The sequence below is a fragment of the Pseudoalteromonas sp. NZS127_1 genome (genome assembly GCF_015864295.1).
Lineage (GTDB): Bacteria > Pseudomonadota > Gammaproteobacteria > Enterobacterales > Alteromonadaceae > Pseudoalteromonas > Pseudoalteromonas arctica.
This window is the reverse complement of record NZ_JADYXO010000006.1, coordinates 115343-173013: the sequence shown is the minus strand read 5'-3', so window position 1 is coordinate 173013 and position 57671 is coordinate 115343. Positions and strand designations below refer to the sequence as shown.

The window sequence follows — 57671 nt, the reverse complement described above, 5'->3', positions numbered from 1 at the left end:
TTAATGGTTTTATGTGTTGTATTCATACATACCGGAATTATGGGTACATCTGCGCTCATTGCGGTGTGAAATGCACCCGTTTTGAATGGTAGTAACCCTCTTCCATAGCTTCGTGTGCCTTCTGGAAACATCCATACAGATAAGCCATTATTTTTAATTTTTTCGGCTGCTTTTGAGATAGTTCCTGCCGCTTTGGAGCGATTCGATCTGTCTATTAATATATTACCCGACAACCAATAAAGCTGACCAAAAAATGGGATCCACTTTAAGCTCTTTTTACCCAAACTTACGCAGTTTTTTGGCACCATTGCTGGCACTGTAAATAAGTCGTAGCTATTTTGATGATTAGCAACATAAACTGCAGGACCTGGATCAACGGCATCTTTATGACGTGTTAGAACTAGCTTAACGCCAACCATTTTAGCCATTGAGCCAAACCAACCCGCTATAATATGTACATTATTAGGGTGAAATGGTCTTACAATCGAAAGTAATAAACCAAAAATACAACTGAATAATATAAACAGCAGCATAATAAAAACGCGTATAACAGCTAGCAAATGGGCTTCTCCAAAAATGAATTATAATTATTATAGCGTTATTTTGTGACACAAACGAGTCAATAGCGCACAAGTGTACGCTGAAATATTTAAGCTCTTTATTTTAAAACAAAAACGGCCTGCAAATGCAGACCGTTTTTATTTATACAAAAAAGTAATTGGCTACTCTTCGCTAATAACGTCTATTGGTTCATCATCTTGAGGTGTTAGCTCAACAACAGCTTCGTCAACACGCTGTAAGCCACGCGGTAGTTTATTACCCCTACGTCCTCGCTCACCATGATAATGCTCTAAATCACTTGGTTTAAGTGTTAGTTTACGCTTACCAGCATGAAGCGTAACACTGCTACCTAGTGGTACAACAGCAAGCACTTTTACAAACTCTTCACGGGCTTGTACTTTAGCACCTGGTATAGAGATGATTTTATTACCTTTACCCTTACCTAATTTTGGTAAGTCTCGCAGCGGGAATAAAAGCATTCGACCTTCGTTAGAAATAGCCATACAGTAATCGCTAGCAACATCGTTCACTCTAATAGGAGAAAGTAATATTCCACCTTTAGGGACACTTACGAGCGCTTTACCGTTTTTATTTTTACTAACCAAGTCTTTGAAGTCGGTAATAAAGCCGTAACCTGCATCTGACGCCATAAGCAATACTTGCTCGTCTTCACTCATTACCACGTGCTCAAAATTAGCGCCTGGTGTTAAGTTAAAACGACCTGTCATTGGCTCCCCTTGGCTACGCGCCGAAGGTAGACTGTGCGCATCAGTTGCAAACGCCCGCCCTGCTGAATCTAAAAATACCGCAGGTTGATTACTCTTACCACGAGCAGAGGCTCTAAAGCCGTCACCTGAGCGATAATTTAAGCCTTGTACATCTAAGTCATGACCTTTACCAACGCGTGCCCAGCCTTTGTCTGATAGCACAACAGTAACTGACTCTGACGGAATTAAATCTTTTTCGTTAAGTGCTTTCGCTTCTGAGCGCTCAATCACTGGTGAGCGACGATCGTCACCGTACATTTCAGCGGCTTCTTGAATTTCTTTTTTAAGCAGTGTCGACATACGACGTTCTGAGCCCAAAATTTGCGCTAATTTATCACGTTCTTTAGCCAGTTCGTCTTGCTCACCACGAATTTTAAACTCTTCAAGTTTTGCTAAATGACGAAGTTTTAATTCTAGAATTGCTTCTGCCTGCGTATCAGTTAAATCAAAGCGCTCCATTAATACAGGCTTTGGTTTATCTTCGCTGCGAATGATTTCAATCACTTCATCAATATTTAAAAAGGCGGCTAGCAAACCCTCTAAAATATGTAGACGTGCTAATACTTTATCTAAACGATACTGCAAACGACGACGCACTGTTTCGCGTCTAAATATTAGCCACTCACTTAAAATACAGCGTAAGTCTTTAACTTGCGGGCGGCCATCTAGGCCTAGCATGTTTAAGTTTACGCGGTAATTTTTTTCAAGATCGGTGGTTGCAAATAAATGCGCCATTAATGGCTCAGCTTTAATGCGGTTTGAGCGCGGAATAATTACAATGCGTGTTGGATTTTCGTGATCTGACTCGTCACGTAAATCGGCAATCATTGGTAATTTTTTAGCGTTCATTTGCGCTGCAATTTGCTCAAGTACTTTACCACCAGAACATTGATGCGGCAGCGCTGTAATAACAATATCGCCATGCTCTTCGGTATAAACCGCACGCATTTTGATAGACCCACGACCGGTTTTATATATTTTATGAATATCGGCTTTTGGAGTAATTATTTCAGCATCTGTTGGGTAATCTGGTGCATGTACAAGCTCAAGTAATTCTTCAAGCTCTGTTTTTGGTTTATCAAGTAATAAACAACATGCACTAGCCACTTCACGTACGTTATGTGGCGGAATATCGGTTGCCATACCTACGGCAATACCCGTTATACCGTTTAGTAAAATATGCGGTAAACGAGAAGGCAGTACAACAGGCTCATCCATTGTACCATCAAAGTTTGGTGTCCAATCTACGGTGCCTTGGCCAAGCTCTTTTAATAGTACTTCTGAAAACTTAGATAAACGCGCTTCGGTATAACGCATTGCTGCAAACGATTTAGGGTCATCTGCCGCACCCCAGTTTCCTTGTCCATCTACCAAAGGGTAGCGGTAAGAAAACGGCTGCGCCATTAATACCATCGCTTCGTAACATGCACTGTCGCCGTGTGGATGGTACTTACCAAGCACGTCACCCACTGTACGGGCTGATTTTTTGTACTTAGCGTTAGCCGACAAACCCAGCTCGCTCATCGCATAAATAATACGACGCTGTACTGGTTTTAAACCATCACCTACATGCGGTAAGGCGCGGTCCATGATCACGTACATGGAATAATTTAAATAGGCGTCTTCGGTAAAACGCCCCATTGTTTGTTGCTCAATTCCTTGCATTAGCAAGGTATCTGTATCACTCATTAAAGCTTACCTAGTTTTTCTTATAGCTTACACGGTAGATTACATTGGCGTAATCATCGCTTACTAACAGACTGCCGTCACCTAATTCTGCAAATGCAACAGGGCGTCCAAATGTTGTTTCGTCTTTCATAAAGCCAGTAATAAATGGCGTATATTTAGTTACGCGACCTACTTCAATTGTTGCTAGCCCTATTTTATAACCTGACTTTTTAGAACGGTTCCATGAGCCATGTTCAGCAACAAATAATTGTTGCTTATAGCTTGCTGGAAATTGCTTACCGTTATAAAAATGAATACCCAGTGGCGCTACATGCGCAGCAAGTGCAAGAGCTGGCGACGTGTAATCGGCAATATTTTTACCTTCACCAAACTCAGGGTCAATAATTGCACCGGCATGAACATACGGAAAACCAAAATGCTCACCTTCTTGCGTTGCACGGTTTAACTCATCAGGCGGAATATCATCGCCCATCATGTCGCGACCGTTATCACTAAACCATAAAGCTTGAGTAGCTGGATGAAAATCAAAACCGACGGTGTTTCTAACGCCCTTGGCTATTGTTTTTATTTGTTTTGTTTCTACATTAAGCGCAAAAATACGACCAAAACGTTCATCCTCAGCACAAATATTACACGGTACACCCACCGGAATGATTAGCTCGCCCGTTGGTGCAAAACGTAAAAATTTCCAACCATGATGACGCTCGCTCGGTAATGCGTCATAAACCACATCAAATTTTGGATCTTTTAATTGGGTATCAATATTTTTAAAGCGAATAATACGATGCACTTCACCTACGTATAAATCGCCATCTTTAATTGCTATGCCAGAGGGCATGTTTAGGCCTTTAGCCACAACAATTTTTTTATCTGCTACGCCATCGCTATTATGATCAATAAGCGCATATACGTTGCCCGCTTTGCGAGAGCCAACATACACAATACCTTTTTTTGAAACGGCTATTTGACGTGCATTTTCTACATCATTTGCAAATAAGCTTATTTCAAATCCCGGTGCGACTGTGAGCTTATCGAGTATATTTTTCGCCATTACAGGAGCGGTAGTCAGCCCAAGTAACAGCAAACTTCCTAGTAGTTTTTTCATTCGCCTCTCCTAGTGTTAAGCACAGGTAATTAAACGAGTGCCTTGTTACCATGATCTTCTAACCATTGACGACGATCAGGCGATCGTTTCTTAGCAAGCAGCATATCCATCATTTCCATGGTTTCTACTTCTTCATCAAGCGTAAGCTGCACTAAACGTCGTGTATTTGGATCCATCGTGGTTTCGCGCAGTTGTAACGGGTTCATTTCACCCAGACCTTTGAATCGTTGTACGTTTACTTTTCCGCGTTTTTTCTCGGCTTCTATGCGCGCCAAAATAGCGGTTTTTTCTTGCTCATCAAGTGCGTAATAAACTTCTTTACCAATATCGATTCTAAATAATGGCGGCATTGCTACATACACATGCCCTGTTTTTACTAACTCTGGGAAATGGCGAACAAACAGTGCACATAATAGTGTTGCGATGTGTAGTCCATCCGAGTCAGCATCGGCCAATATACAAATTTTATTGTAGCGTAATGCCGACATATCGGTTGATTCTGGATCAATACCCAGCGCCACTGAAATATCGTGTACTTCTTGTGATGCTAGTATTTGGCCTGACTCAACTTCCCAGGTATTCAAAATTTTACCACGTAGCGGCATGATAGCCTGAAATTCACGGTCTCTTGCTTGTTTAGCAGAGCCACCAGCAGAATCACCTTCCACTAAAAACAATTCGGTACGGTCGTTATCAGCAGCGCTACAATCGGTAAGTTTACCCGGTAAAGCAGGACCGGCAGTAACACGTTTACGCACTACTTTTTTAGCTGCACGCAAGCGAGTTTGTGCATTTGAAATACATAACTCAGCTAATAATTCTGCGGTATCAGTATGTTCATTCAACCATAAACTAAACGAGTCTTTTACAACCCCCGATACAAACGCAGAACACGAGCGTGATGATAGTTTTTCTTTTGTTTGACCGGCAAATTGAGGGTCTTGCATTTTAACCGATAACACGTAACTACAACGATCCCAAATGTCATCAGGCGTTAATTTCACACCACGAGGGAGTAAGTTTCTAAACTCACAAAATTCACGCATTGCTTCAAGCAAACCTTGGCGTAAACCATTTACATGCGTACCACCTTGCGCGGTAGGAATAAGGTTTACGTAGCTTTCAGCTATTGATTCACCACCTTCTGGTAGCCATACAACAGCCCAGTCAGCGCCTTCAATTGAACTTTTAAATTCGCCAACAAACGGGTCTTGCGGTAATGTTTCAAAACCTTTAATTGCTTCAACTAAATAGTCTTTTAAGCCTGTTTCATAAAACCATTCTTGGGTTTCTTTTGTTTGCTTATTAACAAACTTAATTCGCAGTCCTGGGCACAAAACGGCTTTGGCTTTTAATAAATGATTAAGCTTGGTAATTGAGTAGTTTGGTGAATCAAAGTAGCTAACATCAGCCCAAAAACGAACCGTAGTACCGGTGTTACGCTTACCGACTGTACCAATTACGTTTAAGTCTTCTACTTTATCGCCGCTTTCAAATGCCATTCTGTATTGTTGAGCATCACGTCGTACTGTTACTTCTACACGCGTAGATAACGCATTTACTACCGAAATACCTACTCCGTGCAAACCACCCGAAAATTGGTAGTTTTTATTAGAAAACTTACCACCGGCGTGTAATTTAGTGAAGATCAATTCAACCCCAGGGATACCTTCTTCTGGGTGAATATCAATAGGCATACCACGCCCGTCATCACTTACTTCAAGCGAATTGTCTTCGTGGAGTATTACGTCGATACGAGTAGCATGACCCGCCATAGCTTCATCGACACTGTTATCGATAACCTCTTGGCCTAAATGATTGGGACGTGTTGTATCTGTGTACATCCCTGGGCGTCGTTTTACCGGATCTAATCCATTAAGTACTTCAATGGCTTCGGCGTTATAATTTTGATCACTCATAGTTTTTGTCTTTATATCCGCTAAGGCTCTAATACGTTTTACTAGTTTTATTGTTATATGCGCTAAAGCGTTAATATAGTAACTAACCTCAGTTCAGGCTAACTAGTTTTACGTGATTTTAAGAAAATCTACAATACTTGCAAAGGTGCGTTCAAATTCAACGTAGCTATGATCGCCACCAAATTCTATCAATTGCTTGCATTGCGAATAATATTTTACTGCGTGTTGAAAGTTCAACACTTCATCGCCTGTTTGCTGTAATAAGTACAGTAACTCAGGGTATGCTAATTTATCTACAGCGAGTAATTTAAGTGCCTCAATATGACTGTTATTTAAATCGTAATGATAATCTTGATACGGATTATAATTAGGTCCAAGTAACGACTGTAATAAATTATAGGGTGCGACCGCGGGATTAATAACCACTGCAGGAATTTGATAACGCTGCGATAAATACGTGGCAAAAAAACCACCTAACGAGCTACCTAATAAAACGGTATTTGGCGTTAGTAATTGTTCAAGCTCAATTATAGCTTGTAGGGGCTCGTGGTTTAAGTTCGGTACACAATAATCAACGTCATAGTTTGCCATAAGCTCACCAAAGCGCACAGCTTTATATGATTTTTGTGAACTATTAAAGCCATGAATATAAATTACGCGTTTAGCCATACTACTTCCGTTTTTACTTCTACTTTATCTTTTTTACTCTTTATATTTAGCGTTCTGTAAGCTGGTCCCGCATTTTTTTGCTCCCACTCTAAAGTGTGCTTTACAAACTGTATTGAGCTGGCCGGGGTCGCATATATGGGCAGCCCTCTAAAGCTTTGTTCGTAATCATTGTGCACATGCCCATGAAAAAGCGCAGATACATTATTACTATTAACTAAGATATTTAAAAGCTGTGGGCCATTTTCTAATAAGTGTTTATCAAGGTAGCCGTTTATTGGCAGCGGATTATGATGACAAAATATAACTTTACTATTATTCGAGTTGACTAAAGCGTCCGTTACTTCATCTAAATGCGTGCCAGTAACCCATCCTGCGGGCGTGGGCCCTTTAGAATTAATAAGAAGTAGCTCAATCCCATTAGCAATAATATGTTTAGCCGAATTTATTTGCCCACCACTTATGCGATTAAGCATTGCTAGTTCATCATGATTACCTGGCACCCAAAATACAGGACAAGTAATGTCACTGGCATTTATAAGTTCACTAAATAATAAGTACGATTCAAAACTATGATCTTGTGTTAAATCGCCACCAAAAATAATACAGTCTATTGATTGCTTAGCTATGTGTGCCAAGGCTTGTTCAAAATGATCTGCGGTATTTACATTAAAGTACTCACCGCATTTGTCTGCAAATAAATGACTGTCAGTAATATGAGCAATGCACAAAGATGATTTATCAAATGTATATGTATCATCAAACCAAGCCATTATTTACATCCCAATTCAACGTCGCTTGTCCGTGCTCTACACAGGCCACTAACCAGTCGTATAAAAAAGCATTAAGTTGATACTTTTCATCTTTTTGATGCATTTTAGGGTTAGGGTATCCATAAGATGGTTTTATGCGTTGATGGTAATCGTGATGAACAATTTCAGCCACTTTGGCATCGTGATACATGCGTACCGTTAAATACAGTGGCGTAATCCCTTTAACCATTCCTGTTAGCTGCTTAATTGAAATATCCATGGTGTATTTTGCGCTGCCATCAATTTTTGTAGCAAACTCACTGTTGCCAAGTTTAACTTCACGAATGCTTCCTATATTGCGCTCGCTCGGTAACAACTTTAATAGTCGCACATAGTTATGCTCACAAAGTGTTAAATACTTTGGGAGGCTCTGAATATATCGCTTTGTTGCTAATTGTGCTGTCAAAGTACCACCATAATATTAGTAAGAGTTTATGCCCATTTACTTGCCATTTTTTCACGATTAAGCGCAAGCCACTGCATACAAATAACCGTTGCCGCATTATCCATTTCACCGTTATTGAGGCGCATTAGCGCATCATCAACTGATAGAATGTGAGTTTTTATATCCTCCCCTTCAGTTTCAAGACCATATACACCTGATTTCACTTGGCTTAAGTCAGTACGCGCTAAATACAAATGCAAGCGCTCAGTTGTACCACCAGGGCTTGATAGGTATGAAAGCATAAATTCAAGTTCAGTTAATTCAAGCCCAGCTTCTTCATACGCTTCTTTTTTTACAACTGATTCGTAATCAGTGCTGCCGTCAGTCATTCCGGCTATGCACTCTAGTAGCCACGGCGAATGCTTGCTTTTAATAGCGCCAATACGTATTTGCTCAATTAAAAGAACAGTATCTGATATTGGATCGTAAGGGAGTACTGCAATTGCATCGCCACGTTCTAATATTTCTCGGCTAATTACTTTAGATTTTCCACCCTCAAAAAGAGCATGTTCAAATTGGTATAAATCAACCTGAAAAAAACCTTTATAAAGGTTTTTTATTGGCTTTAAATTCACATCTTTATGTGTAAATTGAACGAGTTTTTTATCAACCACGTAGCTACCTCCTACTTATCTAAAGCTTTAAAATGCGTTAATATATTCTGTTACACTTGAACATACTGTTTTACTAATTATTTTTTTTGTTATGCAGTAAAACAGGTTAACATGCTTTTAGTACAAAAATTGTCTAAGGACCGAACCCCACATGAAAAAGAACATTCTTGCGGCGCTAGTTAGTTTATCATGCGCATTAGGTGCAACAGCAGTGAAAGCTGAAGATTTACTACAAGTTTTTGAAATAGCGACAGCTAACGATCCTACTGTTTTAAAAGCAAAAGCCCAAGCCGATGCGCAGTCTTACCAAAGCGATTTGGCGATGAGTGCACTATTACCTCAAATTGGTTTAACTATGGGTTATACAAAAAGCGATGCAACGTCGTACCAAAGCGTTGGCGACTTATCTAACCAAGTAAAAGTTGAAAGTGATACAGACCAATTCACTCGCGGTGTAAGCTTAAGCCAAACATTATTTGATTTAGGTGCATGGAATACGTTAGATATTGCCGACAAGCAAGCGCTTCAAGCGAGCGGCCTATACGATGCAGCTAAACAAAACTTAATTGTACGCGTTGCTGAAGGTTATTTTAACGTATTAAGTGCAAGCGATAACCTTGAATTTGTTGAAGCTGAAAAACGTGCAATTGAACGTCAACTTGAGCAAACAAAACAACGTTATGCGGTAGGCTTAACAGCAATTACTGACGTACACGAAGCGCAAGCTCAGTTTGATAACTCTGTAGCTCAAGAAATTATTGCAGGTAATGCTGTAGAAACAGCACGTGAGCAACTTCGTGAGATTACAGGTAAATATCACGAAAAATTAGACTTTTTAAATACAGATACTTTCTCAACAACTAAACCAACTAAGCGCTCAAGCGACTTTGTTAAAGTAGCTGAAGATAAAAATATAAACCTACAAGTGTCTAAAGTAACGGTTGATATTGCAAAAGATCAAATTGAATTAGCAAAAGCGGGTCATTACCCAAAGCTAACCCTAAGTGCTAGTTACGGCGATTCTCTTACAGACAATCAAATAAATGGCGCTAACTTTGATGATCAGCCACGTTCAGACTCAAGCTCTGTAGGGCTTAACTTTAGCGTACCTTTATATTCAGGTGGTGCAACAGTTGCTGCAACAAATCAGGCCCGTGCGTTTTACGTAGGTGCGAGCCAAGACTATGAAACAAATTACCGCGCAGTAACTCGCACAGTGATTACATCTTATAATCAAGTTGTTTCAGACATTGCTACTTACAAAGCGCTAGAGCAAGCGGTTGTTTCAGCTCAAAGTGCCCTTAAAGCAACTGAAGCTGGTTTTGAAGTAGGTACTCGTACCATTGTTGACGTACTAGTAAGTACGCAAAATTTGTACGATGCAAAGCGTAACCTTGCTGATGTACGTTACCGTTATGTGTTATCTACCCTTCGCCTAAAACAAGCTGCGGGTACATTAACAAGTGCAGATTTAGTTGCTATAAACCAAGGTTTAAAAGCCGCTTAATTTTCATTACTCGTGCAGTATGAACACATTGGAAGCCAGCTAAATGCTGGCTTTTTGTATTTTACAGCGCTTAGCGTTAAACTATCGTTTTTATTCTCAGAGATATTTTTGTGGTCACCTCATCTCCTTTTAAAGCAACTTTTTTGGGCCCTCGATACTGGTTAACGTGGATTGGCGTTCTATTTTTATATTTAATTTCTTGGTTACCGCAAAAACTACAATTGGCAATGGGTAAACAGCTTGGTCGCTTAGTTCATAAATTTATGAAGCGCCGTCGCCATATTGCAGAAGTAAATATTAAGCTGTGTTTTCCTGATATGAGCGAAGCAGATCAAAAAGACCTTGTGCTCAAAAATATGGAAAACACCGGTATTGCAATGGTTGAGACTGGCATGGCCTGGTGGTGGCCGCAGTGGCGAGCACAAAAAGCATTAGGGTCTTTTAAAGGGCTTGAGCACTTTGAACGCGTACAAGCGTCTGGTAAAGGTGTTTTATTGCTTGTACCTCATATTCTGCATCTTGAAATGGCTAGCCGTATTATGGGCTTAGAGTGTCAGGGTGTTGGCTTTTATCGCCCTCATAACAACCCACTAATGGAATACTTTACGACTAATGGGCGCCTTCGCTCTAACGAATATTTAATCGGTCGAAAAGATGTAAAAGGTTTACTAAAAGCATTAAAAAATAAAAAGGTATGTTATTACTTACCCGATCAAGATTACGGTCGTAACCGCTGTGAATTTGTCCCATTTTACGCAGTACCTGACGCTGCAACTACAACGGGTACTCTTATGTTTGCAGGCAGTAAAAACTGCGAAACAATGAGTTTAATAACTCGCCGTGATGAAAATGGTAAATATCACTTAGAAATACTGCCAGAGCTTGAAAACTTCCCCAGTGGTGATAATAAGGCTGATGTAACACGTGTAAATCAACGCATGGAACAATCTGTTAATGCCGCACCCGAACAATATATGTGGCTACACCGTCGTTTTAAAACTCGACCTGATAAAAATGCCCCTTCTTTTTATAAAAAGTAATGGTATAACAATAATAGGAACAAATAAGGTGGGTAATAATCATGTGGTTTTGGATTAGGCATTTATCATTTGCAGCTGTACTAATAGCACTCGCCGTATACTTTTTGTTGAGTGATGGTTCTTTATTTGATATTAAAAAATCTAAAAATGCAGCTGCCGAAGGATTATCACGTTTTTACTCCTCTATTCGTAACCAAGTAAAAAGTAATAAAGAACGAGATCAATTTGTTTTAAAACTTAAAACACCAGAACAAACCTTGGATAGAGTATTAGCGGAACGTGCGCGAACAGTTGATCCAATGCCGACCACTTGGACTGGAGAAGTTGAACCTAGGCGCTTTGAAAATGGCACAACACTTAAAGACGTACTCTATCAATATGCTAAAAATGAAGGTATTGAGCTTTACTGGTATTTAAGTAAAGACTACGTAGTTAAAGATCATTTTAGAGTAGACAGCAACTTTACTTCAGCACTTTATCAAATTGGTCGTGCTATAAATGACGACTTTGAGCATGAGGTTTACACTTACTTTTGCCACAAACAAAGAGCAGCGGTTATTACAGAGTTACCATCAGAATTTGTGCGAACAAACTGTTTAAAGCTAAAGGTTTAAGGGTTTACACGTACAAAAAACCCAAGCAAGCGCTTGGGTTTTACAATTCAATTCAATTCAATTCAATTCAAAAATACTATTCCAAATATTCGTTACGTTAGTAATATCTTGTAAAAAAGCTTCTCGCGAGATCAATTTGCCTTTTTGATCCAAGCTCAGCACGTGATAACACGAGCGATAATCAATATACGCTTTGATCAACTGCTGTTTTTGCTCTTTAGTAATACAGCCTATATTTGCTGCATCCGTTAATATTCTTACGTTATCTGAATAAACGGTAAGCTGCTCAAACTCATTCGCGTGTTTAAGTACTAAATATTGCGTAATAAACTCAATATCAGCCATACCGCCAATATCTTGTTTTAAATCAAATTGTTCAGTATTTCCTTTCGCTAGATGGTCGCGCATTTTTTCGCGCATTTTTATTACATCGGCTTTTAACACGGTATCATCGCGCTGTTGGCAAAGAATACTTTTACGAATTTGTGAAAAACGCTCTATAAGATCGTCTTGGCCCAAAATTAACCGAGCCCGCACAAGTGCTTGATGTTCCCACGTCCATGCTTGAGTTTGCTGATAGTGATTAAAGCTCTCTAAATTGATAGCAAGTAAACCTGATGCACCTTCAGGGCGTAATCGCGTATCAAGCTCATACAAAATACCCGATGCAGTACGAGTATTAAATAAATGCATTAAGCGCTGAGCGAGTTTTAAATAAAACTGGCGAGAATCTATCGGTTTTTCACCATTGGTTTGGCTTGAGCCATCATGATTATGCACAAACACCAAATCTAAATCTGAGTCGTACCCTACTTCTAAGCCGCCTGTTTTACCATATGCAATAACAGCAAAACCTTTGTTTTCATCATCAGTGCCAGGGGGCATACCAAAACGCTTAACGGTGTTATGCCATGCAATATTAACAGCTTGATCAACAATCGCTTCGGCCAGTACGGTTAAGTGATCGCTTACTTTCATCACATCAAGAACACCGGTTGCATCGGCAGCAGCAATTCGTAATTGATGCGTTTGCTTAAATTGCCTAAGCGACTCCATTTGCAGTTCTAAATCGTCATGCTCTATTCGTAAAAAATACTGTCTTATTTCATCTTTATAAGCGGTTAATGGTGTCGGTTTATAAAGAACAGCCGGGTCTATTAGCTCATCTAGCAATATGGGGTAGCGAGAAATATGCTCGCCTATCCATTTGCTATGACAACACAGTAAAACAAGTTGCTTTAATGCACCTTGGTTTTCGTACAGCAATTCTAAATAAGCAGTACGTGAAATTATCTTATTAAAAATTTGGCAAACCATCGTAAAAGCAGCTGCGCTGGCATTAAAGTCATTTAACTGGCTCAATAAAACAGGCATTAATTTATCAAGGGTTTCACGCCCTCGGTTACCTATGTTGACCTTAGACAGCCTTAATTTAAAATCGTTAAGGGGTGTTTGCCATTCATCTCTAGCCTCTTTTAGAAAGCTCACATCACCATGATCCCAAGCACTAATAAATGCACCTTCACAGGTATCTAGTGGCGCGGTTTCTTCACCAATAACGAGTGCAAACTCGCCGTTAACTTGCTTCATTACCTTTTCAATAGTGATTAAAGTGGCAGAAAAATCAGCTTGTTCTAATAATAAATTTAAGCGCTGCTGGTTCAATTCATCATCGGGGAGTGTTTGCGTTTGCTGATCGTCAAATATTTGTAAGTACTGTTCAACTTTTCGCAAATAAAGGTAATTGCGTTTAAGCTCGCTCGCTTCTTGCTCATCTATAACTTGGTTAAGTGCCAGCTCATTTAATGCTTTAAGTAATGATTGAGTTTGTAAATTAGCCTCTCGCCCACCTCGTACCATTTGCAGGGCTTGCACTATAAATTCAACTTCACGAATACCACCAGCGCCTAGTTTTATATTATTAGTTAAGCGTTTACGGCGAACCTCTTGTGCAATCATTAACTTCATTTTACGCAAAGATTCAATCACCGAAAAATCAATATACCGGCGATAAACAAACGGCTTTAAAAGCTTAATAAATTCATCCCAATATTTGTTAGGCGTGCCAATTAAGCGCCCTTTTAACATCGCGTAGCGTTCCCAGTCGCGACCTTGTTCTTGGTAGTAATCTTCAATGGCATTAAAGCTCATAACCAAAGGGCCACTTTCGCCAAACGGGCGTAGGCGCATATCAACCCTAAATACCTGCCCGTCACCGGTGGCTTGGTTAAGTGATGCAATGAGCTTTTGTGCAACTTTGGTATAAAATACTTGAGCCTCAAGGCTTCTGCGGCCACCTTGGGTTTTTGTACTGCGCGGATATGCAAAAATGAGATCAATATCAGAGGAGTAATTTAGCTCTTGTCCGCCAAGTTTTCCCATACCCAACACCATTAACGGCATTGCTTGGTTTTGCTCATCAAGCGGCTCACCATTTACTTTTGCCACCTGTGCATGCGCCCATTGGTTAGCACTATTTATTAGCATGTCAGCCAGTTGGCTTATGTAATTAATACTATCGGCAATGGGATTGTTACAGCATAAATCTAAAAAGGCGACTTTGAGCCAGTACTTTTCACGATATTGGCGAAGTACTTTATGGCACTGTACTTCATCAATGTCAGCTAAGTTAAGGTTTTTAAAAGGAGAATCTATTACTCTATTTTGTATTTCGTCTTTGCATAATAGCCAAGTATTTAAATCAGGTTGTGATTCTAAACTGCGCCAAGCAAAGTCGCTTAATGCTAATAACCTTACAACTTCACTTTGTTTACTTTGCTGCAGGTATAACTGTTCAAAGCGCATCAAGCCAAGTTTTTGTAATTGAATAGGAAGTTGCTTTACGTTACTCATCAATCCTCTCTTTTATATCATCAATAACCGTACTAGAATGATTAAAACCTAGAAAGGTTAACTTAATTAGGATCACCATGTCATATTTGTCTTTATCTAACACTAGTTTTATTGCGATTGCCATTAGTTTTGCGGTTATTTGCATAACTATTTTTTGTTTACGAGTTGTCACTCAAATCAAAGCAAAACAAGCGCTTAAAGATGAGCTAGCACAACACGACAACTTTGCCATGGGTATTAGTTTTGCATCTGAAATATCAGTTGTTATAGCCACTATGGCTTTCTTATTTGACGAAATAAGCATAAGTACCGCACAGTCAAACCCGTTAAAAGTGTTAATTATTATTATTCTTTTATTCACTTTTATAAAAGTGGGTCATTTAATTCACAGAAAATGGATACTTCACAGGTTTAACGAAGAAGCTGCCATACTAAAACAAAATGTATGTGCTGCATTGGTAGATTCAGGCATGTTAATCGCTAACTGTATTATCGCACTTGGCTTGTACACGTGGACGCACACCCAAGGATTCAGCAACTTACTTATTGCTTGTGTTAGCTTTTTTACGCTTCAGGGAATGTTTGCACTGGATAGTAAAATACGAGAACACCGTTTTGCAAAAGCAAATCAAGGAGCTTCGCTACAAAGTAACTTTAACCTAGAGAATACATCTATTGGTATAAGGTATGCTGGCAAATCAATCGGTTTAGCATTGGCTGTGTATGCTGGTTTATCTAGCGCAGCATTTCAAAACGGTAAAATGGTAGAAAACATATTTACACTCGTTATGCATTGCGGTGTAATGTGGATACTGCTTTACAGCTTAACGTATGTGATAAAAGTTATCTCTTTACCAAATATTGATACGGCTCTTGAAATAGACCATCAAGATAATATTGGGGTAGCATGTATAGAGTTTGCTGTTTTTTGTGCTATAGGCTATTTACTTATTAGCATGTTTTCTCTTTAGACCTTTTTACTAAAATACAGCCATTAAAAGTCTGCATTTAAGTAATAATGGTAATTACTTAAATGCAACAAGGTCCTAGCTCTATGCCACTTGAAATAACGAATTACTTGTTAATTGACATAGACAACGAATTTAGCCGAGCATTTGCCGAATACTATGTAAATAATAATGGTAAAACAAAAGCGAGTACGCTTATTGCCGCAGGCAGTAATACCCGCCAGTTAGTAAAAATGATGTTTGACGAACTTATTAAAGACTATAGTTATTGCGACCTTGAAAACGAAATAAGCGTTTCTGAATTAATTAACTATCTAAAAGAGCATCACGATTTACACGGAGTCCTTTTTAATAGTACCGATTACTTACTAGCAAGCGATAAACAACGCTTTATTTATAACTCGTTACATGAAAAGCGCTTTTTAATAAGCTTTGATGATACAGGCTATACACTAAGCCTAGTTACTGACGAGACGTTAACAGAACCTTCGCAAAATCACCACGATATAGCGCACACACCACAAGATTTAATAGACCTTGCAGAGCAACTTAATAAAAATAAATAATTGCGCACAGCTCCCAGCTTACTTACCATAGCAGTATATATTTTTACGCTAAGTAATAAGTGACGCCCTATGCGAGTTCCTCATATTTATCAAACATCGAGTATTGCCCTAAACACCCCTGTAACTTTAGATGACGATGCTGCAGGGCATATTGGCAGAGTGCTGCGCATGAAAGTAGGCGAGCATGTATCTATTTTTAATGGCGAAGGCGGCGAATACCTTAGTGAAATAATTGAGGTAACAAAAAAAACAGTCGTCGTAATGCCATTAGAGCTTAATCCTCATGATGTAGAATCCCCGCTTAAAATTCATTTAGGCCAGTGTGTATCCCGTGGTGATAAAATGGATTTTACAATTCAAAAGTCAGTTGAACTGGGCATTACCGAAATCACCCCTATTTTTAGTCAGCGCTGTGGCGTGAAACTAATGGGCGATCGTCTTGAGAAAAAACACCAACAATGGCAAAAAATTGCAATAGCAGCGGCAGAGCAATCTGGGCGTAATTTTGTGCCAATTATTCATCCTCCTGTAGATTTAAAACAATGGCTTGCACAACAAACCAATGCAATTAAGCTCACTCTTCATCCTCGTGCTGAGCACAGCATTAAAACCATTACGGTACCTAAAGATGGCGTACGCTTTTTAGTCGGCCCAGAAGGTGGCTTTACCGACGATGAAATGGCACTAACTAAACAACTAGAATTTGTGGATATTCGCTTAGGCCCGCGCGTTTTACGAACGGAAACAGCCGCTTTAACGGTCTTAAGTGCATTACAACTTCAATTTGGCGATTTAGCTAATTGAAATAACTAAAAGCACCCTCATATAAACAGTAACATTTATAGTAAGGCACAGCGCATGGCAATTAAGTTAGGTATTATTTCAGATCCTATTAGTGGATTTAACATCAAAAAAGACACCGGTTTTGCAATGATGATGCAAGCGCAAGAACGCGGCTACGAAATTTATTATATGGAGATGGATGATTTATCTCTTCGTAAAGGTAAGTCGTACGCTACAGCGTCTAAAGCGCAAGTGTTTAATAATGCAGAAAAATGGTACGAGCTTGAAGAAAAAGCCACTATAGCCCTTGCCGACCTTGATGTTATTTTAATGCGAAAAGATCCTCCTTTTGATACCGAATACATTTACGCGACGTATATTTTAGAGCGTGCAGAACAAGAAGGTACGTTAATAATTAACAAGCCACAAAGCCTTCGCGATGCTAACGAAAAGCTATTTACAGCATGGTTTAGCGAACATACGCCAGACACACTTGTTACACGTAGCCAAAAACAAATTCGTGAGTTTTTAGCGCAGCATAAAGACATTATTTTAAAACCCCTTGATGGCATGGGTGGCGCATCTATTTTCCGCCTTAGAGAAGACGATGCCAACATTGGTGTAATTTGTGAAACGCTAACAGAGCACGGCAGCCGCTTTGCTATGGTGCAAAATTACATCCCAGAGATCAAACAAGGCGACAAGCGCGTATTGGTTATTGATGGTGAGGTTATTCCGTATTGTTTAGCGCGAATTCCACAAAATGGTGAAACACGCGGTAATTTAGCTGTTGGCGGTCGAGGCGAAGCGCGTCCACTTAGCGAGTCAGATTTAAAAATAGCGCAAGCGGTTGCACCAACGCTTAAAGAAAAAGGCTTAATATTTGTAGGTTTAGATATTATTGGCGATAAATTAACTGAAATTAACGTAACTGCACCAACGTGCGTACGCGAAATTGAAGCTGCTTATGATATTTCTATTACAGGTATTTTGTTTGATGCCATTGAAAGAAAGCTAGATAAATAAGTATCTACCTATCGTTATTAAAAGCACTTTCGTGTCATAAATTTTAATATAGTTGTTAACTATTAATTTTTAAACTGTATGAAAGTGCTTTTTTAGTTTTAAAAACAAAGGTATGTGCCATACTCAAAGTTCATTAACTAAAAAGGGTGAAATCTATGCAGTCATTAGAAAATCATTTTTTAATCGCGATGCCGTCGATGCAAGACCCTTTTTTTAAACGTGCTGTTACCTATATTTGTGAGCACAATGAAGATGGGGCTATGGGCTTGGTAATAAACCAACCTATTGATGTTACTGTTGGCGAACTTTTAGATAAAATAGAAATTGATAACGACAAAACTCAAAACGCAGCAAAAGTAAGTGTGTTTGCAGGCGGACCCGTTAAAACTGACCGTGGTTTTGTTTTGCACTCTCCCCAATCAGGTTATTCAGCAAGCCAAAAACTCAGTAGCGATATTATGATCACTACCTCAAAAGACGTTTTAGCAAGCTTAACTACCGCACAAGCACCTGAACAATTTATTATTACATTGGGTTATTCAGGATGGGAGCAAGGACAACTCGAACAAGAGTTACTTGATAACAGTTGGTTGATCATAGAAGCCGATCCGAAGATCATTTTTGACACCCCCGTTGAAAAACGATGGGAAAAAGCAGTTTCAATGTTGGGCTTTGATATTAGCCAACTCAGCCCTGAAGCTGGTCACGCATAATAGTAATTTAACCCTTAGCAAACTTAAACAAGATACACATGACAAAAAAATCGCTTAAGCCGCAAGGCGAACGCACTGTAATGGGCTTTGACTTTGGCACCAAAAGTATTGGTATTGCTATTGGGCAAGAGCTAACAGGCAGCGCGTCTAGCCTTAAAGCTGTAAAAGCACAAGATGGCATTCCTAACTGGGACCATATTGCTGTACAAGTAACCGAATGGCAGCCTGACTTAATGGTTGTTGGCTTACCACTAAATATGGATGGAACGTCACAAGAGGTTACCTTTAAAGCAAAAAAGTTTGCCAACAGATTACATAATCATTATGGCATTCCAGTGCAAACACAAGACGAGCGTTTAACGACTGCGGATGCTAAAGCGCGACTTTTTGAAAGTGGTGGCTATAAAAACTTAGGCAAAGGTAACGTAGATAATATGTCTGCGGTTATTATTTTAGAAAGTTTTTTTGAGTCTAGTTACGGTGAATAAACAGATTATATAAATAACCTGTTATATAAATAAAAAGCGCCAATTGGCGCTTTTTTTATATTAAGTATTTATATTTATTACTTTTTAAATTATTGATCGCTATTTTTATCGTCAAGGCCATCAATAGTAACGCCTTGTAAAAAGCCCGCACCTTGCTGCTCGTTATTGCGCAGTTTAATCATTAAACGTAAATCATTTGGCGAATCAGCATGATGCAGTGCATCAGCGTAATTAATTCGCTGCTGTCTATACAGCTCAAATAATGCTTGGTCAAAGGTTTGCATGCCCATTTCTTTCGATTTAGCCATTGCCTCTTTAATACCACCAATATCACCGTTTTTAATCAGTTCAGCAACCATTGGTGAGTTAAGCAATATTTCAATAGCTGCAACACGGCTTTCACCATCAGCAGTCGGTACTAATTGCTGGGCCACAATTGCACGTAAGTTAAGTGCTAAATCGTACTTAAGCTTATCGTGTTTTTCTTTTGGAACTAAATGCATAATACGGTCAATCGCTTGGTTAGCATTATTAGCATGCAGTGTTGCAACACACAGGTGCCCAGTTTCGGCAAAGCTTAGTGCGTATTCCATAGTTTCTTGAGAGCGAATTTCACCAATCAAAATTACATCGGGAGCTTGGCGTAATGAGCTTTTAAGTGCTGACTCAAAGCTTTCGGTATCAAGCCCTACTTCGCGTTGAGTAATAATACTTTTGCGATGCTCATGAACAAATTCAATCGGATCTTCAATAGTCAGTATATGACCACGTTGATGTCGGTTACGGTAACCAATAAGTGCGGCTAGCGAGGTTGATTTACCCGTGCCAGTACCACCGACGAACAAAACAAGGCCACGCTTAGACATAATTACATCGGTAAGAATAGAAGGAAGACCTAGCTCACTCACATCAGGTATTTGCGTAACAATGCGGCGAATAACCATACCTGCTTTATCGCGTTGCCAAAAAGCAGAAATACGAAAACGCCCTTCGTCGGTGGCAATCGCAAAGTTACATTCTTTCGTTGTATGAAACTCTGCTTTTTGCTTTTCGCTCATTGCAGATTCTACTAACTCAAGCGATTGCTCATCAGTAAGCCTATCGTCACTTAGGGCTGTTAGCTCACCGTTTATTTTTGCGCTTACAGGTAGCTGACTCGATACAAATAAGTCAGAACCTTTTTTCTCAATCATGATGAGTAAAAAGTCGTTTAAAGATAAAGCCATAATAGTTTCTTACCCGCCAAATTGTGTTTTGTCTTGTGCTTTTTCTTTCGCTGCCGCATTTGTAACAATGCCGTGATTAACTAAATTAGTTAAACATTGATCCATTGTTTGCATGCCCACAGACGCACCGGTTTGAATAGACGAGTACATTTGTGCAATTTTGTCTTCACGAATTAAGTTACGAATAGCAGGTACTGCAATCATAATTTCGTGTGCTGCAACTCGCCCGCCACCAATCTTTTTAAGCAGTGTTTGCGAAATAACAGCACGCAAAGATTCAGATAACATTGAACGTACCATTGATTTTTCTTCACCTGGGAATACATCGATAATACGGTCAATGGTTTTTGGTGCAGATGTTGTATGCAACGTGCCAAACACTAAGTGACCCGTTTCAGCAGCGGTCATTGCAAGACGAATTGTTTCTAAATCACGTAACTCACCGACCAATATTACATCTGGATCTTCACGCAATGCACTACGTAGCGCGTTTGAAAAGCTATGAGTATCGCGATGTACCTCACGTTGATTAATAAGGCTTAATTTATTATCGTGAACAAACTCGATTGGATCTTCTATTGTTAGAATATGGTGATGTTTATTTTGATTTATATAATCGACCATAGCGGCAAGTGTTGTCGATTTACCAGAGCCCGTTGGGCCCGTCACTAACACGAGTCCACGTGGGGTATCGGAGATTGTTTTAAAAATATCTGGCGCACCTAAATCATCAAGCGTTAACACTTCACTTGGTATGGTACGAAATACCGCAGCAGGCCCGCGATTAGAGTTAAACGCATTCACACGAAAACGTGCTAAATTAGGCACTTCAAACGAAAAATCCACTTCGAGATTTTGTTCATAGTCCTTGCGTTGATTATCGTTCATAATATCGTAAACCAGACTGTTTACGTCTTTGTCTGCAAGGGCTGGTATATTAATGCGGCGAACATCACCGTCTACGCGTATCATAGGTGAAACACCCGACGATAAATGTAAATCGGATGCTTTGTGTTGCACACTAAACGCTAATAATTCGGTAATATCCATTTATGACTCCACAACTAACTGATAAATATATGGTTACAATAGCAGAACGACTCACATCCGCCTACGCTAGAATTGCAGACGCGGCAAAAATTGCACAACGAAACACTAACGAAGTCACTCTACTGGCAGTGTCTAAAACTAAACCAAGCGAAGATGTTATTGCAGCTTATGAGCATGGTCAGCGCGAATTTGGTGAATCTTATGTTCAAGAGGCTATAGATAAAATAGCTCAACTACAGTCATATAGCGACATCATTTGGCATTTCATTGGCCCTATTCAATCTAATAAAAGTGCTTTAGTGGCTGCCAACTTTGATTGGGTGCAAAGTGTTGATCGCATAAAAATAGCGAAACGATTAGATTCCCAGCGCCCAGACGATAAACAGCCTCTTAATATACTTATTCAAGTAAATATAAGTAATGAAGAAGCGAAGTCGGGTTGCCACCGCGATGAAATAGATGAACTTGCCGATTTTATTAACCAATGTGAGCACTTAACACTTCGAGGTTTAATGGCGATTCCCGCTAAAAGCAACGATCTGGATACGCAAATTCAATCTTTTGAGCAATTACAAACTTGCTTTGATAAACTAAAGACCCAATATCCTCAAGTAGATACTTTGTCGATGGGTATGAGTAACGATGTTGAAGCTGCCATTAGTGCAGGCTCAACCATGGTAAGGATCGGCACAGACATTTTTGGAACACGAACTTAAAAGGTGATAACAGATTTATGTCAGATAAAAAAATCGCATTTATAGGCACAGGTAATATGAGCTACGCCATTATTGGTGGCATGGTAAAAAACGGTTTTAACGCAAGTAACATTATTGCGACTAACCGCAACCAAGAAAAGCTTGAAAAGGTAGCCTTTGATTTCAAGGTGCAAACCACCAGTGACAATAACGAAGCCCTGCGCGATGCTGATGTAATTGTTTTGTCTGTTAAACCACAAATGATGGGCGATTTATGTAAATCGTTTCAAGAGTCGGGCGTAGATTTTAGCGATAAACTGTTTATTTCTGTTGCTGCTGGCTTAACTGTAAAACGTTTACGTGAAATGCTAGGTCAAGACGTTAAAATGGTACGTTGTATGCCAAATACACCGTCTTTATTAGGCCGTGGTGTATCAGGTTTATATGGCGCGGGCGAAACACAAAGCGAACACGAGTTTGTACAACAAGTTTTTGAATGCACGGGCATTGTTGTATGGGTCGAAAAAGAATCACAAATTAACGATATTATTGCTGTGACTGGCTCATCGCCGGCTTACTTTTTCTTATTTATGGAAGCCATAGAAGAAAAAGCTAAAGCGCTGGGCTTTAATGATGAAGACGCTCGTCGTTTAGTACAGCAAACAGCCCTTGGCGCCGCCGAAATGGCACTTAGCCAGCCTGATATTACTATTTCGCAACTACGTTCAAACGTAACATCTAAAGGCGGTACTACTCACGCAGCTGTTGAGCACTTAAAAGATGAAGGCTTAACTAAAACCGTTGGCGATGCAATGGATGCGTGTATTGCGCGTGCAGAGCAAATGGAAAAAGAACTTTAAAACCACTTTTTTATTGAAGGTTACACTATGAATGCCATGCAATTTTTAATCAGTACCCTGTTTGATTTGTTTTTAATGGTGGTATTACTGCGCTTTTGGCTGCAGTGGGCAAAAGCCGACTTTTATAATCCAATGAGCCAGTTTGTGGTTAAAGCCACTTCGTTTGCGGTAAAACCACTGCGTAAAATCATTCCGGGATTTGGCGGACTTGATTTAGCATCTCTGTTGCTGGCATTTATAGTGGCTGTAGCCAAAATTAGTACTTTAATGCTTGTTATATATAATGCGTGGGCAATACAGCCTGTAATTATACAAGCACTTATAACGGTACTAAAAGAAGGCCTTAACTTAGTTTTTTGGGTACTTATTATTCGCGCTATTTTAAGCTGGGTTAGCCAAGGTTATAACCCTATAGAAGCGGTTTTCCATCAGCTTACTGAACCAATGCTAAAACCAATTCGTAAAATATTGCCATCAATGGGTGGCTTAGATTTATCAGTTTTAGTACTTATTATTGGTATTCAGTTTTTGCAAATGCTGCTTATGGATTTTTTAGTCTAATATGGATTTTTTAATTAGAGGCCCAAAGGCCTCTTTTTTATATGTTTTGAGGAATACATAATGAACCGTTTAATTAAGTTTTGTTTTATTGCTTGTTTAGCATTTGTATTTAACGCGCAAAGCGAAGAAATGCAAGGCGCACAATATAAAGAGCTTGGCCCTTGGCAAGTGCATTACATCGCCTTTCCTTCTACTTTTATTCAGCCAAAAATAGCAAAAGCGTATGGCCTTGAGCGAAGCGGATACAAAGGCATTGTGAATATTTCTATTTTAAAAAATGATGCCGAAAACACAGCCCAAACAGCAAAGCTGACTGGCACAGCTAAAAACCTACTTGGCAACAAACAAACGCTTACTTTTAAAGAAGTAAAAGAAGGTGATTCAATTTATTACCTTGCCCAAGTTGATTATACCAACGAAGAGATTTTACGCTTTGAGATTGAAATACAACAAAGTAATCAATTTCAAAAATTACAGTTTCAGCAAAAATTTTACGTAGATTAATAACATGACCAAAACTTTAGTACTTGCTACAGGTAACCCTGGCAAAGTAAATGAGCTAGCTAACATGCTAAGCCCTCTGAATATTAATGTAGTTCCACAGAGCGATTTTAACGTAGGTGAAGTTGCCGAAACCGGCACTACCTTTGTTGAAAATGCCATTATTAAAGCGCGTCATGCCGCTAAAATTACTGGCATGCCTGCTATTGCCGATGACTCAGGTTTAGAAGTTGATGGCCTAAATGGCGCACCCGGTGTTTACTCTGCCCGTTTTGCAGGCCCAGGTGCCAGCGATCAAGATAACATTGATAAGTTACTCGTAGACTTGGGTAATAACCCTATCCGTAGTGCTCGTTTTTGGTGTGTACTGGTATTAATGCGCCACGCAGATGACCCTACCCCCCTTATTTGCAGTGCAAGCTGGGAAGGCGAAATTACGCTCACTCAAAATGGCAACGGTGGCTTTGGTTACGACCCTGTATTTTTTGTACCAGAGAAAAATTGTACCAGTGCTGAGCTTACAAAAGAGCAAAAAAATGCAGTGAGTCATCGCGGCCAAGCACTACAAAAACTATTGCTAGAGCTACAGCAAAAAGGCGGCCTGTGAACCTTCCACCACTGAGCTTATATGTGCACGTACCTTGGTGCGTGCAAAAATGCCCGTACTGCGATTTTAATAGCCACGGGCAAAAAGGTGAAATACCTGAAGCTGAATATGTTCAGCATTTAATTGATGATTTAAAAGCAGATTTGCACTTAGTGCAAGGACGTAAAATTCACAGTATCTTTATTGGTGGCGGTACTCCGAGCTTATTAACTGGTGCGGCTTATACTCGTTTATTAAATGAAGTCGACAACCTAATTGGTCTTGAAGAACACTGCGAAATTACCCTTGAAGCCAACCCAGGCACAGTAGAAACAGGTCGCTTTAAAGATTACGTAAAAGCAGGCATTAACCGTATTTCTATCGGTGTGCAAAGCATGCAAAACGACAAGCTAAAAGCACTGGGGCGGATTCATGGCAGTGACGAGGCTAATTATGCTGCGCAGCAAGCTAAAGAAGCCGGTTTAAATAGCTTTAACCTTGATTTAATGCACGGCTTACCAGGGCAAACACTTGACGATGCACTGAGCGATTTAAAGCAAATAATAGCGCTCGATCCTCCTCATATATCGTGGTATCAACTAACTATTGAACCCAATACTCAATTTGCTTCAAAACCACCTACCTTGCCACAAGATGAAACACTGTGGGACATACAAGAACAAGGGGTCGAGTTACTCGCGCAAGCAGGTTACATACAATACGAAATATCAGGCTATGCAAAACCGGGCTATCAGTGCCAACATAACTTGAATTATTGGCGTTTTGGCGATTATCTCGGTATTGGCTGCGGCGCGCATGGTAAGGTTACTGATGCAAATACAGGGCTTATTACGCGTACTGAAAAGGTTAAACACCCACGCGGCTATATGGATTTAATCAAACCGTATATGTACAAAAGCTGGCATGTAGAGCAAGACGATTTAGCGTTTGAATTTTTTATGAATCGCTTTCGCCTTGTTGAGCCTTGCCCAATTAATGATTTTAATAAACTAACAACACTGCCACTGCAAAGTCAGCAAAGCGCATTAAACCAAGCAATTAATAAAGGTTTATTGACTCAAACAGACAGCCATTGGCAGGTAAGCTTAAAAGGTCATCGCTTTTTAAATGACCTGCTAGAATTATTTGTGTAGCGCCCAGCGCTACACAAAAAATAAATATAAAACACCCTAATGGGTTTCTAACAACAAAAGGGAAAACAATGCGTAAACTTACTTTTATTGCGGCCGCAGTAAGCGTTGCACTACTTGCTGGTTGCCAGCAAACAACACAACAAGCGACTTCAGCTCCTATTGCACAAGCAGTTCAATCACAACAAAGTGAAATAGACAAAGCCAATGCATTTTTTGAAGATACATTTAACCGCGACGTAATGAGCAGTCCTGTATATCAAACATACATGGGTATTAAGCAAGATTACGATAAGTGGGATGATGGCAGCGAAGAAAGACAGCTTAAAGATTTAGCGCAAACAAAAGCTGACCTAGTTGCACTAAAAGCAATCAGCCGTGATTTATTAGATGATGCAACAAAAGTTAGCTACGACTTAAAAAAACAAGATCTTGAAAGCTCAATTGCTGACTTTAAATGGCGTTACCATAACTACCCTGTGAACCAAATGTTTGGTACGCATTCTATGATCCCTGCGTTTTTAATTAATCAGCACTCAATTAGCAATGTAAAAGAAGCTAAAGACTACATTTCACGTTTAAATGGTGTAACTGGTGTTATTGATCAGCTTATCGTTGATTTAACTGTACGTGCAGAAAAAGGCATCATAGCCCCTAAATTTGTATTCCCGCATGTTATTGATTCAAGCAAAAACATTATTCACGGTGCACCGTTTGAAAAAGGCGATGATTCTACATTGCTTGCTGACTTTAAACGTAAAGTAACAGCGCTTGAAATTAGCCAAGACGAAAAAGACTCGTTAATCAGCGATGCATCAGATGCATTAAAATCAGCTGTTAAACCATCTTACTCTAAGTTAATTAATTACCTTGCACAGCTTGAAAAACGCGCAGATGATCGCGATGGCGCATGGAAATTACCTGATGGCGAAGCATTTTATAACAACGCACTTAAGCGCACAACTACAACAGATTTAACTGCTAAAGAAATCCATGCAATTGGCCTATCTGAAGTGGCACGTATTCATGATGAAATGCGTGAAATTAAAGACAAAGTTGGCTTTAAAGGCGACTTAAAAGCGTTTATGCAGTTTATGAAAACTGACAAGCAATTTTACTACCCTAATGATGCACAAGGTAAACAACGCTACCTTGATGAAGCCACTGGGCTTATTGATACAATGAAAACGCGTTTAGATGAGTTATTCATTGTTAAACCAAAAGCAGGTTTAAAAGTAAAAGCGGTTGAAGCATTCCGTGAAAAAGCAGCAGGTAAAGCATTTTACCAACAGCCAGCTCCAGATGGGTCACGCCCAGGTGTTTACTACGCTAACCTTTACGATATGGAAGCAATGCCAACGTATCAAATGGAAGCGCTGGCATACCACGAAGGTATTCCGGGACACCACATGCAAATAGCTATTTCGCAAGAACTAGAAGGTATTCCTAAGTTCCGTAAGTTTGGTGGCTACACAGCGTATATTGAAGGCTGGGGTTTATACTCAGAGTTCATTCCTAAAGAAATGGGCATGTACTCAGACCCTTACTCAGATTTTGGTCGTCTTTCAATGGAATTATGGCGCGCATGTCGCTTAGTTGTTGATACGGGGATTCACGCAATGAAGTGGACTCGCCAAGAAGGTATTGATTACTACGTAAATAACACGCCTAATGCAACATCTGACGGTGTTAAAATGGTTGAGCGTCACATTGTAATGCCTTCACAAGCAACAGCTTATAAAGTGGGTATGCTTAAGATTTTAGAGCTTCGTGAAGAAGCTAAAAAGCAACTTGGTGATAAATTTGATATTCGCCAGTTCCACGACGTAGTGCTTAAAAATGGTCCTGTACCACTTAATGTACTAGAAAACTTTGTTAATGAATGGGTAGCAAGCAAAAAGGCTTAAAACCAATTTAAACAATTGCTTTAAATATGAAAAGGTCGCATTTGCGACCTTTTTTGTTTTATAGTAGTAAAAAAGATTTTGGAAATAATAATGGATTTAAGCATACAACTACTTAATGCGCGTATTTCAAAGCAGCAGTTAAATGAGCTCGATAACGACTTTAGGCAGTTAAGCCCTGCCCAGCAAACTTTGCAGCTTAACCATTTATATGACAGCGCCCAACGGTTGAGTGTTAAGTATGACTTTATGCAAAACATAGCAATCCGTATATTAAGTACTAATACAGCACCTTCTCTATTTATTAACCAACTCACTAATATTGACGCATTGAGCTTTTTCACCCCAGCGCTGAGAGTAAATAAAGGCTTTTTAGTACAAGATACTCAAGGAAATAATGTACTGCACAATGTGTTTAAGCATGCCGATGCTACAAAGCTGCCATTTAACTATGTACGCTCTTTAATGTTGTTTGAATCAAATGATGACTTAGTTAAAGCGTTGGCGCAGCCCAACTCTCACGGATTAACACCAGTTGCCTGCTACATTGCCTATGCAAATAAATCGAGCACACCGGTAAAGCATGAATTCTCAGCTTTGTTAGCATTAATGGAAATAGAGCAAAAACAAAATCCTAACGCAAAACAGCAGCTTGCCAACGTACTAAAAGGGCAAAAAGTTAACGAGACCACAATTTTACTGAGCGCCGCTTACTTGCAACGCTCAACGGCGCAAGTTGCTCACTTAATCAAGGCGCTTTAATTCACTCACAACTTCTGTACGCACAATGTCTATGGCATGTGTAATAGATTGCGCAGCACTTTCGTGATCAACCATATTTGGCCAATTTGTTTGCCAGACCTTTTGTAAGTCTTTTGTTTTTAAATGTACTTTATCAACGGCTAAGTAGCTTAAGTCATGAATTAAGTTAACTTTAACCCAGCCTTTTCTAGGGCTGCCATCTATTTTGTTATTATCGTAATGTGCGGCAAATACAATAAGCTCAAGCTCGGCTAGTTCTTGTAATATTTGAAAGCTAGCAATGCGTGTATTGTTGTTCTCTTCACTTGCCTCCATTCGCCATGCATTATAACTAAAGCCAATAAACGCAAACACCACGCTCGCTATAGCAGTAAAAAAATACGAACGGGGCGCCAGTACAAACTGACCATATTTAGACTCTGACATATTATTTCCTAGGGCCTGTTTATCTTTCGAGGTTAAATTTACAGCAGTATGTTTGGTATTTAGTCAAGGCAGAGCCTATGCAGTGTGGTTATTCCCCATTAATAGGCGATAACGTGGAATAAATGCCAAACATGCGCTGCCCGAAGGGTTCTGCCTAGGGGCAATTTACTCTTTGTTGCCTACATGGATGTAGGTAAGGGGCGTGAGCAGGACGCGGAAGCTTTGCTCGGTTTTTACTTAGCCCGCTAGGTTACAAACCTCACGCCGCGATTAAATCGGCCCCTAGATTGAACAAATTTTAATCCTGAAAGGTCAACAGGCCCTAGTCATTTAAATAATATTCAACACTGGTTACCACTCTTATATTTTTTATTTGCGGTGTGTTTGAATCTCGATTACTGATACTAAATTGCCCTTGGCGAGCTGTTTTTATTTTGCCTAATTTTGAATTAGAGTCTTTAGCAAATTTATTAGCGACTTCACGCGCTTTTTCAGTTGCTTCTTGCACCATCGCAGGCTTTACATCATTGAGGCCAGTAAAAATGTATTCAACTTTTGTTTCGTAGCTGTCCTGCACTATTGCGATATCTTGTTTAGCAAGCTGGCTTACTTTACTCAGCGCGTTTTTTACTTTATCTGGCGCATCAGAATAAACAATAATATTTGAGCGCACTATATATCTAAATTGCTGATTTTCATTACTGTATTCACGTGCTTGCTTATCAATAACTGACTGGCTGCCTATTGTTATTTCATCGTCGTCAAAACCATGCAGTTTTAAAAAAGCAGTTACCGCATCATTTTTTTTCTCAACTCGGCTTACTAATTTTTCAAGATTATTGTCGGCATCACTAAATTGCAGAGGCCAAATTACCGTATCGGCTATAACTTCTCGCTCGGCCAATCCCTTAACCTGCACAGTACGTTCCATCTCTTTTACACTGAGAGCTGTGCTCTTTAAAATAAATCCTAAGCTAATTAAGCCTATACTTAAACAAATAGCCGCTATAACAATGTAAAAACCGGGGGTTTTATTCACAATAATCTCCTTGATTGATATCAATAATAAGCATCTAGACGCTCGAAATAACACAGTAAACAGGGTACATTGAGACTATAAATAACGCAAAATTTAATCAGCCTAGGAAAAACCATGAGCCTTAAGCGCATTACCCAGTTTTTTAACCCAAGCTCAGTGGCCGTTATTGGTGCCTCTAATATATCAACTCGTGCTGGTTTTGTGGTTATGCGCAACTTACTTCAAGGCGGTTTTAAAGGGCCGATAATGCCCGTTACTCCAAGCCATAGCGCAGTACATGGCGTACTTGCTTACCCCTCTATTGCTGACTTACCAAAAGTACCCGACCTAGCTGTTATTTGTACTAACAAAAATACCTTAATTGATATTATTGAGCAGCTTGGAGAGCTTGGCTGTAAAACCGCTATTGTTATTGCCGATGGGCTGTCTGGGGAGCAAAAAAGTGCGCTTAAAGCCTGCGCTCAAGCCAAGCAGGTTACTTTGCTTGGGCCGAATTGTTTAGGCTTACTAATTCCTCATATTGGTTTAAATGCGAGCTTTTCACATACCGTAGCAAGCCCAGGTAAAATTGCATTTGTATCGCAATCAGCAGCAGTATGTTCAACCATTTTAGATTGGGCTAAAAACAAAGAAATTGGCTTTTCATATTTTATATCAGTAGGTGATTGCCTTGATATAAACTTTAATGAACTACTCGACTTTTTAGGTCGCGATGCTAAAACCAAAGCTATTTTACTCTACATTGATAACATTGAAGATATTCGTGGCTTTATATCAGCAGCAAGAGCTGCGGCCTTTAGTAAACCTGTAATTGCAATTAAAACAGGTAAAACAAGTGCAGGCGCACTTGCAGCCGAAATTCACACCGGCGGAAAGCAAAGCTCTGATGCTGTTTACGATGCGTTATTTCAACGAGCGGGTATGCTGCGCGTAAATGATTTACGAGAGCTATTTGCAGCAACACAAACACTCGCCATGCATCCAAAATTATTAAAAGTAGAGCAACTGACAATTTTAACTAATGGTGGCGGCCCCGGTGTTATGGCCGTTGATGAGCTAATTCAAAGCTCCGGTAAATTAGCCGAGTTGAGCGCTGAAACCCGAAATGCGCTAAATAAAGTAATTCCGCAATCAGAAACCACCTCAAACCCTGTGGATATTTTTGGCGACTCAGCACCTGCGCGTTATAAGCAAGCATTAGAAATTTTACTGCACGCAAAAGAAGTTAAAAACTTACTGATTATCCATACTCCCTCAGCGCTTGCGCCCAGCGAAGACTACGCCAACATTATTGTAGAAACTTTGCAAAAATTACCCAAAATGGCACGCCCTTACGTTATAACTAACTTTATGGGTGAAGATGCATCTTACGCCGCCAGAAAAGTGTGTTCTAACAACGCAATACCTACTTATAGAACACCCGAGGGAGCCGTTGGCGCATTTATGCACTTGGTGACGTATCGCCGTAACCAAAAGCATTTAACGCAAACGCCTGAATCGAATACTGATGACGCAAAAATAAATAAAGTGGCTGCTAAAACACTTATTAATGAATTTATAGATGACGGGCAAAGCTACTTACCTACCCATCAGGCAAGCCAAGTATTAAATCATTATGGTATTAAATGCATTCAAACTGAGGTCGCTTACACCCCAACAGAAGCCAAAGAGCAAGCCATAGAGCTTGGTTTCCCCGTAGCGTTAAAGCTCATTAGCCCAAGTATTGCCTCAAAATCTGAAGTAGGTGGTGTAGTGCTTAACTTAAATGATGCTAACGAGGTTGAGCAAACCGCTTTTGCAATGCTCATTCGTATTAAAAACACTTATCCAGATGCTATTATTGAAGGGTTTTCATTGCAAAAAATGGCGCCACGAGCAGGCGCAAATGAGCTGCGAATTGCGATTAAAACAGAGCCCAACTTTGGCCCGGTTATATTATTAGGTGAAGCAGGCACCGGCCTTGAATATGCGCAAGCCGCCGTTGCTCTACCTCCACTGAATATGAACTTAGCAAAGTATTTAATTGCAGCAGCGCACGATAAAGGCGTATTAAAAGAGCGCATATTACCCGAAAAGGTTGATAAGTATCGCTTGTGTGCACTGCTAACGCGTATTTCTCAGCTAGTGATTGATCAGCCTGATATAAGCTCTATGGAACTAAACCCTATCCTTGCCAGCAACGGACAGTTTTTAGTACTCGATGCCACCATGACACTTAACCGCTATCAAACTCAGAGCAATCGTAAGCGTTTATCTATTCGTCCCTACCCTATTGAACTTGTTGAAGTAGTAACACTTAAAAATAATACGCAAGCAACGCTCAGACCGATAAAGCCAGAAGATGAGCAAGCTCATAAAGCATTTGATGAATCGCTTAATAAAGAAGACAGGTACAAACGCTTTTTTGGCGAGCTGCCACAATTTAACCACGATCAACTCGCGAAAATGACGCAAATTGATTACGACCGTGAAATGGCGTTTATTGTTTGCCAACGCTTTGAAGGTACAACTCGCACATTAGGTGTGTCTCGCGTCATTATGGACCCCGATAACTTACATGCTGAGTTTGCCATTGTAGTGCGATCAGACTGCCAAGGCTTGGGACTTGGTCGCATACTAATGAGCGCAGCAATTAGCCACTGCAAACGCCAAGGTGTGGAGTCGGTTGAAGGTATAACACTGCCAGAGAACACCGGCATGATTGAACTTGCCAGAAAGTTGGGTTTTAAAATTAGTCGCGACTTTGAAGAAGGCAGTATTAATATGGTGCTTAAACTTAATAATGAATAATCCGCAAACTTTAAGAAAAAAAATGGCTTGCCTATTTGAAGGCACAGGAGAGTATCACCGTGCTGGGCATATTTTGGATATTATGCTTATTAGCTTAATTATGGCTAACGTTATAGCCATTGTTATTGAGTCTATTCCCAGTGTAGCGCTTAAATATTATGACGAATTTTTAGTTTTAGAAATTGTCTCTGTCGCTATTTTTGCTGTTGAATACTTAGCAAGACTTTGGGCCTGCGTGGATAAAATACAGTATGCTGCTATTGAAGGCTCTAACGCTAAACGTAGATTACATTACTTCTTATCTCCAATGGCGTTAATCGACTTAATCGCGATTCTACCTAGCTTAATGATGTTTTTGTTCCCGCTCGATTTACGTTTTTTACGCGTACTGCGATTATTAAGAGTATTTAAGCTCTCTCGCTATTCACGCGCTATGCAACTACTTTTAAAAGCCTTTAACGATGAAGGTAGTTCATTAATGGCTGCTTTTTTTATTATGGCCGTCGTGCTTATTTTAGCTTCATGCGGAATTTACTTAATTGAGCACGACATACAACCCGATAAATTTGGCTCTATTCCTGCGGCTATGTGGTGGGCAATGGCAACATTAACAACCGTTGGTTATGGCGATGTAGTACCTATAACGCCATTGGGTAAGTTTTTCGGCGGTGTTATAACACTACTTAGCATGGGAATGGTTGCGATACCTACCGGTTTACTGGCGTCTAGTTTTTCAGAACAAATACGTAAACGCCGTCAGTTTTTTGAAGATGCTGTGCATGAACAAATTCAAGATGGCACACTTAACCAAGCCCAACACGAACACTTAGAAGATCTACGCTACAAATTAGGGCTAAGTAAACTTGAGGCCAACAAAGCGATTAAAACCCAACTCAATCAGCACAGTAGTCATATTTACTGTCGCAATTGTGGTAAACGCCCTTAATTTTCTATCGCTATTATTGATTGAAAATATCGCTCCAATCGCGATTAATAAGTGCTAGCACTTCGTTATTTGGTACCGGTTTACTAAATAAATATCCTTGGAAATGCTTGCATCCTCGAGCCTTTAAAAAGGTAAGTTGATGCGAGCTTTCTACACCCTCCGCAACGCACTCTTTTCCTAAACTGTGGGCCAATGCAAGGGTTGACTGAATAATGGCTTCGTCGTCAGAATCAATCCCAATATCTTCTACAAAGCTCCTATCAATTTTTAATACATCAATCGGAAAACGCTTTAAATAAGTAAGTGATGCGTACCCCGTACCAAAGTCATCCATGTAGAGCCTGCAACCTAGCTTTTTAAGTTGCTCCATGCTTTGCAGAGCTTGGTGAGAGTCGCGCATAAGTACAGACTCTGTTATTTCAAAAACAATGGCTTCTGATGATACCTGCGCATGATTTAGCGCATTTCTAATCTCAGGCACTAAATCTTCAAACTCAAAATCGAGGGCCGATAAATTAATAGAAAGATACAAATGAGGTGAGGCTTTACGCCACTCTTTTAGCTCTAGTAAAGCGCGCGCAAAAGTCTGCAGCATAATTTTCGTAATTAAGCCGATACCTTCTGCTGCCACGGAAAATTCTTGAGTTTGCACCAGCTTATTTTCAGGCCAACGTAGCAGAACTTCAAAGCCTTCTGTTTTTTGACTTTTAGCATTGATAATAGGCTGATAGTAATTGCAAAATTCGTCTTCTTGATATGCTCTCGTCAGCTGAGATTCAAGATGTAGTGCTCTTTGAACATGCTGATTCATCTCTTGCTTATAAAACTGGTAGCGCCCTTCTAAAGAGTCTTTTGCATGATATAACGCGATGCTAGCAGCTTTTAAAAGTGCAGGCCCTTGCTGCGCGTCATCTGGCGATATAGCCACGCCAATACTCAAGTTAACATTAACGACTTGGCCATTAATCGCAATATTTTGATTCACGCAATCCATTAACTTAGTGCATATAATAAGTACTTGCTCTATTTGATGAATATCTTCCACCAGTACAACAAACTCATCGCCACCAAATCTCGCTACACTATCCGATGGACGCAGTGAACATCTTAAACGCTCTGCCACTTCTTTAATTAACTCATCGGCCGCTTCATGCCCTAAAGAATCATTAAAGTATTTAAAACGCTTTATGTTTATATGTAATAAGGCCGCTTTGCATTCATGCAATTTTGCTTGCTCAAGGGCGTGCTCTACGCGATCGTTAAATAGCGTACGATTTGGCAGGCCAGTTAGGGCATCGTAGTTAGCTAATAAGTGCAGTTCGTTTTCAGCTGATTTTTGAGCGTTTATATCGGTTAAAATAATAACATAGCTATTAAGGCGCTGTTCGTTATCGGCAACGGCACTTATTTTCACAAGTACATGGCGTGACTCACCATTTGCTAAAACTACACTGTCTTCACACGAAAAGTGCTCCCCAACAGACAGTTTTTGCATTATGCGTAAGTAATCAAAACGATTACTGCGCGATATACCTAAATTTAGTGCTCGACTAGATAACGACTCAGCAGAAAAATTAAAAGCCGTTTGTAGTGATTTATTAGAAGCCCGAATATTTAAATTTTTATCGAGTATAAACACCCAATCACGGGTTTGCTCAAATGCCGCTGTAAATAGTAAAGCGTGTTCTTCAAACACCATCTCACGGGTCATATTTGTGTAGGTACCCGCTACTTTTTGCGGTGTTTTATCGTCCCACTCAACTACTTTTCCAAAGTCCTTATACCAGCGCCAATAACCTTTCGCATGGCGAAGACGGTAAGTACAGTTAAAGTAACCTTTTTCGGTAGATAAAAACTCAAGCCACTCTAAGCGAAATAGCTGTTTGTCTTGCGGGTGAATTTTAGATAAGTACTCGTCAAGGCTTACTGTTTCATTTTCGTAGCCTAGCTCACTTACTAAACGAGGTTGATAAATACTTGGGTTACTTGATTCCCAATCCCAAACACCCGATTCACTGCCTTCAAGCGCGAGTTTTAAACGCGCTTCGCTTTCTTTACTTTCTTTATTTGCCGCTAATAAAATACGTTGAATTTTATTGCGGCGCATAACCCACATGGCAATAAAACCAATAAATAGCATACCGTAAAGCACCATAAAATAAGGTGCGCGCCAAAGCGGATATTTTACTTTTATTTTTAAAATAGCAGGTGAGGTATATTCGCCAGTTAGCGGATCTTTAGCCCATACTTTTAATTGATAATTACCTGGATTCAATTTAGGGAACAATACACGGTTATTATTTCGGGTATAACTTTTTTGCCCGTTATCGAGTTGATACTCATAAATAATGCGTTCTTGATTGCTAAATGCCATGGCCGAAAATGCCACCTCAAGTCCTATATCATCATGGTTTAGCACCACTTCATTAAGCGGCTGTTTTAAATCAAGCGATAAATCTCGCGACATTAAATCAACCCGCGTAATATTTACGTGATCAATAAGCGATTGATAATTTTGGTTCTCCATTGGATGAAAATAGGTAAAGCCTTTTAAGCTACCGTACGCAATACGACCATCTTTAAGCTGTGCCATTGCGTTACTATTAAACTCAGCTGAAAGTAACCCTTCAGATGTAGAAAACTGCTGAAAATGAAGTGTTTCTGGGTTTAATCGCCAAATACCTTTATGGCTACTCATCCAAATCATGCCATCGTCATCTAGCACCATATCGTAAAGTAATGTACCTAGCTTATTTTTTTCTAAATCGATTGTATGAACTAATTGGTAGGTAGTCGCGTCAAGGCCTATCAAGCCAAAATTAGAAAGTGATATCCACAATATATTGTTGTTATCAATTAAATAAGAAAGCACGCTAATGGCTACGTTTTCATGCTGCTTTGGCACTTTGTAAATCATTTTTAGTGCTAAATCACTTGGGTTTACTTGATATAAAATACCCGCATTAAAAAACAGTGGCGAGTCTGGTTTATTACTCAGCGCGGGTAAAAAGCCGTGAGCTAAAAAGGGTTCAAATTGATCAAACTGGCCACCCAAACGCGTTATTACTTGAGAATCTATATTGTATATAAATACCCCATGATCTGAGTGCACAAAGTATAGATCGCCATTTGGCATTAATGTAACACCATGTACCCTACCCGTAATCAACTCTTGATTAGCAGGGTCATGCACTTTAGGTTCGCTAACTTGTTCAGTTACAGGGTCAAAAATAAACAAACCACGGTTTGTATAAAGCCATAAATTATCTTTATAAGGCGTTATTTCGTATACGGTAAACTCAGTGGTGAGTAAGTCGACTTTATAGTCTTTTAAATAAACTTTGCCAATATTTGTTTTTAAATCGACTTCAGTAATACCATTGTGCGTTGCAAGCCAAAGCTTGTCTTTATACTCGGTAATACCCCAAATAGAATGATGCGATAAACCATCGCCTCCGAGTAAAGTGCCATCGACATTATTGAAATGATAGCTGTCGTGAGATAAGTAAAATGCACCATCAGTTTTAGTCGCAACCCACGTACCACCCGATTTATCTTTAGCCATATCAATAATACTGGTATCAGCAAGTGTGTACTTACTTTGGGCTATTCGGGTATTTTTGATCATTTCTCCGGTGTTTAAATCAAATTTAAACAAGCCTTTGTCGGTAGCTAAATCTATTGTTCCGTGTTCGTTTACTATGCTCCAAACATTTAAATCGCTTAGTAATACTTTACTTTTAAAAGGTAAATCTGGGCGTTCAAACATTTTTGATAAGTTACTAATATCAACTTCGTATAAGCCTTGTACCGCCCCTACTAACAACTGTTTATTTTCACCTAATGCGAAAGACTTAACATTATTTTGGTAAATATGTTCAGCTTCACCTTTTAAATGCTGCAGGAGTCTAACTTGCTCTGTGGCAATATCAAATACGTATGCGCCATGGCTTGTACCTATAAATATATAACCATTGTAAGCAAACAGCTTTCTCACAAGGGTATTTTTATATTTAGCAGGCAGCTCAAAAATAGTTGTGATTTTTCCGGTTGCGATATCAAGCTTTGCAAAATCGCGGCCTCGCCCAATCCAAAGTGTTTTTTTATCAACTGCCACCATACTAAAAACAGACTGATTGATAATTTCTTCTTCACTGGTAGGTTTTTCTAGAAATTGCTGATATGAATCTGTTACGGGGTCGTATCTAAATAGGCCTGCAAGTAAAGAGGCTATCCAAATGTGCCCTTGAGGGTCTTGGTAAATACGATCAATGATCGCTTCTTCTAATTCACCATTAGGGCCGTTTATTGGAATAACTTGATAGCCATCATAACGATTAAGCCCAGCCTCAGTAGAAAGCCAAAGGTAACCATTAGTGTCGATAAGCATTGTATTAACGTAGCTTTGCGATAAGCCTTCGCTTGGAGATAAACGTTTTACTTGTGCGCCTACTTGGCAACTTAGGATAGTTATTAAAACTACAAAGCAACTAATGATCCCATTAATGCATTTACTCATGCTTATTCCATATTATTATTTATTATTATGGGTACTCTAGAGCGACTATATTTCGATGTTTGTAAGTATCAAAAAGTACTTGTAAAGCAAGAGTATATGTTAACACCTGGTTAAAACCAATAGCACAATATAAATCAACTACGTTTTTATATGCGAAGGTATTAATCATCTTATCTTGCGACTTTAAGAGTGTTGATAATAGCTGTTTAGCAACACCTTTACCGCGATGTTCCAGCGCAACAAACACGGTAGATAAAAATAAAAACTCTGTTTTATCTTGCAGCCTACATGCTGCAACTATTTCATTATTATAGTAAGTAACCCATACCTTATCTTGTTTATTAGCCCGTCCTCTTACATTATGTTTTTTATAAAATTTATTAACGAGTGGAACTTTTAGCCCATCCAGCAATTCAACTATATACATTTTTATATCAACACTTAGCTAAGCATTAGCGCTAAATATTGCTCAAATTTTTGCTTCAAAACCATTTGTTCAGCCATTGGACGGCTATGGATTGTATTATAAACTTGCTCTCTCGTTTTTTTATTTCGCTTAATTTGATACGCCCAAAAAGACGCTTCATAATCTAACTGAATTTGGTATTTTTCTTCACGTGGCAATAGGCATAAATTAAAACTCACAATACTTCCTCATTCGCTTTTAAAATTATTTGATTAACCCCGAAACTGGGCAAGAGGTAATCTCCTTGTTATTATACGCGTCTTATTTTATTTATTTCTGTAGTAATTGGAACTGATAATGAATAGACATTTTAGTATCTTGTTATTATTGGTAAATTTATTTTTTAGTGCCTCTTGTTTTAGTCATCAATACAACCTCACTTTTAATCGTCCGCAAAGTACACCACAAGCTGATTATGCCTTAGAGTTATTAAAGTTAGCATACGCAGATATCGGTTTTAAAATACATATAATCGATTTTAGTCACCAAAATGCTTTGCTAGCTGCAAATAATGGCGTACTTGATGGGCAGTTAGGAAGAGATGCAAGCGTTGAAGAAAATTACGAAAACTTGATTAGGGTCGATTATGAGCTCTTTAAGTTTGACTTAGTATTATATAAAAACTGTTTACCTAGCAGTTTAGAACAGCTCGATAGCGTCGCAATTGTTGATGGCTACCCTGTCCAAGAACATTATTTAGCAAGCACACAGTTTGCAGGGAATATTATTAAAGTTAAAAGCATGAATACCCAACTTAATTTGCTTGCTCAGAAAAAAGTACAGGGAGCTTTAATGATTAATTTTATAATGCAAAACAATGAGCTACCTTCACCTCAAGGTTGCTTTGTAAAAGAAGTGCTGAATACTTATCCGCTTTATCATTATTTAAATAAGCGTAATGAAAACTTGGTAGAAAAGCTTAAAATGTCATTAATTAACTTAACTAACAATGGCACTGTGTACGCACTAAGAGCCAAGTATGGATTAAGCTTTTAAAAGTCGAACCCTTGCTGCTGCGCCTGTGTGCTTGGCACTGCATTTTGCTGCTTTTTTTGAAGATAACGTTTGTAGCGCTGCTGGCACAAACTAAGCACCTTCTTTTTTTGGTCGTTCGTTAAGGTATTCCACGAAAAGCGTTCATCCCGACTACGATAACACCCTTTGCAATACCCTCTGTTATTAACTAAGCAAATACTCTTGCAAGGACTTGGAATATCAAATATTTCAATTTGTTGCATGCATAAGTACCGCCCAGTTGAAGAGGAGGTATTAGTATAGCGTTATTTTTGAGCAAAAAAAAAGCAGCAATTTAATTGCTGCTTAGTTTCATTGAGCTGTGAGTATTAATGTTCACAGCTATTAGTATTTATCTCTGTTTTACGGTGAAATGGCTTAGCGTACATAGCTAGCACTAATGGTTTTAACTCTTCAGGTACACAGGCTAAACGTTGTTCAAATGTCGCTGTATCAGGAGAGTCTATTACCGCATCTTTACAACCACCAGCGATGTAATTGCCTGGGTGTAAATAAAACGAATCAACAATTTGCCTATCAATTGTTTTAGCAAGCTCTTCAGCACTATCACATTTAGATTCAATTGGTTGCCCAAATGCTAAATGCACGTGCCCTTTAGCAGTACTAAAGCCTTCAACAATGCTCGCAATATCTTCACCAGCCGATTTAACGTACTCACCATGATGCTGCTTGTGGTAAAGCTCTTTGGCTTTAGCAATTGCACACGGCTCATATTGATAAGAAATAGAAACAGGCACTATTTTTAACTCTTTAATATAATCGCCAAACTCTTTCTTTTGTTTACGCCCATTTAATTGCAGCATCTTTAAAAGCGCTGGATCAGTTTGATCAAAACCGTCTTTTGCACGCCCTTCTTTTTGCGCAATCCAAATAGAATTTCCACCGACCACAGAATCGTAAATGTATGACGATAATTGAGTCAGTGCTTTTAACATCTCTTTTGGTGCTTTAGCAGAGCGCTTAACTATAAAGCTTTTATTTAGACGCATAAGCTCAGTAATGTAAGGTATTTGCAATAAATTATCGCCAATAGCAATACGCACTGTTTTCATTTTATGTTGGTATAAACCCCAGTTAACTAATGCAGGATCAAGCACTATGTCTCTGTGGTTTGAAATAAATAAATAGGCCTGGTTAGCATCTAACTGTTCTAACCCAGAAAAGGTAACTTTTGATGTGGTGCGTTTCACTAGTTTATCTAAGTATTGTGCCACTTCATTTTGCACATCTTCAACGGTGCTTACTTTGCCCCATTTTTTGCGTAACTGACTTCTTACCATTGGACGCGCAATAAAAGGCACTGCCGATAAAAAGCGCGGTAAATTATACTTTGCTATTACATCAATAAACGCATCATCGTTAATTAAACGTGTAAGCGACGCCGCAACTTCGTCGTCGTTGTATGGGCGTATATCTGCGTATTTATCTTCTAATTCACTCATTACTACATCTACAGTGTTAAAAAACGGTACGCCAAAGCGCACCGTTTATGTCTATATCCGATTATAACTCAGCCAATCTAAAATGCGAAATAACCAAAAAAAACGATTTTTATTTTTAGCAACTTGCTTTAAAGCCGAGTTTAATTACCTTCTATGACCATGAGCTTGCTTAAAAGTGCAAAAATCTGATCAGTCTAGCAAAATACCATGTTCTCAATCTGCTAGTGGGCAGACCACTAATACAAAGCCCTCTAATCATTTGGTAGTAATACCATTAACAAAGCCTTTCTTTCGTAGTACCTTAAGCTCGTATTTTAGATTTTTGATGGATCGTAGGCATCTTTTTACGATTTTAACTCTTTCAGATCCACTTATTTTAGGGCTCATAATGAACATTAATATTCTTGATAACGCAACGTTAGCTAAAACGTCTCTTACTGGTATTGAACAACTTGGTAAATTAACGACTTATGAACTTACTAGCCCAGAGCAAGTTATTGAACATTGCCAAGGTGCTGATGTATTAATCACTAATAAAGCCGTTTTAAACCGCGACACTATTAGCAAACTTACACAGCTTAAATTAATTTGTGTAAGTGCAACTGGTACTAATAATGTTGATCTAGAAGCCGCTAAAGAATTTGGTATTGCCGTAACTAATGTAGCTGGCTATTCAACACCTTCTGTTGTTCAACATACGTTTTCTTTAATTACTAACTTACTGGGTAACACACACCGCTATCAGGCGGATTGCCAGCAAGGCGCGTGGCAAAAAAGTGAAATGTTTTGCATACTCGATTACAGCTTTAACGACTTACAAGGTAAAACATTTGCCATTATAGGCGGTGGTACGCTAGGTAAAGGCGTTGCTAAAGTGGCTGAGGCATTTGGCGCAAATGTTATTGTTGCAGAGCGCAAAGGTGTTAAATGTCGCGACGGTCGTACGCCTTTTGAAGACGTCATTAAAACAGCCGATATAATCAGCGTACACTGTCCGCTAACAGATGAAACACGTGATTTAATTGCACTTAATGAGCTTAAAATGATGAAGCCAAGCGCTATAATTATTAATACAGCACGTGGTGGAATTATTAACGAATCCGACTTAGCGACAGCGCTTGAGCAAAACCTAATTGCTGGAGCCGGTGTTGATGTACTAACTAAAGAACCAGCTGAGCTTTCAAACCCACTTGCTAATTACAAAGGTAATAACCTTTTACTTACTCCACATATAGCATGGGCAAGCACCGAATCTATTGTGCGTTTAATTAATGAAGTAAGTTTAAATATTGCTGCATTTAATAAAGGCGAATCACGCAACCGCTTGGTGTAGTGATTTTATTGTAGTAATCAAATAAGCTAAAAAATGGCTGTTTTTACTAATACATTTAATATTTTATTAGATAAAAACAGCTTAACCCACTTAACAAACTGATTAATAACAACTTATAAATATGGTCTACTCTTTGCTTTAATACAGCTAATAACCAATTAAAAATCTTATTAAGGTAAATAAAAATGAAAAAATCACTTTTAGCAGCCGCTTTAATCGCTCCATTTTTAACAGGCTGTGTTATTGCCGTATCAGATGGTGAAGCTGAGACTCATTGGGCTGGTAAGAATTCATCTAGCTGGCAAGCACAACATAAAAATAATCGTGAAGTTATATCAGAGCTAAAAATGGATAGCAGTTACCAATCTGTTTTGACGCAATTAAAAACGCCTAATTTCACAGAGCTATTAAAAAAAGATGACGATGTATACCAAGTACTTTTTTATGTAACTCATAGCAAACATTCAGATTCTAAAACAACGAAAGATGAATGTACGCCACTTGTATTTAAAAATGATAAGTTAGTGGGCATTGGTGAAACCGCTTTAGGTATGATCACGCAGTAACCAATAAAAAATGTTTGATACAAAAACGCCAATATATGAATATTGGCGTTTTTGTATATTAAGTTTTTAGAGTGCAACTATTCTATCTCGCCCTGCATCTTTAGCGGCATATAGGCCTAAATCGGCCTCTTCTAATAACGCTTGCTCAGCATACACTTTACCACTTTGAGTGGTGGCGATACCTATACTAATAGTGATGTGGTCTGCATTTAATGAGCCTTTATGTTCTATATTCAAAGCATTTACAGCATTGCGTAATTTGTTAGCAAACTCCATAGCCTCATGCCTATTCATTCCAGGTAATACAGCTGCAAATTCTTCACCACCATAACGAGCTATAAAGTCACTACCACGTTCACATTGAGCTGCGAGTGCTTGTGCAACATCCTTTAAACATTCATCGCCAGCACGATGTCCGTAGCAATCGTTGTAACGCTTAAAGTGGTCTATATCCATAAGTAACACCGATAGCGGGGTTCCACTGCGTTTACTTCGGCGCCATTCACGAGCTAAGTTTTCGTCTAGGTAGCGTCTATTTGGGATTTCAGTTAAGCCGTCGATTGAGGCTAACATTTCTAGCAGATCATTTTTTTGCTTTATAAGTAACTGGTTACGAACCCTAACACGCACAATAGAAGGGCTAAATGGCTTGGTGATATAATCCATAGCACCGAGCTCTAGGCCCTTAGCTTCGTCGTCATGGCTACGATTAGCTGATATAAATATAACGGGGATCGATTGAGTTATCGGATTTTCTTTAAGTTGCACAAGCACTTCATAGCCGTCAATTCCTGGCATAATCACATCAAGGATAATTAAATCAACTTGCGCAGTTTTTACAAAGGTCAGTGCTTTTTCACCACTTTCAACTAAGAATACGTCGTGTTCTACTTTAAGTGTTTTTTCAAGTACTAATCTGTTGATTGGATCATCATCTACAATAAGTACTTTAGCTCTTTTCGACATCCCTAGCCCCTACCCCTTTTATAAAAACAATTACCTGTTCTAAATGCATAATAAGCTCTTTCAGTGTTATTTCAACAGGCTTGTTAGTTGTTTTAAGTGTTCTTTCACACAATAAAGCGCAGTGAGACAATCGTCTAAAGCCTAAATTACCTGCTACACCTTTTATACTATGCACTAAGCGTACCAAATCATCCTTATTGGTTGTTTCTTCTATTTGCAATAGCTGGGTTTCGCATAAATTAGCAAATTTACCAATCATTGTATTGAGGAGCTTTTCATCCATACTAAACTGCGTTAATGCGAATGATTTTTCAAAAAAGCTTGGTTTAACTAAGTTTAAATCGGCAATTGCATCAATAAGTACCTTAGCAACAACTGGTTTAGTTAAATGCTTATTCATACCGCACTTTAAAGAACGTTCAATATCAGCGGGTTCACAATGAGCCGTTAAAGCAAAAATAGGCAGTTGCTTTGCGTCAAACTGTTGACGAATTAAAGCCGTAGCTTGGCAGCCATCTATTTGCGGCATTTGCACATCCATCAATATTAAGTCAGGCTTTAAAACTTGCAATAATTCCATGCCGATAGATGCGCTTAAAGCAGTAACAACACTTACGTTTGCTTGGCGTAATACACTGCTAATTATTTCTAAATTAAGTTGATTATCATCAATGGCTAATACAAGTAGACCCGATATATCAACTTTAGTTTCAGCAATATTATATATTACGGCATTGGTACTAGCTTTAGGCTGTTGCTGAGAGTTCAAGCTAAATAGCCTTTGTCCCAATGCCGATGCTTTAACGTGATGCGCAGCTAAATGCTCACTTGTTGGTAAATTAAGTGTGTGCTGATGATTAATAATAATTACCGATGTTTCTTTAGCTGATAACGAATCATTAATTGCTTCAACATTTAAAAGTGCAGGTAAATCGGCCGCATCGATTATTATTTGCTGAGTATTGGAGAGCTTAATTGGGTATTTGAGTACTTCATCTAAATTAATATTAGCAAGCTTTGCATAAGCATTTGTTACTTGCTTAAGCTCTTTACTTTGATCCGATAAAATAGCCAATGTATTAGTCGGTAACATCGTATTTTTAGTGGTATCAACCAAAAAGCTAACGCTGAAGTAAAACTCACAGCCATGGCCTTTTTTACTCTTTAAAGCAATCTCCCCTCCCATTAATGACACCGCATGTTTAACAATCGCTAAACCTAACCCAACACCATGATGTATACGTGTTGAAGACTCATCACCTTGCGTAAAGGCGTCAAATAAACGCCTTTGATCGGCTTCATCTATACCCATCCCCGTATCAATTACTTTAAAGCAAATGTGTTGCTGCTCTAGGCTATCGCTTTCAATAAGTTCCATTTTTAAAGTGATAGAACCTGTTTTCGTAAACTTAACAGCATTTGTTAATAAGTTACCTAATATTTGCTGTAAACGTATACTGTCGCATATCAAATCAGTCGCTATTAACGGGTCAATATCAATAACAAATTCAATACCTTTTCCTTCGCACAATGGAGCCGTTAAACTTTCACAAATATCCACCAGCTCAACCATGCTAAAAGATGCTTGTTTTAAATCGGTTTGCGAACTTTCTATGCGTGCAAAATCAAGCATTCTATTGAGCATTAGCAACAAGCTTTGTGCTGCATGCTTAGCTTGATCCGTTTGTTGTAATTGCTTTTGCGTTAATCCTTGCTCAATAAGCATATCAAGCAGCCCTAAAACAGCATTAAGAGGAGTGCGTATTTCATGACTTAAATTGGCTATAAAGCGACTTTTAGCAAGGGTTGCTCGTTCGGCATCTAGTTTCGATTTAGTTAATGCGCTCACATCCTGAATGTGAATAACGTAATAAGCTGGGTCGCGGTTTTCATCCCATACAAGCGATACACTCAGTTGCAACCAACTTGTTAAGCGCCCTTGAGCAAGCGTTAAGTGGTATACGCGTTTTTTGTCATCTAGCAATTGCGCTAAAGTGCTTTTTATTTGCTGCCATTGAGTATCGTCAAACAATGCTTTTAACTGCTCACCAACCAGTACTGGCTGTTCAGAAAACTGCTTTCTTGCCGCTTTATTTACTTGTAATATTGTGTGCTCAAGCGAGAGTAAAACCACACAGTTAGCCGCAAATTCAATCGCACTTCTAAATTTAGATTCTGATGCTTTTAAGGCCAATAATGCTTGTTGCTGTTCGGTAATATCGCGACCAATACCCATAGTCCCCAACAGATGTTGGTGCTCGTTATAAAAAGGTGCAATAGTAAGTTGATACGTTTTTTTATCGGTTTCTATTCGCTGTTCAACACTGTTTCTATTTTGTAATACTTGTTTTTCAAGCGCATTTATTTGTTGATCGTTATCACCTAAATCATCTACATATTTACCGACTAATGCAGTTTGATCTTTACCGATGTACGCCTCAAATGCTTTATTGCATCCTAAGAATGATCCATCAATATTTTTAAAATAAATAAGATCTGGCACACTGTTTAGCATAGTGTTGAGCAAAGCCAAGTGGCGCTCTTTTGCTTCGTAACTGCGGCTTAGTTTTTCTGATTGCAACTGAACCTGGTCGTCCAGAGCTTTATTTGCACTTTGTAATGAATCAACTAACTGTTTGTTTTTAGTAAATACACGCTTCACTTTAGAAAACCAAGGCTGCCAGCTCAGCGGTACTTTATAATCGAGCTGCACTTCTTGCTGTGTACCGTTACTCTCTAGGTACGACATTAAGTGAGTCATTGGCTTAATAAAAATGCGCTGACTTAACCAAAAAAACACACCAAACATAATACTTAAAAATAGCGTTAAAAATGCAAACTCTAATAGTATTTCATACTTAATTGGGCTTATTAATTGAGGTTTGTGCTCGTAAAATGCTGCGTGAATAGGTAACTCATTCATAGGCTGCATAAAGTAATTACTATCACTAGTTAATACTGTTTTTTTACTATGGTGCTGGGCCAAATCAGGCCAATAATTTTTTAATGCTGTTGCTTGCTCTATTAACTGTTTAGAGCTGGCGATAACTTGATGTGATTGGTTCATAAAAACATATTCACCACTGTTCGGTGAAACCTTTTTTAACCACCCAGAAATTGCCTGAACATCATAAATCAAAATAATGTAATCGGCTGAGCCAGTGCTTCGTTGTCGGCCAATAGCAAAATACGATTTATCATTCACTTTAACAATGGGACTTGAAGTAAGTTTGTTTGGTGAAAATTTTGGCTTGAATTTTCCATTTAGAATTTCAGTAAGCATTAAACTTTGGCTTTTGTTGCGCCTGCTTACATAAGCAAAGCCATTATTATCAACATATGCTACAGCAGACAACGACTGCATTAATGCAAGCGTTGTATTAAACGAAGGCCCTAATGTAATAGCCTGCTGCCACTGCATTAATGCCTTAGCAGATAACGCAAACTCCCCCTTACCTACAATTTCAGTGCCTTGCTCACTAAAGTGACGGTAATAGTAACCATCATATTGATTTATGCCCTCGAGTAAGCTTTGGTTTATTTTTGGATAGGTCGTTTGTTCGTATAAGCTAAACATGGTGGTGAGTAGATTACTCACCGACTCCATCCCGTGAGTAACCTGTGCTGAAACATTCGTAAAATCGGCTTCGCGTTTTTCAACCGTCCGCTCAAGCTTTATATTATATAAGTGCAAGCACAGTAAAAAAGCGACAATCAATGGCACTAAAAGCGCAATAAATAATGAACGATAATAATGCTTCAGAGGTAAAAAATTCAATGTACTGCCTGCCATTTGGCTCGAAAATCAATCGATAGACTATCGAGCCAATTTGTTAAGCGCAAGTTATAAATTTTCTTCTGCAAATGACGCTAAGCGACTACGTACAACACCGTTGAGGTTTATAGTTGCGCTGCCTTCAAAGTTTTTAAAGCGCTCTACTATGTACGTTAAGCCCGATGTTACTGGCGTTAAATAGTTACTATCAATTTGCGCCAAGTTACCCGTACAAATTAATTTAGTACCTTCGCCGCAGCGGGTAATAATCGTTTTAAGTTGAGATGCCGTTAAATTTTGGCTCTCATCTAAAATTACCACCGCATTTTGAATGCTACGCCCACGCATAAAGTTAACCGATTTAAACTGAACATTAGCCTTCTCCATAATGTAGTTTCGGCTTGATATCGGATTTTCGTCGCCTTTGTGCAATACCTCCAGCGTATCGGTAATGGCTGCGAGCCATGGCGCCATTTTTTCCTCTTCGGTGCCTGGTAAAAAGCCAATGGACTCTGCTATTTCTGGCGTATTACGGGTAACTATTACTTTATCGTAAATACCTTTTTCGATGACCATTTCAAGGGCGCTGGCAAGCGCTAACAAGGTTTTACCACACCCCGCAGGGCCGGTTAAAATAACAAGTTCAATACTTGTATCCAGCAGCGCATCAAGCGCCATTCCCTGATAAATATTTTTGGGCTTAACGCCCCATGCTTGTTGATGCATTAAACGCTCAACACCAATATCTTTTAGCGTTATGTGCTCGTCATCGTACGATTTAACACGCGCCGCAAACTGATCCCCTCCATCAAGTAAATATTCATTACAAAATACATCAGGTATTAAGTTTTTAGGCACATGATGAAGCGTATCTCGTCCGTGTTGCTGCGTATTACATTCCCCTACATGGTCCCAAAAATCACCTTCAATTTTTTTATAACCACTAGTGAGTAAGCTGATATCGTCAATAAGTTGATCGGTACGGTAATCCTCAACATATTTAAGCCCTGCGCCTTTGGCCTTTAAACGCATGTTTATGTCTTTTGTTACTAATATAACTTTTGAATCACTGTGCTGCTTTTGTAAATACACGGCGCAATTAATAATACGATGGTCGTTTTCGTTACCCGGCAGACCAGAAATGGAGTCGGCAAATAAATGGTCGTTTACAATAATGAGGGTACCTGCAGAGCTCGCTTTTGCCTTTTTGTTACTCGGCAGCGCCACGCCTTGTAGCATTTGTTCAGGTGTTGCATTTTTAAGTACTTCATCCAATCCACGAATAGCGACGCGCGCATCACGGCTTACGTCGTGTTTTCTGTCTTTTATGTGGTCGAGCTCTTCAAGCACCGTCATCGGAATTACAACGTCATGTTCTTGAAAAGACAAATAAGCGAGGGGTTCGTGAAGTAGTACGTTGGTATCTAGCACATACATTTTACTTTCAAGGTTCGAAGCTTTTTCCATAGCACTTTCCTTACGTTTTATGATTTTTATGCTATACCAAAATAACTAAGTAAAACGGGCAAAACTTAAACCTGCAATACTTAATTGCCAAGGCATAATGTAAGTTTAGTCTATTTGTCATAAAAGTCCGTTTTATTACAAACTGTAATTAGTTTTGATTTACCTAAAAAAGAGTCATAAACAAGTTGTTTTAATAGTAATAATTAACACTTACAAAATTAATTAAAAGTGAGCCAAATAGCGCCTTGCAGTGGTGTTAGCTTACAGGTAACATAGCCGCCTTTTTCATCATAGACGAGACATACATGAATTTTTCCTTAGGTCAGCGTTGGATCAGTGATACAGAGTCAGATTTAGGATTAGGCACAGTTGTTGCCATTGAAGGCCGTCAGGTCAGCATATTATTTCCTGCCAGTGGTGAGAGCCGTGTTTATTCTTCGGCAGAAGCACCTGTTACCCGTGTGGCATTTAATCCTGGCGATGTGATCAAAAGCGTTGAAGAATGGGAATTAGAAGTAGAGTCTATTGAAGTACAAGGCGAGTTACTGTGTTATCACGGCACCCGTGTTGATAACGGCGAAACTGCCAAGCTTAAAGAAACCTTTTTAGATCATTTTATTAAGTTTAATAAACCACAAGATCGTTTATTTGCGGGCCAAGTCGATCGTTTTGATCGCTATACACTTCGCTACCAAACGTGGTTACATAAATTTGAACGTGAACAATCGCCTATTAAAGGCTTAATTGGTCAACGTGCTAATCTTATTCCTCACCAGCTTTACATTGCCCAAGAAGTGGGCAAACGTTTTGCACCACGCGTACTTTTATCAGATGAAGTAGGCCTTGGTAAAACAATTGAAGCGGGCATGATACTACATCAACAAATTATTAGTGGTCGTGCGAGCCGCGTACTTATTGTTGTACCAGAAAATCTACAGCACCAATGGTTAGTAGAAATGCTACGCCGCTTTAACTTACATTTTTCTATTTTTGATGAAGAACGCTGCGACGAAGCGTTTGCAGATTCTCCAAACGTGTTTGATACAGAGCAATTGGTACTTACCAGTCTTGAGTTTTTAACCAAGAAAAAACGCTGGTTTGAACAAGCAACGCTTGCTGATTGGGATTTACTAGTTATAGATGAAGCCCATCACCTAAGTATAAATAACGGCAAGCCAAGCTCAGAATACCAACGTATGGCAGAGCTTAGCCAGGATATTCCGGGCCTTATTTTGCTTACCGCAACGCCTGATCAACTTGGTCACAGCAGCCACTTTGCACGTTTACAGTTACTCGATCCTGACCGTTTTTACGACTACGACGTGTTTAAAGAAGAAGAAGCAAATTATAAAGACGTTGCTGAAGCTGCAAATCAATTACTGCAAGAGCAAGGGCTAGACGACACAGCCAAAGCCACGCTAATTGAGCTATTAAAAGAAACCGATATTACTGATATTCTTGAAAAAGCACAGCAAGGTGATTTACCCGCACGTAAAGAAATACTTAACATGCTGCTCGATCGCCACGGCACAGGTCGTATATTATTCAGAAATAGCCGCAGCGGCATTGATGGCTACCCAAGTCGTAAATTACACGCCTACCCAATGGCATTGCCAAAGCAGTATAAAACGGCTATGTCGGTTCTTGGTAACATGGGCGGCATTCAAAACCCTGAACTAAGTGCACACCGTGCTCTTTTTCCTGAAAAAATATTTCAAGAGTTTGAAGGCGAAAGCGCAAGCTGGGGTCTATTCGATCCACGTGTAGATTGGTTAATCGACACTCTTAAAACGCTTAAGCGCGAAAAAGTACTGCTTATATGTGCTAAAGCTGAAACAGCTATCAGCCTTGAGCAAATACTGCGTGAGCGCGAAGCAATTAAAGCATCGGTATTTCACGAAGGTATGTCTATTATTGAGCGTGACCGCGCTGCTGCATTTTTTGCAGACGAGTACGATAATGCACAAATATTATTGTGTTCAGAAATTGGCTCAGAAGGTCGTAACTTCCAGTTCTCGCATCACTTAGTGTTGTTTGATTTACCATTGAACCCAGATTTACTAGAGCAGCGTATTGGTCGATTAGACCGTATAGGTCAAACACAAGATGTGAACATTCATGTTCCATATTTTGAAAACACCGCTCAAGAAGTATTGCTACGTTGGTACAACGAAGGTCTAGACGCATTCGAATCTACCTCGTCAACAGGCCAAATGCTTTATAAAGAGTTCCGTGATGATCTACTTGAATATATTTCTGCGCATAACTGCGATGAAGACGAACTCGATCCATTACTTGAGCAAGTAGCACAGCAAAATGCAGTACTGCGTAAAAAAATGGAAAGCGGACGAGATCGTTTACTAGAGCTACATTCATCGGGTCAAGGTGCTGCAGATTCACTTGTAGCTGAAATCGAAAAACTCGACAATCAGTTTGAATTACCAAGCTACATGATCAACGTGTTCGACACATTTGGCGTAAGCCAAGAAGATAAAGGCGAAAATACCATTATCTTAAAGCCGACTGAACATATGTTAAACCCATCATTCCCATCGCTTAAAGAAGACGGTATGACCGTTACCTTTGATCGCGACACGGCGCTTTCACAAGAAGACGTGCACTTTGTTAGTTGGGATCACCCAATGGTGCAAGGCACCATGGATATGATTTGTGACGACGACTTTGGTAGCGCATCGGTTGCATTGCTTAAAAACAAAAAGTTACCGCCTGGTACCTTTTTTGTTGAGCTTATTTTTGTTGCAGAAGCAATGGCACCAAAAGTATTACAAGTTGGTCGCTTTTTACCGCCTACACCAATTCGTATATTGCTAGATAAAGCAGGTAATAATTTAGGTGAGAATGTGGCATTTGAAGGCTTTAATCAGCAGTTATCAGCCGTTGGCCGCCAAACAGCAAGTAAACTTGCAGGTGCATTGCAAAGTGCTGTTCACCCTATGATTACTACCGCTAAAGATATGGCACAAGAAAAACTTGAAGTTATTCGTGCAGCGTCGCTTGTTAAAATGCAAACGTCACTCAGTGAAGAGCAAGAACGACTTGTTGCCCTTAAGCAAATTAACCCGAATATTCGCCAAGAAGAAATTACCTTCTACGATAAGCAACGCAACGACCTAACTACGTATATTGAAAAAACGCAGTTACAACTTGATGCAATTCGATTAATAGTAGTTTCACACTAGAGATTTTGGCTTTTAACCGCTAGCCTTTTAAGCTGACTCCAAAGTAAATTTGGAGTCAGCTATTAAAAGCTTAATTAACTAAATAGCTGTATCTATTTAAACTTCATTTTTAAAACCACGTGTTCTTATTTAGATGTGAGCTAACACTACCTATTTAGCTTTATACTAAGTCCTTTGTTGTACTGTTGATTTTACTCAACATAGCCGTATCTAAAAACTCAAGCTGCGCTCTATACAGCTATTGTGTGAGATAGTTGATAGGTTTATTTTCCCTTGCATAAAGTTGTTTTTTTGTTAACCTACTCGCCTTCCATTTTAGTCTTTTTGAGGTGTTTATGGCGTTTCTATCTCGTTCGATATTGGCGTTGTCCATAGCGCTCTCAAGCAGCAGTGTCTTTGCTCAAGCCCAATGCGATGTTGAATTACGTCATGGTTTAATTATTACTGACGATGCGATTCGCATATTAGATAAAGGCCAGACTCGTGTACAAATTAATAACAATAACCAACTATTTATTCGCGGTTATTGGGTTGATTTAAGCGATGACGAAAGCAAAGTACTCGAACAGTTTAGTAATGGTATTCGCCACACAGTCCCCGAATTAGTAAACCTGGCTACCGATGGTGTTAACTTAGGTTTAAGCGCTATTGAACACGTAGTTGAAGGTATGTCAGATAAAGAGCCTGAAGTACTAAAAACACAACTAAAGTATGTAGAGCGCGCGCTAATGGATAAGTTTAAGCGCGGCGATGACTTCTTTTTTATAGCCCCTCAATCACTTTCGCAAATAGATGATTTTTTTACTAAAGAAATCAGCCAGCAAATTCACTCTGCAGTGCATGGATCGTTAGGTGCTATTTTGGTATCACTCGGGGATGCGTTTAAATCGCGCGAAGGTAATATAGAAGATCGTATTAACGACATGGGGCAACGCATGGATATTATCTCAAGAGAAATTGATAAGTCGCTACAAAAAAAGGCGCATCAATTAGAGCTTAAAGCTTCTGAGTATTGCGAATGTTTAAATGCACTCGATGTAACCGAGTCTCGCTTACAAGCAATAGTACCTGGTATGGCCGATTACGATTTAGTGCAAATAAAGTCTTAGTGTACGTATTCGTTTTTAGAATAAAATAACACCGAGTATAAATATACTCGGTGTTTTGCTTTATGATTGATTAAATGATTGATTAAAAATAAGCGCTTCTACTTTTTATTCTAAATTGGTGAGCCCGGCGGGATTGGTAGCACTTTAAAGTTGTTTGGCCATTGCCCTTTAATTAAAAACTGATTTACTTGCTCAGCTAAATATTGCTTAAACGCACTCTCGCCAGTACTTGTATGGCTCAGCATTGAGTTTTGGTTAAAGTCTTCACTCAACTTAACTAAGTAGTAACGTAACTGCGCTTGCACTTCAGGGCTTGCACTATCGCTTGCTACTATATCAGCCATAGCTTTCGCTGTTAAAAATTGCACGCGCTGAGTGATTTTACCTGTCATTGTATTAGGTGATGACACGTTAAACACTTGGCTATATAGCTCCTCAAGTAACTCATCTAAACTATAAAAGTCATTACTACGCGCTTGTTGTTGCGCTAAGCGATTTAAACGCTGTGCATTTAATAAAAGCGACAAGCTGTGCTGCACTGCAACCTCGGGTAATGCCATTGCATCGAGCGTTAACCCTGTGCGCCCAACTATGCTTTCGCGCGATTTAGACTCGCCATATGCTTTTGGCGGAATTAGCGATAACACAGATTCAGGAAGTAATAAGTTACTTGGCTTAAGTGTTGCAAAAATAGCGTTTACCGCTTCTTGCTGTGTTTTTTTATTAACGACTTGTGCGCCTTTTACGGGTGAGTCACCGCGTGTTTCGTATTCATAATCAACACCAGCTATAAGTTTCACTGCAGCCTCAACCTGAAAACGGTGAAACAGATAAAGCGGAACTAGTTTTTCCTCTAATTGCGATAATGAATCACCCGTTTTAATATTATTAATACCAAACTGCGAAAGCGCTTTTTTACGTACGTCGAGTACTCTTAAAAGTTCCTGCGAAGGATTAGTGCCGTTATCCCATAAATGAGCTGTTGGATGCGCGCCACCTTTAGCACGAGCATCACTATCTGATATAAACTCAAGGCCTTTGGCTTTGTTCTCTTTTAAAATAGCAGCAAGTTCTGCGCTTTCATCTTGGTTAGTAAAATCGCTATAGCCATATTTAATTACTTGGGTATCCCACACGCCCATGCCTGTTGCATAGCCGCGCGTTACATCAAGCTTACCTTGTTCATTAAAACTAAGTAGCGGATGTGGGTAATCCATTACTGAGGCTCTATCCCCTACCGATGCTGCAAAGTTATGAGAAATACCTAACGTGTGGCCAATTTCATGTGCGCTTAATTGGCGAATACGATCAAGCGCCATTGCTTGCAAGCTTTTAGCAACTTCATTGCCTTTTAAATAAGGTGCAGCGAGTGCTTCGGCTATTAAAATATCTTGGCGAACACGCAATGAGCCGAGTGTTACGTGCCCTTTAAGTATTTCACCTGTACGTGGGTCGATTACCGAACTACCGTATGACCAACCACGCGTTGCACGGTGTACCCATTGAATGACGTTGTAACGAATATCCATAGGGTCGGCGCTACTTGGCAGCACTTTTACTATAAATGCATTTTTATATCCTGCCGCCGTAAATGCGTCGTTCCACCACTTTCCACCTTCAAGCAAAGCGCTTTTAACGGGCTCTGGAACGCCAGGATCAAGGTAATAAACAATTGGTTTAACAGGTTCACTAATAGGTAAGCTTGAATCCTTTTTAGTTAAACGATGGCGCGGTATATAACGCACATACATTGACTCGCCAAGTGGCGCTGCGTAATCTTTATGTTCTATACTCCAAAAACCTGATTGTGGATTAAACTTGCGCGGCGTGTAGTTATCGTCTGGTAATTGAATAAGTGAATGGTGCATGTGTACGGTAAGTGAGTATGGGTCGGCACTTACTTGGCGAACAAATTCACCTGGTTTTGTGCCTTCAAATGTAAGTACAGCTTCAAGCTCGGTGTTTTTTACAAATGCTTTTGAGCGATTCATATAAACGGCGCTACGTGACTCATCAAGGCTAAAGTTACCTTGCTTACGCGCCGCAAGCGTTCGGCTTACGCCGTGTACATCACTTAATAAATAAGGTGTGTAATCAATAAGTGCTGTGGCTTTATCTTCTGCGACCACTTTAAAACCAGCAAGTATACTTGATGCAAACGCCTCTTTAATACTTTGCTGTTCGGCCTTGTTACTTGTGTTGGCACGATAGTAAGTATTTACAGCCCGCAGCATTACTTTGTCGCCAAAACGCTCAAACTGCACAAGGTGAGTATTACCAAGCTGACCTCTATCAAGGCCTATGTCGTTAGAGCCAATACCGTAAGGCAAGCTTTGCTGCAGTAAAAATTGTTGTTCAAACTTATCAACTTTTAAATATACTTTTCCGTTTTGGGTATCGTAAAAAAACGAATAATAGCCCGGAAAATGATTCATTTGCGTAGTAAATTCATCAATTGACTTAATTGCTGCGTGCGCTTGAGTTATGATAGAGCACAGCACAGTAAAGAATATGTAACTTAGTAGTGGTATTTTTTTCATAATCTTATCTTTGTTATTTGTGTTTTAAGTACGATTAGGTGGTCCCATTATAGGGTGCTATTTAAACAATACAGTTATTTAAGACGAATTTCAGCGCTCTAAGCTAATCTCTCTCACATTATGATTGGTTTTAACACGTTATCAGGAAAATAGAATGCGTAGACTCCCTCCAGTATTACTTGAAGATGGTTGTTCAAGAGAACTTTTATCATTAATTCGAACAATTTTAGCGGCATGTAAAGAAATTTCGTTTCGCGTTGGTCAAGGCGCGCTTTCTGGCGTATTGGGCTCAACCCTTGATGAAAACATTCAAGGTGAAACTCAAAAAAAGCTCGATGTATTATCTAATCAGCTGTTAAAAGATATTTTACTGGAATCAGGTACGGTTAAAGCAATCGCCTCTGAAGAAGAAGACTACACAGTAGCAGGTAACCCAGACGCTAAATTTATAGTGGCATTTGATCCATTGGATGGCTCGTCAAATACCGATATTAACTCGCTTGTCGGTACTATATTTTCTATTATGGAAGCGCCTGAAGGTTCTGATGCCGCTGACGAAAGCATTTTTATGCAGCCAGGTCATAAGCAAGTTGCAGCAGGTTACGTACTTTACGGCCCGTCAACAATGCTTGCGCTGACTACAGGTAAAGGCACGCGTATGTTTACCCTTGATAAAACACAAGGCAGCTTTTTACTTACACAAGATTTTGCTGATATTCCTGCTGATACAAACGAATTTGCCATTAATACGTCTAACCAACGCCATTGGCAACCAGCTATGCAAAACTACATCGATGATTTGCTAGCAGGTGATACAGGCCCGCGCGCTAAAAACTTTAATATGCGCTGGATTGCAGCAATGGTGGGCGATGTGCATCGTGTACTTAGCCGTGGTGGTTTATTTACTTACCCTAGTGACACTAAAGATCCTAAAAAGCCAAATAAATTACGCCTACTTTACGAAGCAAATCCAATGGCTATGTTAGTAGAGCAAGCTGGCGGTATCGCATCAACCGGTACCGAGCGTATTATGGATATTCAGCCTGATGCAATCCACCAGCGTGTAGCCGTTATTTTAGGTTCTAAAAACGAAGTCGAAACGTGCTTGGGATATCATAAATAATCGCTTAAAACGATTGTCTTCAATTTAAAAAACCGCATTCAATTGAAATGCGGTTTTTTTGTAGGTGAGGTTTTACACCTCGCTTTTTAACCACCAAAGCCACGCTACATGAGCGCGAAATAAATTCGCACCTACAGGGTTGCATATATTGTAGGTGAGGTTTTACACCTCGCTTTTTAAACAAATCAAATTTTTACTAACGCAACTATTTGCTCAATCTTTTGATGGTTAAGCTCCCCCATTTGCTCACTATTACTGAGTGCATAAATAAAACCTTCGTGCTCTGCACAATCAATGTCATCTCGCGATTCAATTACGTTTGCCCAAAGCTCTAAATCATCTAAGTCTATTTCGTCACTTAAACAGCGCTTAAGTACATCAATTAAAACCTCGGTTGAGAGAGTATAATGAGTTTTATTGCTATCAGCAGGGCTTGAAACGATAACCGATATAGCTTCGTCCCTTTGCTCACCAAATGTAATAAATTCAGCTAATGC

The 57671-nt window shown here is 39.4% G+C and carries 48 protein-coding genes (2 of these 48 running past the window's edge); 25 read left to right on the top strand and 23 right to left on the bottom strand.

From position 1 onward, the window contains the following. The 8 genes from I6F50_RS08080 to I6F50_RS08045 form a co-directional block, all read right to left on the bottom strand. Positions 1–560, bottom strand: partial view of a 1-acylglycerol-3-phosphate O-acyltransferase gene (locus tag I6F50_RS08080; RefSeq protein ID WP_024590693.1) — the 5' portion only. 154 nt of this gene lie to the left of the window's left edge; only the first 560 of its 714 coding nucleotides appear in the window; it begins with the start codon at positions 558–560; its stop codon lies off the left edge, out of view. A gap of 162 nt (positions 561–722) precedes the next feature. Next, positions 723–3017 (bottom strand): DNA topoisomerase IV subunit A, encoded by a 2295-nt coding sequence (gene parC, locus I6F50_RS08075; protein WP_010553285.1) that lies wholly within the window; start codon positions 3015–3017, stop codon positions 723–725. A gap of 10 nt (positions 3018–3027) precedes the next feature. Continuing rightward, positions 3028–4122, bottom strand: a complete 1095-nt coding sequence (locus I6F50_RS08070) for a sorbosone dehydrogenase family protein (RefSeq protein ID WP_165727199.1) — start codon at positions 4120–4122, stop codon at positions 3028–3030. A gap of 29 nt (positions 4123–4151) precedes the next feature. Then, entirely contained in the window at positions 4152–6041 is a 1890-nt protein-coding gene (gene parE, locus I6F50_RS08065) for a DNA topoisomerase IV subunit B (protein ID WP_024590690.1), read from the bottom strand. A 108-nt stretch (positions 6042–6149) separates the two neighbouring features. Beyond that, positions 6150–6710, bottom strand: coding sequence for a YqiA/YcfP family alpha/beta fold hydrolase (locus tag I6F50_RS08060; RefSeq protein ID WP_007585377.1), 561 nt, complete (start codon positions 6708–6710; stop codon positions 6150–6152). Beyond that, a complete protein-coding gene (locus I6F50_RS08055; protein ID WP_165727198.1) occupies positions 6695–7480 on the bottom strand; it encodes a metallophosphoesterase in 786 nt (261 codons plus the stop codon). Before I6F50_RS08055 ends, I6F50_RS08060 begins: the two co-directional genes overlap by 16 nt. Continuing rightward, positions 7467–7925 (bottom strand): DUF1249 domain-containing protein, encoded by a 459-nt coding sequence (locus tag I6F50_RS08050; RefSeq protein ID WP_007585381.1) that lies wholly within the window; start codon positions 7923–7925, stop codon positions 7467–7469. Before I6F50_RS08050 ends, I6F50_RS08055 begins: the two co-directional genes overlap by 14 nt. Before the next feature lie 26 nt (positions 7926–7951). Beyond that, a complete protein-coding gene (locus I6F50_RS08045; RefSeq protein ID WP_165739983.1) occupies positions 7952–8578 on the bottom strand; it encodes an NUDIX domain-containing protein in 627 nt (208 codons plus the stop codon). A gap of 151 nt (positions 8579–8729) precedes the next feature. On the opposite strand from I6F50_RS08045, the gene tolC reads away from it, so the two are divergent. The 3 genes from tolC (at position 8730) to I6F50_RS08030 (ending at position 11739) form a co-directional block, all read left to right on the top strand. Continuing rightward, positions 8730–10085 (top strand): outer membrane channel protein TolC, encoded by a 1356-nt coding sequence (gene tolC, locus I6F50_RS08040; RefSeq protein WP_165739981.1) that lies wholly within the window; start codon positions 8730–8732, stop codon positions 10083–10085. Between the two features lie 110 nt (positions 10086–10195). After that, positions 10196–11125 (top strand): LpxL/LpxP family Kdo(2)-lipid IV(A) lauroyl/palmitoleoyl acyltransferase, encoded by a 930-nt coding sequence (lpxL, locus tag I6F50_RS08035; RefSeq protein ID WP_165727196.1) that lies wholly within the window; start codon positions 10196–10198, stop codon positions 11123–11125. Positions 11126–11166: 41 nt separating this feature from the next. After that, positions 11167–11739, top strand: a complete 573-nt coding sequence (locus tag I6F50_RS08030; protein WP_101163672.1) for a toxin co-regulated pilus biosynthesis Q family protein — start codon at positions 11167–11169, stop codon at positions 11737–11739. Between the two features lie 57 nt (positions 11740–11796). Here I6F50_RS08030 and glnE read toward each other — a convergent pair whose 3' ends face one another. Beyond that, positions 11797–14592 (bottom strand): bifunctional [glutamate--ammonia ligase]-adenylyl-L-tyrosine phosphorylase/[glutamate--ammonia-ligase] adenylyltransferase, encoded by a 2796-nt coding sequence (gene glnE, locus I6F50_RS08025; protein ID WP_165739980.1) that lies wholly within the window; start codon positions 14590–14592, stop codon positions 11797–11799. Positions 14593–14669: 77 nt separating this feature from the next. On the opposite strand from glnE, the gene I6F50_RS08020 reads away from it, so the two are divergent. From I6F50_RS08020 to ruvX, 6 genes are all read left to right on the top strand, one after another. Then, a complete protein-coding gene (locus I6F50_RS08020; RefSeq protein ID WP_007585393.1) occupies positions 14670–15563 on the top strand; it encodes a hypothetical protein in 894 nt (297 codons plus the stop codon). Positions 15564–15625: 62 nt separating this feature from the next. Further along, a complete protein-coding gene (locus tag I6F50_RS08015; RefSeq protein WP_165739977.1) occupies positions 15626–16126 on the top strand; it encodes a hypothetical protein in 501 nt (166 codons plus the stop codon). A 69-nt stretch (positions 16127–16195) separates the two neighbouring features. Next, positions 16196–16930, top strand: a complete 735-nt coding sequence (gene rsmE / locus I6F50_RS08010; RefSeq protein WP_007585397.1) for a 16S rRNA (uracil(1498)-N(3))-methyltransferase — start codon at positions 16196–16198, stop codon at positions 16928–16930. Positions 16931–16984: 54 nt separating this feature from the next. Next, positions 16985–17935, top strand: a complete 951-nt coding sequence (gene gshB, locus I6F50_RS08005; protein WP_165727191.1) for a glutathione synthase — start codon at positions 16985–16987, stop codon at positions 17933–17935. 155 nt (positions 17936–18090) lie between these two features. Beyond that, entirely contained in the window at positions 18091–18648 is a 558-nt protein-coding gene (locus tag I6F50_RS08000) for a YqgE/AlgH family protein (protein ID WP_007585401.1), read from the top strand. 38 nt (positions 18649–18686) lie between these two features. Next, a complete protein-coding gene (gene ruvX / locus I6F50_RS07995; RefSeq protein ID WP_008170791.1) occupies positions 18687–19136 on the top strand; it encodes a Holliday junction resolvase RuvX in 450 nt (149 codons plus the stop codon). Between the two features lie 89 nt (positions 19137–19225). Here the strand turns inward: ruvX and I6F50_RS07990 are convergent, their stop codons facing one another. Both I6F50_RS07990 and I6F50_RS07985 read right to left on the bottom strand, forming a co-directional pair. Then, positions 19226–20362: a PilT/PilU family type 4a pilus ATPase gene (locus I6F50_RS07990; protein WP_010553294.1), complete on the bottom strand. Its 1137-nt coding sequence runs from the start codon at positions 20360–20362 to the stop codon at positions 19226–19228. 9 nt (positions 20363–20371) lie between these two features. After that, complete coding sequence (locus I6F50_RS07985) at positions 20372–21412, bottom strand: type IV pilus twitching motility protein PilT (RefSeq protein ID WP_007585408.1); 1041 nt, start codon at positions 21410–21412, stop codon at positions 20372–20374. A gap of 2 nt (positions 21413–21414) precedes the next feature. On the opposite strand from I6F50_RS07985, the gene I6F50_RS07980 reads away from it, so the two are divergent. The 8 genes from I6F50_RS07980 to I6F50_RS07945 all read left to right on the top strand — a co-directional run bounded on the left by I6F50_RS07980 (position 21415) and on the right by I6F50_RS07945 (position 28432). Beyond that, positions 21415–22128, top strand: coding sequence for a YggS family pyridoxal phosphate-dependent enzyme (locus I6F50_RS07980; RefSeq protein ID WP_007585410.1), 714 nt, complete (start codon positions 21415–21417; stop codon positions 22126–22128). 17 nt (positions 22129–22145) lie between these two features. Further along, positions 22146–22967, top strand: a complete 822-nt coding sequence (gene proC, locus I6F50_RS07975) for a pyrroline-5-carboxylate reductase (RefSeq protein WP_007585412.1) — start codon at positions 22146–22148, stop codon at positions 22965–22967. A 27-nt stretch (positions 22968–22994) separates the two neighbouring features. Further along, entirely contained in the window at positions 22995–23528 is a 534-nt protein-coding gene (locus I6F50_RS07970; protein ID WP_007585413.1) for a YggT family protein, read from the top strand. 60 nt (positions 23529–23588) lie between these two features. After that, on the top strand, positions 23589–24032 hold the full coding sequence (locus tag I6F50_RS07965; RefSeq protein WP_165727190.1) for a DUF4426 domain-containing protein: 444 nt from the start codon (positions 23589–23591) through the stop codon (positions 24030–24032). Between the two features lie 4 nt (positions 24033–24036). After that, a complete protein-coding gene (locus tag I6F50_RS07960) occupies positions 24037–24636 on the top strand; it encodes an XTP/dITP diphosphatase (protein WP_007585416.1) in 600 nt (199 codons plus the stop codon). Further along, positions 24633–25769 carry a radical SAM family heme chaperone HemW gene (gene hemW / locus I6F50_RS07955; protein ID WP_024590676.1) on the top strand — a complete coding sequence of 379 codons (1137 nt, stop codon included), beginning with the start codon at positions 24633–24635 and terminating at the stop codon, positions 25767–25769. The genes I6F50_RS07960 and hemW overlap by 4 nt, the downstream gene beginning before the upstream one ends. Positions 25770–25837: 68 nt before the next feature. Continuing rightward, positions 25838–27673: a DUF885 family protein gene (locus I6F50_RS07950; protein ID WP_165735494.1), complete on the top strand. Its 1836-nt coding sequence runs from the start codon at positions 25838–25840 to the stop codon at positions 27671–27673. Between the two features lie 90 nt (positions 27674–27763). Next, positions 27764–28432, top strand: coding sequence for a hypothetical protein (locus I6F50_RS07945; protein WP_165725178.1), 669 nt, complete (start codon positions 27764–27766; stop codon positions 28430–28432). On the opposite strand, the gene I6F50_RS07940 is transcribed toward I6F50_RS07945, so the two are convergent. Beyond that, positions 28415–28858: a hypothetical protein gene (locus I6F50_RS07940; protein ID WP_197119794.1), complete on the bottom strand. Its 444-nt coding sequence runs from the start codon at positions 28856–28858 to the stop codon at positions 28415–28417. The genes I6F50_RS07945 and I6F50_RS07940 overlap by 18 nt on opposite strands. 322 nt (positions 28859–29180) lie before the next feature. Beyond that, positions 29181–29897: an SIMPL domain-containing protein gene (locus I6F50_RS07935; protein ID WP_197159807.1), complete on the bottom strand. Its 717-nt coding sequence runs from the start codon at positions 29895–29897 to the stop codon at positions 29181–29183. 114 nt (positions 29898–30011) lie between these two features. Between I6F50_RS07935 and I6F50_RS07930 the strand changes: the two genes are divergently transcribed. Both I6F50_RS07930 and I6F50_RS07925 read left to right on the top strand, forming a co-directional pair. Continuing rightward, on the top strand, positions 30012–32687 hold the full coding sequence (locus I6F50_RS07930; protein WP_197175907.1) for a bifunctional acetate--CoA ligase family protein/GNAT family N-acetyltransferase: 2676 nt from the start codon (positions 30012–30014) through the stop codon (positions 32685–32687). After that, positions 32680–33633 carry an ion transporter gene (locus I6F50_RS07925; protein WP_197175904.1) on the top strand — a complete coding sequence of 318 codons (954 nt, stop codon included), beginning with the start codon at positions 32680–32682 and terminating at the stop codon, positions 33631–33633. Before I6F50_RS07930 ends, I6F50_RS07925 begins: the two co-directional genes overlap by 8 nt. Before the next feature lie 13 nt (positions 33634–33646). On the opposite strand, the gene I6F50_RS07920 is transcribed toward I6F50_RS07925, so the two are convergent. From I6F50_RS07920 to I6F50_RS07910, 3 genes are read right to left on the bottom strand one after another with little or no spacing between them, the layout of a single operon-like run. After that, positions 33647–38152, bottom strand: coding sequence for an EAL domain-containing protein (locus I6F50_RS07920; protein WP_197175902.1), 4506 nt, complete (start codon positions 38150–38152; stop codon positions 33647–33649). Positions 38153–38177: 25 nt separating this feature from the next. Continuing rightward, positions 38178–38579 (bottom strand): GNAT family N-acetyltransferase, encoded by a 402-nt coding sequence (locus tag I6F50_RS07915; protein WP_010553303.1) that lies wholly within the window; start codon positions 38577–38579, stop codon positions 38178–38180. Between the two features lie 14 nt (positions 38580–38593). Next, positions 38594–38797 (bottom strand): DUF3283 family protein, encoded by a 204-nt coding sequence (locus tag I6F50_RS07910; protein WP_002962585.1) that lies wholly within the window; start codon positions 38795–38797, stop codon positions 38594–38596. Positions 38798–38915: 118 nt separating this feature from the next. Here I6F50_RS07910 and I6F50_RS07905 point away from each other — a divergent pair, with 118 nt between their 5' ends. Beyond that, a complete protein-coding gene (locus I6F50_RS07905) occupies positions 38916–39614 on the top strand; it encodes an ABC transporter substrate-binding protein (protein WP_007586939.1) in 699 nt (232 codons plus the stop codon). Here I6F50_RS07905 and I6F50_RS07900 read toward each other — a convergent pair. Both I6F50_RS07900 and I6F50_RS07895 read right to left on the bottom strand, forming a co-directional pair. Continuing rightward, positions 39611–39856, bottom strand: a complete 246-nt coding sequence (locus I6F50_RS07900) for a DUF1289 domain-containing protein (RefSeq protein WP_007586940.1) — start codon at positions 39854–39856, stop codon at positions 39611–39613. The genes I6F50_RS07905 and I6F50_RS07900 overlap by 4 nt on opposite strands. Before the next feature lie 105 nt (positions 39857–39961). Next, positions 39962–41095, bottom strand: a complete 1134-nt coding sequence (locus I6F50_RS07895) for a 1-acyl-sn-glycerol-3-phosphate acyltransferase (protein ID WP_024590668.1) — start codon at positions 41093–41095, stop codon at positions 39962–39964. A 388-nt stretch (positions 41096–41483) separates the two neighbouring features. Here I6F50_RS07895 and I6F50_RS07890 point away from each other — a divergent pair, with 388 nt between their 5' ends. Next, positions 41484–42428 carry a D-2-hydroxyacid dehydrogenase gene (locus tag I6F50_RS07890; protein ID WP_197175884.1) on the top strand — a complete coding sequence of 315 codons (945 nt, stop codon included), beginning with the start codon at positions 41484–41486 and terminating at the stop codon, positions 42426–42428. A 185-nt stretch (positions 42429–42613) separates the two neighbouring features. Next, positions 42614–42994, top strand: a complete 381-nt coding sequence (locus I6F50_RS07885; RefSeq protein WP_007586943.1) for a DUF3192 domain-containing protein — start codon at positions 42614–42616, stop codon at positions 42992–42994. Positions 42995–43060: 66 nt separating this feature from the next. On the opposite strand, the gene I6F50_RS07880 is transcribed toward I6F50_RS07885, so the two are convergent. Genes I6F50_RS07880 through I6F50_RS07870 form a run of 3 tightly spaced genes read right to left on the bottom strand, consistent with a single transcriptional unit; the run spans position 43061 to position 49202 of the window. Further along, positions 43061–43960, bottom strand: a complete 900-nt coding sequence (locus I6F50_RS07880) for a diguanylate cyclase (RefSeq protein WP_007581985.1) — start codon at positions 43958–43960, stop codon at positions 43061–43063. Then, entirely contained in the window at positions 43944–47753 is a 3810-nt protein-coding gene (locus I6F50_RS07875) for a PAS domain-containing hybrid sensor histidine kinase/response regulator (RefSeq protein ID WP_197175882.1), read from the bottom strand. Before I6F50_RS07875 ends, I6F50_RS07880 begins: the two co-directional genes overlap by 17 nt. A 51-nt stretch (positions 47754–47804) precedes the next feature. Next, on the bottom strand, positions 47805–49202 hold the full coding sequence (locus I6F50_RS07870) for a PhoH family protein (RefSeq protein ID WP_010553307.1): 1398 nt from the start codon (positions 49200–49202) through the stop codon (positions 47805–47807). 305 nt (positions 49203–49507) lie between these two features. On the opposite strand from I6F50_RS07870, the gene rapA reads away from it, so the two are divergent. Together rapA and I6F50_RS07860 are read left to right on the top strand one after the other, a co-directional pair. Continuing rightward, a complete protein-coding gene (gene rapA / locus I6F50_RS07865) occupies positions 49508–52402 on the top strand; it encodes an RNA polymerase-associated protein RapA (RefSeq protein WP_024609042.1) in 2895 nt (964 codons plus the stop codon). Positions 52403–52737: 335 nt separating this feature from the next. Continuing rightward, the gene (locus I6F50_RS07860; RefSeq protein WP_007581974.1) at positions 52738–53511 is read left to right on the top strand and encodes a YggN family protein; all 774 of its coding nucleotides are present in this window, start codon (positions 52738–52740) and stop codon (positions 53509–53511) included. Positions 53512–53621: 110 nt separating this feature from the next. Here I6F50_RS07860 and I6F50_RS07855 read toward each other — a convergent pair whose 3' ends face one another. Further along, the gene (locus I6F50_RS07855) at positions 53622–56051 is read right to left on the bottom strand and encodes a zinc-dependent metalloprotease (protein WP_197142017.1); all 2430 of its coding nucleotides are present in this window, start codon (positions 56049–56051) and stop codon (positions 53622–53624) included. A 154-nt stretch (positions 56052–56205) separates the two neighbouring features. Between I6F50_RS07855 and I6F50_RS07850 the strand changes: the two genes are divergently transcribed. Continuing rightward, a complete protein-coding gene (locus tag I6F50_RS07850; RefSeq protein WP_024592826.1) occupies positions 56206–57174 on the top strand; it encodes a class 1 fructose-bisphosphatase in 969 nt (322 codons plus the stop codon). A gap of 185 nt (positions 57175–57359) precedes the next feature. Here I6F50_RS07850 and I6F50_RS07845 read toward each other — a convergent pair whose 3' ends face one another. After that, a protein-coding gene (locus tag I6F50_RS07845) for a hypothetical protein (protein ID WP_165727182.1) crosses the window boundary here: on the bottom strand, positions 57360–57671 show its 3' portion. Its footprint extends 15 nt past the window's final position; only the last 312 of its 327 coding nucleotides appear in the window; its start codon lies beyond the right edge, outside the window; it ends in the stop codon at positions 57360–57362.

Bases quoted from the DNA above. Each gene is read 5' to 3' on its own strand.
- parC (WP_010553285.1), bottom strand. From the start codon at position 3,017: ATGAGTGATACAGATACCTTGCTAATGCAAGGAATTGAGCAACAAACA.
- I6F50_RS08070 (WP_165727199.1), bottom strand. From the start codon at position 4,122: ATGAAAAAACTACTAGGAAGTTTGCTGTTACTTGGGCTGACTACCGCT.
- parE (WP_024590690.1), bottom strand. From the start codon at position 6,041: ATGAGTGATCAAAATTATAACGCCGAAGCCATTGAAGTACTTAATGGA.
- I6F50_RS08060 (WP_007585377.1), bottom strand. From the start codon at position 6,710: ATGGCTAAACGCGTAATTTATATTCATGGCTTTAATAGTTCACAAAAA.
- I6F50_RS08055 (WP_165727198.1), bottom strand. From the start codon at position 7,480: ATGGCTTGGTTTGATGATACATATACATTTGATAAATCATCTTTGTGC.
- tolC (WP_165739981.1), top strand. From the start codon at position 8,730: ATGAAAAAGAACATTCTTGCGGCGCTAGTTAGTTTATCATGCGCATTA.
- I6F50_RS08030 (WP_101163672.1), top strand. From the start codon at position 11,167: ATGTGGTTTTGGATTAGGCATTTATCATTTGCAGCTGTACTAATAGCA.
- glnE (WP_165739980.1), bottom strand. From the start codon at position 14,592: ATGAGTAACGTAAAGCAACTTCCTATTCAATTACAAAAACTTGGCTTG.
- I6F50_RS08020 (WP_007585393.1), top strand. From the start codon at position 14,670: ATGTCATATTTGTCTTTATCTAACACTAGTTTTATTGCGATTGCCATT.
- I6F50_RS08015 (WP_165739977.1), top strand. From the start codon at position 15,626: ATGCAACAAGGTCCTAGCTCTATGCCACTTGAAATAACGAATTACTTG.
- rsmE (WP_007585397.1), top strand. From the start codon at position 16,196: ATGCGAGTTCCTCATATTTATCAAACATCGAGTATTGCCCTAAACACC.
- gshB (WP_165727191.1), top strand. From the start codon at position 16,985: ATGGCAATTAAGTTAGGTATTATTTCAGATCCTATTAGTGGATTTAAC.
- I6F50_RS08000 (WP_007585401.1), top strand. From the start codon at position 18,091: ATGCAGTCATTAGAAAATCATTTTTTAATCGCGATGCCGTCGATGCAA.
- ruvX (WP_008170791.1), top strand. From the start codon at position 18,687: ATGACAAAAAAATCGCTTAAGCCGCAAGGCGAACGCACTGTAATGGGC.
- I6F50_RS07990 (WP_010553294.1), bottom strand. From the start codon at position 20,362: ATGGCTTTATCTTTAAACGACTTTTTACTCATCATGATTGAGAAAAAA.
- I6F50_RS07985 (WP_007585408.1), bottom strand. From the start codon at position 21,412: ATGGATATTACCGAATTATTAGCGTTTAGTGTGCAACACAAAGCATCC.
- I6F50_RS07980 (WP_007585410.1), top strand. From the start codon at position 21,415: ATGACTCCACAACTAACTGATAAATATATGGTTACAATAGCAGAACGA.
- proC (WP_007585412.1), top strand. From the start codon at position 22,146: ATGTCAGATAAAAAAATCGCATTTATAGGCACAGGTAATATGAGCTAC.
- I6F50_RS07970 (WP_007585413.1), top strand. From the start codon at position 22,995: ATGAATGCCATGCAATTTTTAATCAGTACCCTGTTTGATTTGTTTTTA.
- I6F50_RS07965 (WP_165727190.1), top strand. From the start codon at position 23,589: ATGAACCGTTTAATTAAGTTTTGTTTTATTGCTTGTTTAGCATTTGTA.
- I6F50_RS07960 (WP_007585416.1), top strand. From the start codon at position 24,037: ATGACCAAAACTTTAGTACTTGCTACAGGTAACCCTGGCAAAGTAAAT.
- I6F50_RS07950 (WP_165735494.1), top strand. From the start codon at position 25,838: ATGCGTAAACTTACTTTTATTGCGGCCGCAGTAAGCGTTGCACTACTT.
- I6F50_RS07945 (WP_165725178.1), top strand. From the start codon at position 27,764: ATGGATTTAAGCATACAACTACTTAATGCGCGTATTTCAAAGCAGCAG.
- I6F50_RS07940 (WP_197119794.1), bottom strand. From the start codon at position 28,858: ATGTCAGAGTCTAAATATGGTCAGTTTGTACTGGCGCCCCGTTCGTAT.
- I6F50_RS07930 (WP_197175907.1), top strand. From the start codon at position 30,012: ATGAGCCTTAAGCGCATTACCCAGTTTTTTAACCCAAGCTCAGTGGCC.
- I6F50_RS07925 (WP_197175904.1), top strand. From the start codon at position 32,680: ATGAATAATCCGCAAACTTTAAGAAAAAAAATGGCTTGCCTATTTGAA.
- I6F50_RS07920 (WP_197175902.1), bottom strand. From the start codon at position 38,152: ATGAGTAAATGCATTAATGGGATCATTAGTTGCTTTGTAGTTTTAATA.
- I6F50_RS07915 (WP_010553303.1), bottom strand. From the start codon at position 38,579: ATGTATATAGTTGAATTGCTGGATGGGCTAAAAGTTCCACTCGTTAAT.
- I6F50_RS07905 (WP_007586939.1), top strand. From the start codon at position 38,916: ATGAATAGACATTTTAGTATCTTGTTATTATTGGTAAATTTATTTTTT.
- I6F50_RS07900 (WP_007586940.1), bottom strand. From the start codon at position 39,856: ATGCAACAAATTGAAATATTTGATATTCCAAGTCCTTGCAAGAGTATT.
- I6F50_RS07895 (WP_024590668.1), bottom strand. From the start codon at position 41,095: ATGAGTGAATTAGAAGATAAATACGCAGATATACGCCCATACAACGAC.
- I6F50_RS07890 (WP_197175884.1), top strand. From the start codon at position 41,484: ATGAACATTAATATTCTTGATAACGCAACGTTAGCTAAAACGTCTCTT.
- I6F50_RS07885 (WP_007586943.1), top strand. From the start codon at position 42,614: ATGAAAAAATCACTTTTAGCAGCCGCTTTAATCGCTCCATTTTTAACA.
- I6F50_RS07880 (WP_007581985.1), bottom strand. From the start codon at position 43,960: ATGTCGAAAAGAGCTAAAGTACTTATTGTAGATGATGATCCAATCAAC.
- I6F50_RS07875 (WP_197175882.1), bottom strand. From the start codon at position 47,753: ATGGCAGGCAGTACATTGAATTTTTTACCTCTGAAGCATTATTATCGT.
- I6F50_RS07870 (WP_010553307.1), bottom strand. From the start codon at position 49,202: ATGGAAAAAGCTTCGAACCTTGAAAGTAAAATGTATGTGCTAGATACC.
- rapA (WP_024609042.1), top strand. From the start codon at position 49,508: ATGAATTTTTCCTTAGGTCAGCGTTGGATCAGTGATACAGAGTCAGAT.
- I6F50_RS07860 (WP_007581974.1), top strand. From the start codon at position 52,738: ATGGCGTTTCTATCTCGTTCGATATTGGCGTTGTCCATAGCGCTCTCA.
- I6F50_RS07855 (WP_197142017.1), bottom strand. From the start codon at position 56,051: ATGAAAAAAATACCACTACTAAGTTACATATTCTTTACTGTGCTGTGC.
- I6F50_RS07850 (WP_024592826.1), top strand. From the start codon at position 56,206: ATGCGTAGACTCCCTCCAGTATTACTTGAAGATGGTTGTTCAAGAGAA.